General features: G+C 58.8%; 50 protein-coding genes and 3 tRNA genes (2 of these 53 running past the window's edge). 26 read left to right on the top strand and 27 right to left on the bottom strand.

Going from position 1 to position 56,732, the window contains the following annotated elements:
- The 10 genes from QIW53_RS10745 to QIW53_RS10700 form a co-directional block, all read left to right on the top strand.
- Positions 1-56, top strand: a tRNA-His gene (locus QIW53_RS10745); it begins 120 nt to the left of the window's first position.
- Positions 57-112: 56 nt separating this feature from the next.
- A tRNA-Leu gene (locus QIW53_RS10740) sits at positions 113-197 on the top strand.
- Between the two features lie 75 nt (positions 198-272).
- Positions 273-348 (top strand) — tRNA-His (locus QIW53_RS10735).
- 395 nt (positions 349-743) lie between these two features.
- Positions 744-2,054 carry a trigger factor gene (tig, locus tag QIW53_RS10730; protein WP_371049619.1) on the top strand — a complete coding sequence of 437 codons (1,311 nt, stop codon included), beginning with the start codon at positions 744-746 and terminating at the stop codon, positions 2,052-2,054.
- Between the two features lie 94 nt (positions 2,055-2,148).
- Positions 2,149-2,784 carry an ATP-dependent Clp endopeptidase proteolytic subunit ClpP gene (clpP, locus tag QIW53_RS10725; protein WP_371049618.1) on the top strand — a complete coding sequence of 212 codons (636 nt, stop codon included), beginning with the start codon at positions 2,149-2,151 and terminating at the stop codon, positions 2,782-2,784.
- A 113-nt stretch (positions 2,785-2,897) separates the two neighbouring features.
- Complete coding sequence (gene clpX, locus QIW53_RS10720; RefSeq protein ID WP_371049617.1) at positions 2,898-4,178, top strand: ATP-dependent Clp protease ATP-binding subunit ClpX; 1,281 nt, start codon at positions 2,898-2,900, stop codon at positions 4,176-4,178.
- A 161-nt stretch (positions 4,179-4,339) separates the two neighbouring features.
- Positions 4,340-6,736 (top strand): endopeptidase La, encoded by a 2,397-nt coding sequence (lon, locus tag QIW53_RS10715; RefSeq protein ID WP_192304527.1) that lies wholly within the window; start codon positions 4,340-4,342, stop codon positions 6,734-6,736.
- 148 nt (positions 6,737-6,884) lie between these two features.
- On the top strand, positions 6,885-7,157 hold the full coding sequence (locus tag QIW53_RS10710; protein ID WP_002552737.1) for an HU family DNA-binding protein: 273 nt from the start codon (positions 6,885-6,887) through the stop codon (positions 7,155-7,157).
- 232 nt (positions 7,158-7,389) lie between these two features.
- Positions 7,390-9,261, top strand: a complete 1,872-nt coding sequence (locus tag QIW53_RS10705) for a SurA N-terminal domain-containing protein (protein ID WP_371049616.1) — start codon at positions 7,390-7,392, stop codon at positions 9,259-9,261.
- A 270-nt stretch (positions 9,262-9,531) separates the two neighbouring features.
- Complete coding sequence (locus QIW53_RS10700) at positions 9,532-10,365, top strand: DUF2242 domain-containing protein (protein ID WP_371049615.1); 834 nt, start codon at positions 9,532-9,534, stop codon at positions 10,363-10,365.
- Positions 10,366-10,702: 337 nt separating this feature from the next.
- Here QIW53_RS10700 and QIW53_RS10695 read toward each other — a convergent pair whose 3' ends face one another.
- Entirely contained in the window at positions 10,703-11,743 is a 1,041-nt protein-coding gene (locus QIW53_RS10695; protein ID WP_371049614.1) for an AraC family transcriptional regulator, read from the bottom strand.
- A gap of 3 nt (positions 11,744-11,746) precedes the next feature.
- Positions 11,747-12,874, bottom strand: a complete 1,128-nt coding sequence (locus tag QIW53_RS10690) for a nitrilase-related carbon-nitrogen hydrolase (RefSeq protein ID WP_371049613.1) — start codon at positions 12,872-12,874, stop codon at positions 11,747-11,749.
- 350 nt (positions 12,875-13,224) lie between these two features.
- Here QIW53_RS10690 and QIW53_RS10685 point away from each other — a divergent pair, with 350 nt between their 5' ends.
- Positions 13,225-14,232 (top strand): Ldh family oxidoreductase, encoded by a 1,008-nt coding sequence (locus QIW53_RS10685; RefSeq protein WP_371049612.1) that lies wholly within the window; start codon positions 13,225-13,227, stop codon positions 14,230-14,232.
- Between the two features lie 124 nt (positions 14,233-14,356).
- Here the strand turns inward: QIW53_RS10685 and abaF are convergent, their stop codons facing one another.
- The 9 genes from abaF to QIW53_RS10640 form a co-directional block, all read right to left on the bottom strand.
- The gene (abaF, locus tag QIW53_RS10680) at positions 14,357-15,754 is read right to left on the bottom strand and encodes a fosfomycin efflux MFS transporter AbaF (RefSeq protein WP_371049611.1); all 1,398 of its coding nucleotides are present in this window, start codon (positions 15,752-15,754) and stop codon (positions 14,357-14,359) included.
- A 73-nt stretch (positions 15,755-15,827) separates the two neighbouring features.
- On the bottom strand, positions 15,828-16,745 hold the full coding sequence (locus tag QIW53_RS10675; protein WP_192304513.1) for a dihydrodipicolinate synthase family protein: 918 nt from the start codon (positions 16,743-16,745) through the stop codon (positions 15,828-15,830).
- A 127-nt stretch (positions 16,746-16,872) separates the two neighbouring features.
- Positions 16,873-17,901: a trans-3-hydroxy-L-proline dehydratase gene (locus tag QIW53_RS10670; protein ID WP_371049610.1), complete on the bottom strand. Its 1,029-nt coding sequence runs from the start codon at positions 17,899-17,901 to the stop codon at positions 16,873-16,875.
- A 119-nt stretch (positions 17,902-18,020) separates the two neighbouring features.
- Positions 18,021-18,743, bottom strand: a complete 723-nt coding sequence (locus QIW53_RS10665) for an amino acid ABC transporter ATP-binding protein (RefSeq protein WP_371049609.1) — start codon at positions 18,741-18,743, stop codon at positions 18,021-18,023.
- Complete coding sequence (locus tag QIW53_RS10660) at positions 18,736-19,386, bottom strand: amino acid ABC transporter permease (RefSeq protein ID WP_371049608.1); 651 nt, start codon at positions 19,384-19,386, stop codon at positions 18,736-18,738. The genes QIW53_RS10665 and QIW53_RS10660 overlap by 8 nt, the downstream gene beginning before the upstream one ends.
- Before the next feature lie 10 nt (positions 19,387-19,396).
- Positions 19,397-20,062, bottom strand: a complete 666-nt coding sequence (locus QIW53_RS10655; protein ID WP_371049607.1) for an amino acid ABC transporter permease — start codon at positions 20,060-20,062, stop codon at positions 19,397-19,399.
- Positions 20,055-21,830: a cis-3-hydroxy-L-proline dehydratase gene (lhpI, locus tag QIW53_RS10650; RefSeq protein ID WP_371049606.1), complete on the bottom strand. Its 1,776-nt coding sequence runs from the start codon at positions 21,828-21,830 to the stop codon at positions 20,055-20,057. Before lhpI ends, QIW53_RS10655 begins: the two co-directional genes overlap by 8 nt.
- Positions 21,831-21,840: 10 nt before the next feature.
- Positions 21,841-22,659 carry an ABC transporter substrate-binding protein gene (locus tag QIW53_RS10645; RefSeq protein ID WP_371049605.1) on the bottom strand — a complete coding sequence of 273 codons (819 nt, stop codon included), beginning with the start codon at positions 22,657-22,659 and terminating at the stop codon, positions 21,841-21,843.
- A gap of 230 nt (positions 22,660-22,889) precedes the next feature.
- Complete coding sequence (locus tag QIW53_RS10640) at positions 22,890-23,639, bottom strand: AraC family transcriptional regulator (protein WP_371049604.1); 750 nt, start codon at positions 23,637-23,639, stop codon at positions 22,890-22,892.
- An 891-nt stretch (positions 23,640-24,530) separates the two neighbouring features.
- On the opposite strand from QIW53_RS10640, the gene QIW53_RS10635 reads away from it, so the two are divergent.
- Positions 24,531-24,848, top strand: coding sequence for a DUF6124 family protein (locus QIW53_RS10635; protein WP_201190866.1), 318 nt, complete (start codon positions 24,531-24,533; stop codon positions 24,846-24,848).
- A gap of 140 nt (positions 24,849-24,988) precedes the next feature.
- On the opposite strand, the gene QIW53_RS10630 is transcribed toward QIW53_RS10635, so the two are convergent.
- The 9 genes from QIW53_RS10630 to QIW53_RS10590 all read right to left on the bottom strand — a co-directional run bounded on the left by QIW53_RS10630 (position 24,989) and on the right by QIW53_RS10590 (position 33,388).
- Positions 24,989-26,245, bottom strand: coding sequence for an FAD-dependent oxidoreductase (locus tag QIW53_RS10630; RefSeq protein WP_371049603.1), 1,257 nt, complete (start codon positions 26,243-26,245; stop codon positions 24,989-24,991).
- The gene (locus QIW53_RS10625; RefSeq protein ID WP_192304493.1) at positions 26,242-26,478 is read right to left on the bottom strand and encodes a (2Fe-2S)-binding protein; all 237 of its coding nucleotides are present in this window, start codon (positions 26,476-26,478) and stop codon (positions 26,242-26,244) included. The genes QIW53_RS10630 and QIW53_RS10625 overlap by 4 nt, the downstream gene beginning before the upstream one ends.
- Positions 26,471-27,586, bottom strand: coding sequence for an NAD(P)/FAD-dependent oxidoreductase (locus QIW53_RS10620; protein ID WP_371049602.1), 1,116 nt, complete (start codon positions 27,584-27,586; stop codon positions 26,471-26,473). Before QIW53_RS10620 ends, QIW53_RS10625 begins: the two co-directional genes overlap by 8 nt.
- Positions 27,583-28,515, bottom strand: a complete 933-nt coding sequence (locus QIW53_RS10615; protein WP_371049601.1) for a 4-hydroxyproline epimerase — start codon at positions 28,513-28,515, stop codon at positions 27,583-27,585. The genes QIW53_RS10620 and QIW53_RS10615 overlap by 4 nt, the downstream gene beginning before the upstream one ends.
- 107 nt (positions 28,516-28,622) lie before the next feature.
- Positions 28,623-29,294, bottom strand: a complete 672-nt coding sequence (locus QIW53_RS10610; protein ID WP_201190856.1) for an FCD domain-containing protein — start codon at positions 29,292-29,294, stop codon at positions 28,623-28,625.
- 286 nt (positions 29,295-29,580) lie between these two features.
- Positions 29,581-30,915: a CitMHS family transporter gene (locus QIW53_RS10605; protein WP_371049600.1), complete on the bottom strand. Its 1,335-nt coding sequence runs from the start codon at positions 30,913-30,915 to the stop codon at positions 29,581-29,583.
- 120 nt (positions 30,916-31,035) lie between these two features.
- The gene (gene phbB, locus QIW53_RS10600) at positions 31,036-31,779 is read right to left on the bottom strand and encodes an acetoacetyl-CoA reductase (RefSeq protein ID WP_056854789.1); all 744 of its coding nucleotides are present in this window, start codon (positions 31,777-31,779) and stop codon (positions 31,036-31,038) included.
- A gap of 133 nt (positions 31,780-31,912) precedes the next feature.
- Positions 31,913-32,701 carry a hydroxypyruvate isomerase family protein gene (locus tag QIW53_RS10595; RefSeq protein WP_371049599.1) on the bottom strand — a complete coding sequence of 263 codons (789 nt, stop codon included), beginning with the start codon at positions 32,699-32,701 and terminating at the stop codon, positions 31,913-31,915.
- Positions 32,702-32,728: 27 nt separating this feature from the next.
- A complete protein-coding gene (locus QIW53_RS10590; RefSeq protein ID WP_371049598.1) occupies positions 32,729-33,388 on the bottom strand; it encodes an aspartate/glutamate racemase family protein in 660 nt (219 codons plus the stop codon).
- 221 nt (positions 33,389-33,609) lie between these two features.
- On the opposite strand from QIW53_RS10590, the gene QIW53_RS10585 reads away from it, so the two are divergent.
- Complete coding sequence (locus QIW53_RS10585; protein WP_371049674.1) at positions 33,610-34,548, top strand: GntR family transcriptional regulator; 939 nt, start codon at positions 33,610-33,612, stop codon at positions 34,546-34,548.
- Here QIW53_RS10585 and rraA read toward each other — a convergent pair.
- Positions 34,541-35,023 (bottom strand): ribonuclease E activity regulator RraA, encoded by a 483-nt coding sequence (gene rraA / locus QIW53_RS10580; RefSeq protein ID WP_007948268.1) that lies wholly within the window; start codon positions 35,021-35,023, stop codon positions 34,541-34,543. The two genes, QIW53_RS10585 and rraA, sit on opposite strands and share 8 nt — an antisense overlap.
- Before the next feature lie 262 nt (positions 35,024-35,285).
- Between rraA and QIW53_RS10575 the strand changes: the two genes are divergently transcribed.
- The 5 genes from QIW53_RS10575 to QIW53_RS10555 all read left to right on the top strand — a co-directional run bounded on the left by QIW53_RS10575 (position 35,286) and on the right by QIW53_RS10555 (position 40,758).
- Positions 35,286-36,356: an isocitrate/isopropylmalate dehydrogenase family protein gene (locus tag QIW53_RS10575; protein ID WP_371049597.1), complete on the top strand. Its 1,071-nt coding sequence runs from the start codon at positions 35,286-35,288 to the stop codon at positions 36,354-36,356.
- Positions 36,357-36,474: 118 nt separating this feature from the next.
- Entirely contained in the window at positions 36,475-37,743 is a 1,269-nt protein-coding gene (gene otnK, locus QIW53_RS10570) for a 3-oxo-tetronate kinase (RefSeq protein ID WP_007979422.1), read from the top strand.
- Positions 37,733-38,614 carry a LysR family transcriptional regulator gene (locus QIW53_RS10565; protein WP_007946580.1) on the top strand — a complete coding sequence of 294 codons (882 nt, stop codon included), beginning with the start codon at positions 37,733-37,735 and terminating at the stop codon, positions 38,612-38,614. Before otnK ends, QIW53_RS10565 begins: the two co-directional genes overlap by 11 nt.
- Positions 38,615-38,656: 42 nt before the next feature.
- On the top strand, positions 38,657-39,721 hold the full coding sequence (locus QIW53_RS10560; protein ID WP_371049596.1) for a lactonase family protein: 1,065 nt from the start codon (positions 38,657-38,659) through the stop codon (positions 39,719-39,721).
- On the top strand, positions 39,718-40,758 hold the full coding sequence (locus QIW53_RS10555; RefSeq protein ID WP_371049595.1) for an AbrB family transcriptional regulator: 1,041 nt from the start codon (positions 39,718-39,720) through the stop codon (positions 40,756-40,758). The genes QIW53_RS10560 and QIW53_RS10555 overlap by 4 nt, the downstream gene beginning before the upstream one ends.
- A gap of 37 nt (positions 40,759-40,795) precedes the next feature.
- On the opposite strand, the gene QIW53_RS10550 is transcribed toward QIW53_RS10555, so the two are convergent.
- Complete coding sequence (locus QIW53_RS10550; RefSeq protein WP_371049594.1) at positions 40,796-41,536, bottom strand: ABC transporter substrate-binding protein; 741 nt, start codon at positions 41,534-41,536, stop codon at positions 40,796-40,798.
- 214 nt (positions 41,537-41,750) lie between these two features.
- Here QIW53_RS10550 and acnA point away from each other — a divergent pair, with 214 nt between their 5' ends.
- Positions 41,751-44,435, top strand: a complete 2,685-nt coding sequence (gene acnA / locus QIW53_RS10545) for an aconitate hydratase AcnA (protein WP_371049593.1) — start codon at positions 41,751-41,753, stop codon at positions 44,433-44,435.
- Between the two features lie 54 nt (positions 44,436-44,489).
- On the opposite strand, the gene otnC is transcribed toward acnA, so the two are convergent.
- The 3 genes from otnC to QIW53_RS27285 all read right to left on the bottom strand — a co-directional run bounded on the left by otnC (position 44,490) and on the right by QIW53_RS27285 (position 47,858).
- On the bottom strand, positions 44,490-45,128 hold the full coding sequence (gene otnC, locus QIW53_RS10540; protein ID WP_371049592.1) for a 3-oxo-tetronate 4-phosphate decarboxylase: 639 nt from the start codon (positions 45,126-45,128) through the stop codon (positions 44,490-44,492).
- The gene (locus QIW53_RS10535; protein ID WP_371049591.1) at positions 45,125-46,090 is read right to left on the bottom strand and encodes a GntR family transcriptional regulator; all 966 of its coding nucleotides are present in this window, start codon (positions 46,088-46,090) and stop codon (positions 45,125-45,127) included. The genes otnC and QIW53_RS10535 overlap by 4 nt, the downstream gene beginning before the upstream one ends.
- A gap of 145 nt (positions 46,091-46,235) precedes the next feature.
- Complete coding sequence (locus QIW53_RS27285; RefSeq protein ID WP_442439644.1) at positions 46,236-47,858, bottom strand: methyl-accepting chemotaxis protein; 1,623 nt, start codon at positions 47,856-47,858, stop codon at positions 46,236-46,238.
- A gap of 315 nt (positions 47,859-48,173) precedes the next feature.
- Here QIW53_RS27285 and pyk point away from each other — a divergent pair, with 315 nt between their 5' ends.
- The 7 genes from pyk to QIW53_RS10490 all read left to right on the top strand — a co-directional run bounded on the left by pyk (position 48,174) and on the right by QIW53_RS10490 (position 56,015).
- Positions 48,174-49,622 carry a pyruvate kinase gene (gene pyk / locus QIW53_RS10520; protein WP_371049590.1) on the top strand — a complete coding sequence of 483 codons (1,449 nt, stop codon included), beginning with the start codon at positions 48,174-48,176 and terminating at the stop codon, positions 49,620-49,622.
- Between the two features lie 14 nt (positions 49,623-49,636).
- Entirely contained in the window at positions 49,637-49,807 is a 171-nt protein-coding gene (locus QIW53_RS10515) for a hypothetical protein (RefSeq protein ID WP_371049589.1), read from the top strand.
- Positions 49,800-51,101, top strand: a complete 1,302-nt coding sequence (gene eno / locus QIW53_RS10510) for a phosphopyruvate hydratase (protein WP_371049588.1) — start codon at positions 49,800-49,802, stop codon at positions 51,099-51,101. Before QIW53_RS10515 ends, eno begins: the two co-directional genes overlap by 8 nt.
- Positions 51,102-51,104: 3 nt before the next feature.
- Positions 51,105-51,902 carry a triose-phosphate isomerase gene (tpiA, locus tag QIW53_RS10505; protein ID WP_371049587.1) on the top strand — a complete coding sequence of 266 codons (798 nt, stop codon included), beginning with the start codon at positions 51,105-51,107 and terminating at the stop codon, positions 51,900-51,902.
- Between the two features lie 80 nt (positions 51,903-51,982).
- Positions 51,983-53,608, top strand: a complete 1,626-nt coding sequence (locus QIW53_RS10500) for an NADP-dependent glyceraldehyde-3-phosphate dehydrogenase (protein WP_371049586.1) — start codon at positions 51,983-51,985, stop codon at positions 53,606-53,608.
- Positions 53,609-53,616: 8 nt separating this feature from the next.
- On the top strand, positions 53,617-55,140 hold the full coding sequence (gene gpmI, locus QIW53_RS10495) for a 2,3-bisphosphoglycerate-independent phosphoglycerate mutase (RefSeq protein WP_371049585.1): 1,524 nt from the start codon (positions 53,617-53,619) through the stop codon (positions 55,138-55,140).
- Positions 55,141-55,298: 158 nt separating this feature from the next.
- The gene (locus QIW53_RS10490) at positions 55,299-56,015 is read left to right on the top strand and encodes a TerC family protein (protein WP_371049584.1); all 717 of its coding nucleotides are present in this window, start codon (positions 55,299-55,301) and stop codon (positions 56,013-56,015) included.
- An 81-nt stretch (positions 56,016-56,096) separates the two neighbouring features.
- Here the strand turns inward: QIW53_RS10490 and QIW53_RS10485 are convergent, their stop codons facing one another.
- Complete coding sequence (locus QIW53_RS10485; protein WP_371049583.1) at positions 56,097-56,582, bottom strand: MaoC family dehydratase; 486 nt, start codon at positions 56,580-56,582, stop codon at positions 56,097-56,099.
- Between the two features lie 14 nt (positions 56,583-56,596).
- Positions 56,597-56,732: the final stretch of a 3-methyl-2-oxobutanoate hydroxymethyltransferase gene (panB, locus tag QIW53_RS10480; RefSeq protein WP_371049582.1), read on the bottom strand. The gene runs 707 nt beyond the window's last position; the window shows 136 of its 843 coding nt (coding positions 708-843); its start codon lies beyond the right edge, outside the window; the stop codon is at positions 56,597-56,599.

Here is a 56,732-nt window from a genome sequence, read left to right as displayed (position 1 = left end):
AGAGCACGGGATTGTGACTCCCGTTGTCGTGGGTTCGATCCCCATCGTCCACCCCATATTTCGAAAGGCGCCAGATTAACAGTCTGGCGCCTTTGCTTTAACAGCTTCATCTGCGGATGTGGTGGAATTGGTAGACACACTGGATTTAGGTTCCAGCGCCGCAAGGCGTAAGAGTTCGAGTCTCTTCATCCGCACCAGATAAGCTCCATTCATGCCGTTGGCCGGGTGGAGTTCGGCAAGGAAGGCTTCAGGCCTCCTTGTCATGCAATATGGTGGGCGTAGCTCAGTTGGTAGAGCACGGGATTGTGACTCCCGTTGTCGTGGGTTCGATCCCCATCGTCCACCCCATATTTCGAAAGGCGCCAGATTTAACAGTCTGGCGCCTTTTTTGTTTCAAGGGCTTCAGTGGCTGCGGGTCAAGCGCCACGCAAGCAGGGCGTTTCGTCGAATTTGTGTTTCTCGATGCTGCCGCGCTGCTTGTCGCTCCTGCTCGCAGGTGTGACAGTCGGGGTGTCGGTCGGCAAACGCTTCTATATATAGAAGGGTTGACGCAGAGCCCTGGCGTGAGGGGTTGTATTTGCTGTCGGGGCGGGGTGCATTGGCGCGTTCGCCCCTCTGAATGGCCTGCTGTATTTTTACCCGTTTTCAGTAGGGTGACTTCTTGAGTTTGACCCTCTAGAATGCATGCCCTTGATTCTTGGGTCGGTAACGGCCGGCTAACGTCTGTGCAACGAGGAATATCCATGCAAGTTTCTGTTGAAAATACTTCTGCTCTTGAGCGCCGCATGAGCATCACCGTGCCGGCGGAGCGCATCGAGACTCAGGTCAACAAGCGTCTGCAGCAGACTGCCCAGAAGGCCAAGATTGCCGGCTTCCGTCCTGGCAAGGTGCCAATGAGCGTGATTCGTCAGCGTTTCGGTGCTGATGCGCGTCAGGAAGCTGTGGGCGATGTGATCCAGTCCTCCTTCTATGAAGCTGTGGTTGAGCAGAAGCTGAACCCGGCAGGTTCGCCGTCGATCGAGCCGAAATCCCTGGAAGCTGGCAAGGACCTGGAATACGTAGCCGTATTCGAAGTGTTCCCTGAATTTACCGTTGCCGGTTTCGAAGGCATCGCCGTTGAGCGCTTGAGCGCCGACGTGGCAGACGCCGATCTGGACAAGATGCTGGACGTGCTGCGCAAGCAGAACACCCGTTTCGAAGTGGCCGATCGCGCTGCCCAGAACGATGACCAGCTGAACATCGATTTCGTTGGCAAGGTCGACGGTGAAGTATTCGCTGGCGGTTCCGCCAAGGGTACTCAACTGGTACTGGGTTCGGGTCGCATGATCCCTGGCTTCGAAGACGGTCTGGTCGGCGCCAAAGCCGGTGAAGAACGTGTTCTGAACCTGACGTTCCCAGAGGACTATCAGAACCTCGAGCTGGCCGGCAAGACGGCCGAGTTCACCGTGACTGTGAACACTGTTTCCGCGCCAACCCTGCCAGAGCTGAACGAAGAGTTCTTCGCTCAATTCGGCATCAAGGAAACCGGTCTGGAAGGCTTCCGCGCCGAAGTTCGCAAGAACATGGAACGTGAACTGCGTCAGGCGATCAAGTCCAAGGTGAAGAACCAGGTCATGGACGGTCTTCTGGCCTCCAACCCGATCGAAGTGCCAAAGGCTCTGCTGTCCAACGAAGTTGATCGTCTGCGCGTGCAGGCGGTTCAGCAGTTCGGCGGCAACATCAAGCCTGATCAACTGCCGGCCGAGCTGTTCGAAGAGCAAGCCAAACGCCGCGTTGTCCTGGGTCTGATCGTGGCTGAAGTGGTCAAGCAGTTCGACCTCAAGCCTGACGAAGCGCGCGTTCGCGACATGATTCAGGAAATGGCTTCGGCCTATCAGGAGCCTGAGCAGGTCGTGTCCTGGTACTACAAGAACGACCAGCAACTGAACGAAGTTCGTTCGGTTGTGCTGGAAGAGCAAGTTGTGGATACTGTTCTGCAGAAAGCTAGCGTGACCGACAAATCGGTCTCTTACGAAGAAGCGGTCAAGCCGGTAGAAGCTCCACAAGCCGACTGATTGTTGCTGCGTTAAGACGTACACACCATAAGCCAGCATTCGTGCTGGCTTATGCGTTTTCAAGACATAACTATTTTGGGAGTGACTGCAGAGCATGTTCCGTAATTCGTATATTCAGCAGAACTCTGATATCCAGGCCGCCGGCGGCCTGGTCCCGATGGTTGTCGAGCAGTCTGCTCGTGGCGAGCGCGCCTACGATATCTACTCGCGTCTTCTCAAGGAGCGAGTGATCTTCCTGGTTGGTCCGGTAGAGGACTACATGGCCAACCTGATCTGTGCGCAATTGCTGTTCCTTGAAGCGGAAAACCCGGACAAGGACATCCACCTCTATATCAACTCCCCAGGTGGCTCCGTGACTGCGGGCATGTCGATCTACGACACCATGCAGTTCATCAAGCCCAACGTATCGACCACCTGCATCGGCCAGGCCTGCAGCATGGGCGCTTTCCTGTTGACCGCCGGTGCTCCGGGCAAGCGTTACTGCCTGCCGAACTCGCGCGTGATGATTCACCAGCCACTGGGCGGTTTCCAGGGCCAGGCCTCGGATATCGAGATCCATGCCAAGGAAATCCTGTTCATCCGCGAGCGTCTGAACACGCTGATGGCGCGGCACAGCGGGCGTACCCTTGAAGAAATCGAGCGCGACACCAACCGCGATAACTTCATGAGTGCAGAAGCGGCGAAGGAATACGGCTTGATCGATGAAGTGATTACTTCGCGCCCAGCGTAAAATAAGCGGCTCAAAATAAGGCCTGGTCGGCGTGTCCGATCACCAGCGGGCTTGAAAAAGCCCGCGTTAGCCTTCATCTTGTGTTGCAAGCCTATCGGATTTGGATCGAACGAATGACTGACACCCGCAACGGCGAGGACAACGGCAAGCTGCTCTATTGCTCCTTCTGTGGCAAAAGCCAGCATGAAGTACGCAAGTTGATTGCCGGCCCCTCGGTCTTTATCTGCGACGAGTGCGTCGACCTGTGCAATGACATCATCCGTGAGGAGGTGCAGGAAGCACAGGCCGAAAGCAGCGCGCATAAATTGCCTTCGCCTAAAGAAATCAGCGGCATTCTTGATCAATACGTGATTGGTCAGGAACGCGCGAAAAAGATTCTGGCCGTAGCGGTGTACAACCACTACAAGCGTCTGAATCAACGTGACAAAAAGAATGACGACGTCGAACTCGGCAAGAGCAACATCCTGCTGATCGGCCCGACAGGCTCGGGTAAGACCCTGCTTGCCGAAACACTGGCACGCTTGCTGAACGTTCCGTTCACCATCGCCGACGCAACCACTCTCACCGAGGCGGGTTACGTGGGTGAAGATGTCGAGAACATCATTCAGAAGCTGCTGCAGAAGTGCGACTACGATGTGGAAAAAGCCCAGATGGGCATTGTCTACATCGATGAGATCGACAAGATCTCGCGCAAGTCCGATAACCCGTCCATCACCCGCGATGTTTCCGGTGAGGGCGTGCAGCAGGCCTTGCTCAAGTTGATCGAAGGTACGGTCGCCTCCGTTCCGCCCCAGGGTGGTCGCAAGCATCCGCAGCAGGAATTCCTGCAGGTCGATACCCGTAACATCCTGTTCATCTGTGGTGGTGCGTTCTCGGGTCTGGAAAAAGTCATCCAGAACCGTTCCACCAAGGGCGGCATCGGTTTCAACGCCGAAGTGCGCAGCAAGGAAGAAGGCAAGAAGGTGGGCGAGTCCCTGCGTGAAGTCGAGCCTGACGATCTGGTCAAGTTCGGTCTGATCCCGGAATTCGTCGGTCGTCTGCCGGTACTGGCTACCCTGGACGAGCTCGATGAGGCTGCCTTGATGCAGATCCTGACCGAGCCGAAGAATGCCTTGACCAAGCAATACGCCAAGCTGTTCGAGATGGAAGGCGTGGACCTGGAATTCCGGGCCGACGCACTGAAGTCGGTGGCCAAACGTGCCCTGGAACGCAAGACCGGTGCCCGTGGCCTGCGATCGATTCTCGAAGGTGTGCTGCTCGACACCATGTACGAAATTCCCTCGCAGTCCGAGGTGAGTAAAGTCGTGATCGATGAAAGCGTCATCGAGGGCAAGTCCAAGCCACTGTATATCTACGAGAACACAGAGCCTGCCAAGGCTGCGCCAGACGCTTGAGCGTCCCGCAGCTATAACAGGGAAGGGGCCTTCGGGCCCCTTTGCTTTTTCTGCATTTCAAGCCTGTCTTTGTGCTTGTTTTTTTCCAAGGCAGCCCCCATCTTGGTTTCAAGCTCAATTCCATCTGTTTCCGGCCTTGTGGCCGCCGTAGAGGCGAAATCATGAAGACAACCATCGAATTGCCTCTCCTGCCATTGCGTGATGTCGTGGTTTATCCGCACATGGTTATCCCGCTGTTCGTGGGGCGCGAGAAATCCATCGAAGCCCTCGAAGCTGCGATGACGGGTGACAAGCAGATCCTTCTGCTGGCCCAGAGAAACCCTGCCGACGACGATCCGGGTGAAGATGCACTTTATCGCGTGGGCACCATTGCGACCGTGCTGCAGCTGCTGAAGCTGCCTGATGGCACGGTCAAGGTTCTGGTAGAAGGCGAGCAACGCGGTACCGTTGAACGCTTCAGCGAAGTGGACGGGCACTGCCGTGCCGAAGTCTCGTTGATCGATGAGGTCGACGCGCCCGAGCGTGAATCCGAAGTGTTCGTGCGCAGCCTGCTGGCCCAGTTCGAACAATATGTGCAGTTGGGCAAGAAAGTCCCGGCTGAAGTCCTGTCGTCGCTCAACAGCATCGATGAGCCGGGCCGCCTGGTCGACACCATGGCCGCACACATGGCCCTGAAGATCGAGCAGAAGCAGGAAATCCTCGAAATCATCGATTTGTCGGCCCGGGTCGAGCACGTCCTGGCGCTGCTGGATGCCGAGATCGATCTGCTGCAAGTCGAAAAACGCATTCGCGGTCGCGTCAAGAAACAAATGGAGCGCAGTCAGCGCGAGTACTACCTGAACGAGCAGATGAAGGCCATTCAGAAAGAGCTCGGCGACAGCGACGAAGGCCATAACGAAATCGAAGAGCTGAAAAAGCGCATCGATGCCGCCGGCCTGCCCAAAGATGCCCTGGCCAAGGCCCAGGGTGAGCTGAACAAGCTCAAGCAGATGTCGCCAATGTCTGCGGAAGCGACCGTGGTGCGCTCGTACATCGACTGGCTGGTACAGGTGCCGTGGAAGGCTCAGAGCAAGGTGCGTCTGGACCTGGCGCGCGCCGAAGACATTCTCGACGCCGACCACTACGGTCTGGAAGAGGTCAAGGAGCGTATCCTCGAATACCTCGCCGTGCAGAAGCGCGTGAAGAAAATTCGCGGTCCGGTGTTGTGCCTGGTGGGTCCTCCGGGTGTGGGTAAAACCTCCCTGGCCGAATCGATCGCCCACGCCACCAACCGCAAATTCGTGCGCATGGCCTTGGGCGGCGTGCGCGATGAAGCGGAAATCCGTGGTCATCGCCGGACCTACATCGGTTCGATGCCAGGAAGATTGATTCAAAAGATGACAAAAGTCGGGGTCCGCAACCCGCTGTTCCTGCTCGATGAAATCGACAAGATGGGCAGCGACATGCGCGGCGATCCGGCGTCGGCGTTGCTGGAGGTGCTCGATCCGGAGCAGAACCACAACTTCAACGATCACTACCTGGAAGTCGACTACGACCTGTCGGATGTGATGTTCCTGTGCACCTCGAACTCCATGAACATTCCGCCGGCGCTGCTGGACCGGATGGAAGTCATTCGCCTGCCGGGTTACACCGAAGACGAGAAGATCAACATTGCCGTCAAATACCTCTCGCCCAAGCAGATCACGGCCAACGGCCTGAAAAAAGGCGAGCTGGAATTCGAAGAAGACGCTATCCGTGACATCATCCGCTACTACACCCGCGAAGCCGGTGTACGTGGGCTGGAGCGCCAGATTGCCAAGGTTTGCCGCAAGGCGGTCAAGGAGCATGCCCTGGAAAAACGCTTCTCGGTGAAGGTCACCGCGTCGATGCTCGAGGATTTCCTGGGCGTGCGTAAATTCCGCTACGGCCTGGCTGAATCCCAGGATCAGATCGGTCAGGTGACCGGCCTGGCGTGGACCCAGGTGGGTGGCGAATTGCTGACCATCGAAGCCGCCGTCGTGCCGGGCAAAGGCCAGTTGATCAAGACCGGTTCGTTGGGTGACGTGATGGTCGAGTCCATTACTGCGGCCCAGACCGTCGTGCGCAGCCGGGCGAAGAGCCTGGGAATTCCCCTGGACTTCCACGAGAAGCGCGACACGCACATCCACATGCCGGAAGGGGCGACCCCGAAAGACGGCCCAAGCGCGGGCGTAGGCATGTGCACGGCACTGGTATCGGCGTTGACCGGCATCCCGGTGCGCGCAGATGTCGCAATGACCGGCGAAATCACCCTGCGTGGTCAGGTATTGGCGATCGGCGGCTTGAAGGAAAAACTGCTCGCGGCGCACCGCGGCGGGATCAAGACCGTGATCATTCCTGAAGAGAATGTCCGCGATTTGAAGGAAATTCCGGACAATATCAAGCAGGATCTGCAGATTAAACCGGTTAAATGGATTGACGAGGTCCTGCAAATTGCGCTGCAATACGCGCCGGAGCCCTTGCCGGATGTGGCTCCCGAGATAGTCGCCAAGGATGAAAAACGCGAGTCTGACTCTAAGGAAAGAATTAGCACGCATTAATACGCATTTGCCTGGGGGGCTTGTTGACAGCTTTTTAGAGCCCTTGTTATAAAGCGGCTCTTAAGTGTCTGTAGGCCATTCAGCACTCGTTTTTGCTTTCACCAAAAAACTTAGAATCATACTCAAATAGATATAAGGGGACTTTAGAGTGAACAAGTCGGAACTGATTGATGCTATCGCTGCATCCGCTGATATCCCGAAAGCTGCTGCTGGCCGTGCGCTGGACGCTGTAATCGAATCCGTCACTGGCGCTCTCAAGGCTGGCGACTCCGTAGTTCTGGTGGGTTTCGGTACTTTCTCCGTCACCGATCGTCCTGCTCGCATCGGTCGTAACCCTCAGACCGGTAAGACGCTGGAAATCGCAGCCGCTAAAAAACCAGGTTTCAAAGCCGGTAAAGCGCTGAAAGAAGCTGTCAACTAAGTTGATTCAGGTTTTACCTGTCCAGGTCGGGCTGCAAGCCTGACCTGGCAGCGGAGCGGTAGGCCAGCCGGCAGATTGCCGGTCCGAGACACCAAGGGTCGCAAATTCGAATTCTTGGTCCGCTTCGCCAGTTACGAGAAGGCGCATCCTCGGATGCGCCTTTCTTCTATCCGGATTCTACCCACGCTCCACGGTTGCCTATTTTTGAAGTTCAACCGTTTCTGGGGGACGCATGCTGCAAAATATCAGGGACAATTCACAAGGCTGGATTGCCAAGACCATTATCGGGGTCATCGTTGTTCTGATGGCCTTGACCGGTTTCGACGCCATTTTTCAGGCGACGACGCACAAGAACGATGCGGCGAAGGTCAATGGCGACGAAATCAGCCAGAACGAGCTGAGCCAGGCGGTTGATATGCAACGCCGTCAGCTCATGCAACAGCTGGGCAAGGATTTCGATGCGTCCTTGCTGGACGAGAAAATGTTGCGCGAATCGGCTCTCAAGGGCCTGATCGATCGCAAGCTGCTGCTGCAAGGCGCAGAAAAATCCAAATTCGCTTTCTCCGAGGGCGCATTGGACCAGGTGATTCTGCAGACACCTGAATTCCAGGTGGACGGCAAATTCAGTCCAGAGCGTTTCGACCAGGTGATCCGTCAACTCGGCTACAGCCGTATGCAATTCCGCCAGATGCTGGCTCAGGAAATGCTCATCGGTCAGTTGCGCGCGGGCCTGGCCGGTAGCGGTTTCGTGACCGATGCCCAGGTTCTGGCCTTCGCCCGTCTGGAAAAGCAGACCCGGGATTTCGCTTCCCTGGACGTCAAGGCTGACCCGGCTGCGGTTAAGTTGACCGACGATGAGGTCAAGGCTTACTACGACGAGCACGCCAAGGAATTCATGACGCCTGATCAGGTGATCATCGATTACATCGAGTTGAAGAAGTCGTCCTTCTTCGATCAGGTTGCCGTCAAGGACGAAGACCTGCAGGCGGCGTATCAGAAAGAAATCGCCAACCTGTCCGAGCAACGCCGGGCTGCGCACATTCTGATCGAAGTGAACGACAAGACGACCGACGCGCAAGCCAAGGCCAAGATCGACGAAATCGCGGCTCGTCTGGCCAAGGGTGAGAAGTTCGAGGCCCTGGCCAAGGAACTGTCCCAGGACCCGGGTTCGGCGAACAACGGCGGTGACCTCGGTTTTGCCGGCCCTGGCGTCTACGATCCAGCGTTCGAAACCGCGCTGTACGCACTGAGCAAGGATCAGGTGTCCGCACCGGTGCGTACTGACTTCGGTTATCACCTGATCAAGCTGCTGGGTGTCGAAGCGCCGGAAGTACCGACCTTCGCCAGCCTGAAAGACAAGCTGACCCGCGAGTTGAAAACCCAGCAGGTCGAACAGCGTTTCGTCGAGGCGACCAAGCAATTGGAAGATTCGTCGTTCGAGTCCTCCGACCTGGCCCAGCCGGCGCAGGACCTGAAGCTGACCGTCCACACCTCCAAGCCGTTCGGCCGTGAAGGTGGCGAGGGTGTTACCGCCAACCGTGCGGTGATCGCTGCGGCGTTCAGTCCTGAAGTGCTGGATGAGGGTGCCAACAGCACCGCCATCGAGCTCGATCCCGAAACCGTGATCGTGCTGCGCGCAAAGGAGCACCTCAAGCCTTCGCAGTTGCCGCTGGAAAGCGTGTCTGCCGCCATCCGTGGCCAGTTGACCAAGGAGCACGCCAGTGCCGATGCCAAGACCCGGGCTGACAAGCTGATCGCCGACCTGCGCGATGGCAAGGCGCCACTGGACAAGGCCATCGACGGTCAGAACTGGAAGGTCACCACTGGCGCCACCCGCGCTCAGGAGGGGGTTGACCCGACTGTGCTGCAGGCGCTGTTCCGCATGCCGAAGCCGGCTGTCAAGGACAAGCCGACCTTCAGCAGCGTGACCCTGGCGGATGGCAGCCTGGTGATCGTGCGCCTCAACGGCGTCAACGAAGCTGCCGCTCCGACTGACGAAGAGAAAGCGCAATACCGTCGCTTCCTTGCCTCGCGTGTCGGCCAGCAGGACTTCGCGGCGTACCGCAAGCAGTTGGAAGCCGAAGCGGACATCCAGCGCTACTGAAGCCTGGCGGAGTGAAAAAACCCAACGCAGTTTGTTTGATGCGTTGGGTTTTTTTTTGCGGTTTGTAGGAGCGAGCATGCTCGCGATGGACGTTAACGATGACGCGGGCAGCCTGATACCCCTCGGTGCTCTGGCATCCATCGCGAGCATGCTCGCTCCTGCAGGGGGCGGGTTGGTAATCCTGTAACTGTTTCAAGACACTAATCGATGCGACGCTAAGCAACGATCTGTTGCACAATACCCGTCGGACCGTTTTCATCAGGATGCTCAATGTTTACATCATTTCCCGTACGGGTTGTCGGACTGGCGTTGGTGCTGGCCGCTGCAGCCGGTTGCTCGTCGAAGAAAGCCGCGATCTACGAGCATGAGAACTTTGATGATTCCGGGACGTTTTCGCGCAACTACCCGGTGACCGACAAGCAGAGCTGCGAAGCCGCTCGTCGTGCCCTGCTCAGTCAGGGTTACATCATCACCAGCAGCGATCCGAAGCTGATCGCCGGTCACAAGAGCTTCCAGCAGACCGGCGAGACGCACATGGAGATCAGCTTCAACGTGGTCTGTGCCGACGACGGCAGCGAAGGGCATCACGCGACCATGTTCGCCAACGCCCTGCAGGACAGTTACGCACTGAAGAAAAGCAGTAACTCCGCCAGCCTTGGGGTGGGCGTCCTGGGTTCGGTGTCGATGCCGATCGGCTCCTCCGATGACTCGATGGTCAAGGTCGCCAGCGAAACCGTTTCGTCTTCGAAGTTCTACGAGCGCTTCTTTGCCTTGGTCGAGTCGTTCCTGCCCGCTGAAGCGAAGAAAGCCGCGCATATCGAAGAGAAACCCAAGACCGATCTGGGTGTGCCCGAGCCGCAGGCCACGCCGGCTCCATTGGTGCCTGAGCCGGCCCCTGCTGCCGAACCGACCCCGACCCCAGCGTCATCGGCAGAGCCAGCACCGGCGGCCTCGGAGCCTGCCTCGCAGCCGATGGCCGCACCACCAGAGCCGGAGCCGGTGACCCCGGCGCAAAGCACCGAACCGGCCCCGACGTCGGAAACCATCTCGCCACCGCCGCCATCGGACCTGCCACCCCCGAGCGAGCCGATCCCGGCGCTGTGATCGGCGCGCAGGGTGTTCCGGGATCAGCTGACAATCGGTGATCCCGGACCGCGTTCACGCGCAACGCTCGTCAAGGCAGGCCCAGTCCTGCAATCTGCCGTAAAGAAATCCTGTGATAAATCCCTGACCCGCTGCTACGTTTATTCAGTAGCGACGAGGGGCCGTGCGCGTCATTTTTCTTTCATGCGGGCACTTTATGCTCGGGACGCGGGTCAGTCATACAGGCATTTAATCAAGAGGATTCAACATGGACGAATACCAGGAAGAGCTGCTCGAATACCAGGCGTTTGAACTCGACCCACTGGAACCGGCTGAAGACGCGACCGAGCTGTAGGCGTCAGGCGGATTGACGGTGACTACGGCGAAACTCGCCGGGTGTCTGACCGCTCCAGCGTTTGAATGCGCGTTGAAACGCTTCGGCTGAGGCAAAGCCCAGCAGGTAGGCGATTTCCCCGAACGCCAGTTCGGTGTCGCGAATGTACGTCATGGCCAGGTCGCGACGGGTGTCATTGAGGATTGCGCGAAACTGCGTACCTTCCTCGGCCAGTCTGCGACGCAAGGTCCAGGTAGGCAGCTTCAGGCGTGCCGCCACTTCTTCCAGGTCGGGTTCCCGACCACCATTGAGCAACGGGCCCAGTAACTGAGTGATGCGTTCACGCAGGCTGCGGGTGCGTGTCAGTTGCTCCAGTTCCCGTTCACACAGTTGCAGCAGATGCCGCCAGGTACTGGGGCAGTGCACCGGGTTGCGCAGGGCGAGGGTGTCCAGGCCGAAGCGCAACTGGTTCTGTTCTGCGCCGAACTGGATCGGGCAATCGCCCAGCGCGCCGTAGGCCTCGCGATAATCCGGTTCAGCGAATTCGATCTCGATACGGTCGGCGCGCAGCGGTGTAGCGCTGACGCTGGACAATTGCTGCAGCCAGCCAGCGATGATCGAGTCCACCACGAAGCGGTTGTAGGCGTTGTACGGGCTGATGGAGTAGAACCGCAGCCAGGCACCCTGGGCGTCTTCATGAAAGCTCGATTGGCCACGATAGTTGGAGCCGTACAAGGCTTCGAAGCGAATCAGGCAGCGCGCGGCTTCCCGTACGGTCGGTGCCTGCGCGGCGGTGACGCCGGCCAGCCCCGCCTGGCTCAGGCGGCTGAGCTGACCCATACGCAAGCCCAGGCCCGGGTTGTCGGTCAGTTGAATCGCGCTGTGTCCCAGGCGCATGTAGCGGGGGATCGACAGGCGTGCGCAGGCTTCGCCCAGTCGCGCCGAGTCCAGGCCATATTGCTCAAGCAGGGGTTGCGGGTCGATGCCGTGGCTGCGCACCGCATCGGCGAGGCTGTGAACGAAGCCGACCGACAGGTCGCCAAGGCGCATCGTCGATGGTTTCATCCCTTACAACCACAGGTTCAGCAAACGCGCACCGCGAACCGGCTCGCTGGCGAAATGTTGCCCATCACGGCTGAGGAAACTCTGGCCGGCGCTGCTCTGGTCCCAGAACTGTCCGCGCAGAAATACGCTCATGCCGGCGATGGCCTGACTGCCGGGTTGCGCCGTCAGTGTCAGGCGCTGCCAGGCCTGGCCTTCACTGACTTCACCGGCCTTGAGTGAGACGGAGGCTGGCGGAGTGCCCTTGTAACCGTGCCAAGGCTGATCCCAGGTGCCACGACCGTTGACGAACGCCGGGACGGCGACCAGCTGGACGCCTTGGTCGTCGAGCTGCCGGTAGTTGTCCGGGTACCAGCTGTCGCGGCCGATCAGCACGCCGAGGCGCCCGGCCGGCGTGTCGACCACGGTCAGGGGCGGTGGGTTGTGCTGGGCGGCCGTCACGTCGCTTCGGGCGAACACCGGGTGCATCTGACGCTGGGGCTGGCCGATGGGGACGCCGTCGCTGCCAAAGACAAGGCTGCTGTTGTACAGCGCGCCGTGGCCCACTTTCAGGCTGCCGTCGATGATGCTCGGTTCGGGCAATACGATGGAACCGGCGACCAGGGTCACATGGAATTCTTTCGCCAGGCCACCGAACAGCGCCTGGTAATCCCTGGCCATGCCCTTGGCTTTCATGCGCAAGTGCGCGTCGTCGAGGCGGTTTTCACCCCTGGCGGTGATCAGGGCGCGCAGGAACTGCACAGGGTTGCTCACCGCCAGCCAGTTCATGGCCTCCTGGATGGTATTGGCCTGGTACAGCTCGTCTTTTTCACCGCTGATCATCAACCAGGTGCCGACATGTTCGGGTAACACGACGATGGTTTTTTCGTTCAACAGGCCTTGTGACTGGGCTTTTTGCAGATAGGCGGCAAGTTTGCGGCGCAGGCGATCGGGGCTTTGATAGTCGGTGGGAAACAGCTCCGGCTGGATCCCGAGCAGGTTGCCGCGCCCGGCGGGCGTGCCTTGATCGATGGCCAGGTCGATCCGCAGGTCCGACAGGTAATGCCCCGGTGGGCGATCCGCCGCCCACATGGCGTAGGTCGTCAGGGCGGCGATCAACGCCATGGAGAACGTCAGGTACAAAAGTTTGCGCATGGGAAAACAGTGACAGCCGTGTACAGGGTGGGTGATCTGGCATTCAGCCTGGGTTCGAGGCTACGGTAAAACAACGGCTTAGGGGGAGATCAAGCCCGGTTTTTTTCATTTATTTTGTTGTTCATCTGGCAGTTGTCGATATCGAAGGCACCTCCCATCCCTGTGGGAGCGGGCTTGCCCGCGATGACGGCGGCACCGGCGCTGCGAGGGTGACTGTCAGACCGCTATCGCGAGCAAGCCCGCTCCCACAGCGGGCCAATGTGCCGAATTCGTCACCGTCCCTGCCTAAACCGATCAAGCCTGGGCGCGGCGACTGCGCCAGTCTGGACGGTCTGTTCAAGGAGTGGATTATGATCCGACTGACCCTGGCCGAGGCTCGCGAGCTGGCCGAATCGATCTTGTTGCACAACGGTTTCAACGCTGCCCACGCCCAGGCCGTGACGGCCACGGTGATTGCCGGCGAGCGTGACGGCTGCGCCTCCCACGGCCTGTACCGGGTGCTGGGCTGCGTGAATTCGCTCAGGGCGGGCAAGGTGGCAGCCGCTGCCGAGCCGCAGGTGATCGATCAGGCGCCGTCGGTCGTGCGTGTCGATGCCGCCGGCGGATTCTCGCAGCTGGCGTTCCAGGCCGGGCTGCCGTTGCTGATGGAGAAAACCCGGGCCAACGGCATCGCCGCGCTGGCGATCAACCGCTGTGTGCATTTTTCGGCGCTGTGGGTCGAGATCGAGCAACTGACCGCCGCCGGGCTCGTGGCCCTGGCCTGCAACCCCAGCCATGCCTGGGTCGCGCCGGCGGGTGGCCATCAACCGGTGTTTGGCACCAACCCCATTGCGTTCGGCTGGCCGCGTCCGGGCAAGGAGCCGTTTGTCTTCGACTTCGCCACCAGTGCGATTGCCCGGGGCGACATCGAATTGCATCGACGCGCGGGCAAGTCGATTCCCGAGGGCTGGGGCGTGGACGCGCAGGGGCAGCCGAGCACCGATGCCAACGTGGTGCTCGATGCCGGCGCGATGCTGACGTTCGGTGGGCACAAAGGCTCGGCGCTGGCGGCCATGGTCGAACTGATCGCCGGGCCGTTGATCGGTGACCTCACCAGTGCCGAATCACTGGCATACGACGCTGGCAGCAAGTCCTCGCCTTACCATGGCGAACTGATCATCGCTTTCGATCCACAGCGTTTTCTCGGTGAGGCCAGCGGGCATCACCTGGCACGGGCCGAAGTGTTGTTCGAGAGCATCCAGGGCCAGGGCGCACGGTTGCCGTCGCAGCGGCGGTATGAGGCGCGCGCGCGCAGCCTGGTGGAAGGCGTGCAGATCCCCGAGACGTTGTATCAGGATCTGCAGGCGATGCTGGGATAGGACAGCCGGGAGGAGAAGAGAGCGCCACCGATTGGCAGTGGCTGGCGCTCAGGCAGATTCCTGCGATGAAGGCATGTGATATCGGCTGCGGGAGCCCGTGAACCGGCTCCCGCAGGGTCGCACGTCAGGCCAGCGAACCGTCCGGGCGGGTGGCACCCGCCGCGTTGCCGTTGACGGCGGCGACGCGCGCGGCGGACTCGCTGTCGACCAGATGCAGCGACTTGCCACGGGTTTCCCGGGTCAGGCCGACGGCGACGATGGAGATCAGCGAAGCGGCGACCAGATACAACGCGATGGGCGTCGAGCTCTGGTACTTGTTGAGCAGGGTGATGGCGATCAGTGGCGCGAGAGAGCCGGCGAAGATCGGCGCCACCTGGTAGCACAGCGACAACGCGGTGTAGCGCACGTGGGTGGGGAACATTTCGGCCATCAACGCCGAGTAGGGCGCGTAGGTCATCGACTCGATGGCCAGGCCTAGGGTGATGGCGGCCATGATCAGCCAGGCGTTGCCGGTGTCCATCATCGGGAAGCCGACGAAGCCCCAGAATGCAGTGAGCACCGCGCCGGTCAGGTACACCGGTTTGCGCCCCACCAGGTCGGACAGGTAGCCCATCAGCGGAATCATGAAGAAGTGCAGCAGGTGGGCACCGAACATCAGCAACAGAATCTCCGTCGTGTCCTTGTGCACCACCAGTTTCAGGTAGGTGATCGAGAACGTCACGACGGTGTAGTAGAGGATGTTTTCGGCGAACCGTGCGCCGATGCCGACCAGCACCGAGCGCCAGTGGTGGCGCAGCACTTCGACGACGCCCAGTTGCTGTTGTTTTGTCTGCGCCTGACGGACCTGGGCTTCCTTGAAAATCGGCGCGTCATCGACGCTGGTGCGAATCCAGTAGCCGATCAACACCACGACCGCCGAGAACCAGAACGCCACGCGCCAGCCCCAGGCGAGGAAGGCTTCCTCCGACAGGTTCGACGACAACAACAGCAAGGCCACCGTCGCCACCAGGTTGCCCGCCGGTACTCCGGCTTGCGGCCAACTGGCCCAGAAGCCCCGGCGATTGTCCGGGCAGTGCTCGGACACCAGCAAGATCGCACCGCCCCATTCGCCACCGAAGGCGAAGCCCTGGATCAGTCGCAACAACACCAGCAGCACCGGCGCGGCGTAGCCGATTTCGTTGAAGCCGGGCAGGCAACCCATCAGGAAGGTGGTGATGCCGACCACCACCAGGCTCAACTGCAGCAGGCGCTTGCGCCCGAACTTGTCACCGTAGTGACCGAACACCAGGCCGCCCAGCGGGCGGGCGAGGAAGCCCACGGCATACAGGGCAAAAGCGGCGATGATGCCGTCGATGGCGCTGCCGGTCTGGCGGAAGAACAGCTGGCCGAAGACCAGTGCCGAAGCGGTGCCATAAAGGAAGAATTCATACCATTCGGCGACGGTACCGGCCATGGCGGCGGCCACGACACGCTTGAGTCCCGACGGTGTGGTTGCGCTTGAGGCGTGTTGAGTGTTGGGCATGCTGACGTTTCCTGTAGCGGCGCAAAAAAACAGGCAACCGGGCCGGGTCCGCGAGGACCCGCCCGGCAATCACTCAGAGACCGACGTCCGGCAGGTGCGGACGGTTGGCCAGGGCCTTGGCCATGATCTGCTCGACGAACACGCGATCGGCTTCCGGCAGGGCCAGGCGTGGCGGACGGGTCAGCGCGCTGCCGCGACCGGCGATGGCTTCGCACAACTTGATGCATTGCACCAGGTCGGCGCGGGCGTCCAGGTGCAGGATCGGCATCAGCCATTCGTAGATCGGCATGGCTTCGGCAAAGCGACCGGCCTTGGCCAGGCGGAAGATGGTTTCGCCTTCTTTCGGGAACACGTTGGACATGCCCGATACCCAGCCTTCAGCGCCCACGGCGATGCTTTCCAGCACCACGTCGTCGAGGCCGGCGAACAGCACGAAACGGTCACCGACTTCATTGCGTACGTCGATGAAGCGGCGGGTGTCACCCGAGGAATCCTTGAAACACACCACGTTGTCGCAGTCGGCCAGGGAAATCAGGATGTCCGGGGTCACGTCGTTTTTGTAGATCGGCGGGTTGTTGTAGACCATCAGCGGCACGTCGGCGTTTTTTGCCACGTAGCGGTAATGCTCGGCGGTTTCGAACGGCTTGGAACCGTAGACCAGCGCCGGCATCAGCATCACGCCATCGACACCGACCTTGCGCACCGAGTTGGCCACCTTGGCCGCTTGCACGCTGGTGAACTCGGCCACGCCGCAGATCACCGGCACACGACCGCGCGAGGCATCGACCGCCACTTCGGTCACAGCGATTTTTTCTTCGGCGGTCAGCGAGGTGTTTTCACCGACCGAACCGCACACCACCAGCCCCGACACGCCGTCACGAATGACGTTGGAAATCACCTCGTGGGTTTTTTCCAGGTTGATCGAGAAGTCGTCGTTGAATTGAGTGGTCACGGCGGGAAATACGCCACTCCAGTTAATGCGCTTGCTCATTGTTGCCTCCGGGGTTGTTAATTGTATTTCGTATACGATATTTAAAATGAAGCAAATCGGCTAGTGCTATTTCGGTTTTTTCAGGATTTTCGTGGGCCGTCGGTCCGGCTGAGCAGCGCGGCTGCGTTCAGGCGCCGGGCCAGGTGTCCGAGAGCCGGTAGCCTTGAGGCCATGGATCGCTCGGGTCGAGCAGCAACTGGTGAGTGCCGGTGACCCACGCCCGCCCGGAAATGCACGGGTAGATGGCGGGGCGGCCCGCTACTTCGGTCAGCGAGTCAATGCGGCAGTGGAATTCGGAACCGATGATCGAGCGACCGATGAAGCGATCACCCACCTGCATCAAGCCTTTGGCCTGCAACACCGCCATGCGTGCCGAACAACCGGTGCCAGTGGGCGAGCGGTCGATCTTGCCCGGTTGAATCACCACCGCGTTGGCGCCGGTGGCGATGCCGTTCTCGTGGACCAGGGGCGCCGCGATCTGGCAGAAGGAAATGTGCGACCACTCCGGGTTCAGCGGGTGGGTAAAGCCCAGTTGCTCGTTGGCGGCCCGGGTGATTTTCAGCCCCACGGCCACCAGGTCGGCGGCTTCGTCGGGGCGGATGGCAAAGCCCAGGCCCTGGGCGTCGGCGATCACGAAGCTGTCGCCGCCATACGCGGTGTCGACCTTGAGCGAACCGAGGCCTTCGACCTCGATCCATGCATCGAGGCGATCGGCAAAGGACGGCACGTTCCTGACTTCCACCCGCTCGACTTTGCCGTCACGGCAGTCGGCAACCGCCTCGATCAGGCCGCCAGGCGCTTCGAGCACCAGGCGAGTCTGGGGTTCGGTCATCGGCAGGATGCCGGTGTCGAGCAACACCGTGGCCACGCACAGGGAATTGGAGCCGGACATCGGTGGCGTGTCCGCCGGTTCCATGATGATCCAGGCCATCTGCGCCCGCGGGTCCTTGGCCGGCACCAGCAGGTTGACGTGGCGGAACACACCGCCACGGGGTTCGTTGAGCACGAAGTTGCGCAGGGTTTCATCCCGCGCGATCCAGCGCGACTGTTCCCACACGGTGGCGCCGGGCGGTGGGGCGACGCCGCCGACGATGACGTCGCCGACTTCACCTTCGGCGTGGCAGCTGACTACGTGAATCACTTTTGATGAGCGCATGGGTTGTTCCTTGTGTTGTCTGGTCGGGCCCCATCGCGAGCAAGCCCGCTCCCACAGTGGACTTCTGGCGCACAGAAAATCCCATGTGGGAGCGGGCTTGCTCGCGATGGGGCCATCAGCTATTTCACCGACTTGAGAAACGCCGCCGTCTCGGCGTGCACCGGGTTACCGATCACCTGGTCGGGCGCGCCGATCTCGTGCACCAGGCCATTGCGAAAGAACGCCACGCGGTCGGACACGTCCCGGGCGAAGCGGATTTCGTGCGTCACCAGCACCATGGTCATGCCGTCTTCGGCGAGCATGCGCATGGTGTCCAGCACTTCGCCGACCAGCTGCGGGTCGAGGGCCGAGGTGGCTTCATCGAACAGCATGTAGTCCGGCGACATGGCCAGGGCGCGGGCGATGGCCATGCGCTGTTGCTGGCCGCCCGAGAGCTTGCCGGGGAACACTTTGAGTTTGTCGCCCAGGCCGACATGGGTCAGTTGTTGCACCGCCAGTGCCTCGGCTTCGGCCTTGCTCTTGCCGAGCACCTTGCGCGGGGCCAGCATCACGTTTTCCAGCACGGTCAGGTGCGGGAAGGCGTTCCATTGCTGGAACACGATGCCGATCTTCTGGCGCAGGCGATTGAGGTCGGTGCCGCGCTGGTGCACCTCGATACCGTCGACGCGGATACTGCCTTTCTGGATCGGCTCCAGGCCATTGATGCACATCAGCAGGGTCGACTTTCCGGAGCCGGAGCCGCCGATGATCGAGACCACTTCGCCCTTGTTCACCGTCAGGCTGACGCCCTTGACCACATCGAGGTCGCCGAAGGATTTGTGTACGTTGTCGATCTCAATCATTTTCCTGCCACCTTGTTTCCAGACGAGCGCCGAGGCGTGCGACCACCAGGCTCATGACGTAGTAGATGAGGCCCGCAATGCACAGCACCAGCAGCGGCTCCTGGATGCGGGTCACGATGGTTTGCGAGGCGCGCAGCAATTCGACGATGCCGATCCACATCACCAGCGCGGTGTCTTTCATGACGCCCAGGACCAGGTTCAGCCAGCCGGGGAAGGCCACCCGCGTGGCCATCGGCAGGACGATCCAGCGCAGGTCCTGGAAGAAACTCATGCCCAGCGAGCGGCTGGCCCGGCGCAGGGTCAGCGGCACCGAGAGCACGCCGCCGCGCACGATCTCGGTGAAGTACGCGGCGGCGTAGACCCCGAGCACGATGCAGCCGACGCTGAAGGCGCTGATGTTCAGGCCGGCGATGCTCTTGAGCGAGTTGAACAGCACGAACTGGATCAGCAGCGGCACGCTGCGAAACACGTCGAGCACCCAGGCCAGCGGCAGCGAGGACCTTGGCAGCAACGCCCGCAGCACGCCGAAGATCAGCCCCGCGAGCGTGCCGAGCAGGATTGCCCAGCAGGTCAGTTGCAGCGTGACCCAGGCGCCGTTGAGCAGGAACAACAGATCGTTCCAGGTGAAACTGGTGGAAAACATGGTCACGTCCTCAGTAACGGAACAGCCGCCAGGCCATCAGCCGGGCCGTCGCGACAATCGCCTTGGCGATCAGGTAATACAGCACTGCCGCGATGGCGAAATATTCGAAGGTGCGGAACGTCTTGACGTTGTAGTCCTGGGTCACGCCGGTGAGGTCGTTGTTGAGCCCGACGATCACGCCCAGCGAGGTCATCAGGACCGCCCAGACCATCTGGTTGCTCAAGGGGTAGAACACGATCCGCAACAGTTGCGGGACGATGATCAACCGGTAGGCCTGGAAGGCACTCATGCCCAAGGAGCGCGCGGCGCGCACTTGCGTGCCGGGCACTGCCTTGAGCCCGCCTCGGAAGTTTTCCGCGAGGTAGCCTGCGTTGTTGAAGGTGATCCCGGCGAGCAGGGCGATCCAGGAACTGACGTGCAGGCCCAACGAGCCCAGGCCGAAGTAGAGGATGTAGATCTGGAACAGCGACGGCGTGTTACGGGCAATCGATACCCAGCCGTTGCCGATGCCGCGCAGTACCGGCTGTTTCGATTCACGCATGACCGTCAGCGCCAGGGCGATCAGCACGCCGAATATCATCGAAAGCGCCGCGGTCTCGAACGTGACCCAGGCGCCGGCGAGCATGTCCGGCAAGGCACGCAGGGCGGCGCGCCATTGGAAGGTGTAGTCAAACATGCGCAGGGCTCTCCATCGGCAGGGCGGGTTGCAGCCAGGTCGGCAGGCGTCCGCTGGCGGCGCCAGTGCAAGCGGCGTCGACACATTCGGCGAGGCTGGCGAAGTGCACCGCGCGCCCCACCAGACCTGGTGCGTAGTGGGCGTATTTGCCCGAGTTGGTCATCAGGGTTGTGGCGCCCGGCGGGATCACCGGTTCACCGAGCATGCACCAGCAGGTATCGGTCACCAGGGTCGCGCCGAACGCTTCGATGGCGACGAGGTGTCCGGCTGTGCGGGCCTGTTCCAGCACCGCGCGACCGCAGGTAATGGCCAGCGCCACATCGGGGTGTTTGCTGCGGCCACGACACAGGCGGGCGAGGTGGGCGAACTCGCCGAGTGAAAAGTGCGGGTTGCCCAGGGACACGATGCCGACCTGCAGGTCCTGGGCACTGTTGAGTTCGCGCCAACTGAGCAACAGGTCCTGCAACCGGATCTTTTCCACGGGCAGTGGCGTGTCCGCTTCCAGCACCTGCGCCGGGTCCAGGGCTTCCGGAGTGACCCCGGCGATATGGAACAACGGTGCGGCGGACGTGGTGGCGAACGCCGCGCCGAAGGCTTTCAGGTCGTCGAGGTTCGGCGCGCGCTGCTCCAGCCCGAGCACCAGCGGGATCCGGCTGGCGGCGAGGGCACCGATGTGGTAACCGAGCAAGGGATAGAACGCATCGTCGAGTTCACTCAACGGCGGTAATTCGATCAGCAGTTGCGCCTTGCGGTGCGTGTCCAGGTGACAGCCGATCAAGGGCGCGCGGCCGGTCAGGGCGATGCAGATGTCCAGGTAGTCCGGGTATTTGAGGGTCCGTGCGCCGAGCACGCTGTTGGCGTAGACCACCGCATTGGATTCGGCCCAGACGATCTGCTCGCCGGCCTGGGGCGCGCTGTCGAGCAGGTACGGGGCGCAGGTAAAACTCAGCTGCGCTCCCATCGCCATGTAAGCATCACCCAGTGCACTGGCCGGCTCGCCGAGCGCCGGGTCGATGCCCAGTTCGCGCCAGCGACGCTGGTCCACGGAAATCGAATTGAGGGTGGTGGGAACGCGAACCTTCGCGCCCCACTGCACCAGTCGTTCAGCAAAGCGCAGGCTCGCAGGCCCGGTGTAGATGCAGCCGTCGATGTGCGCCTGGGTGATGTCCATCAGCCGCGGCGCGCCTTGCAGTTCGGCCATGCGCAAGACGATCTGCATCGCCATCTGTGCCGCCTTGCCGTGTGCACCGTCGAGCAGCGCGCGGTCGAACGCAGAGAGTTCGATCGAGCCGCTTTGGCTCGCGGGCATTGGCGTGTCGCTGGCCTGCCAGGTATCGACAGGCACGTGATCGAACAGGCTCAATGTCGCGTTTTCAACCCGGGCAAACGCCTTGCCGCGCAAGGCGGCGAAGGCCTCCCGGCCGATGCACAGCACCGGCAGGGAACGCCCGAAAATGGTCTGCGCCACCAGCACGCCCAGGGTCAGGATCTCATCGGCTTCGGCCAGTACCAGCGCGGCCGGTGCATGGCCGTTGCTGATCAGCTCCATCAACACGCTGCTGCCGGTACACGAGCCGCGACCGCTGGGAATGGCCAGCACACGCCCGGCCAGGTGTTCGCCGCAGAGCGGGTGGTGACGGTCGATCACCTCACCGCTGCAGGGGTCGACTCCGCCCCAGAAACTCAGCCCGACATCGGCGAACAGCAAGGCGCCCTGGGCGCTGCCCGGGATCAGGCTGCGACCTTTGAGAGCATTGGACCCAGGCATGCCGGACACCTTAGTAGTAGACCTTCGGTACGGTCAGGTCGGTCGGCGGGATGTCAGTGCCGACCCATTTGGTGAACAGCTCGTTGTAGCGACCGCTGCGCACCTGCTGGTTGACGAACAGGTTGAGGTAGTTGAGCAGGCCGTACTCATTGCGCTTGGCGCCCAGGGACACGTAGTCGATGGTGTAGGGCGCATTGCCGGCGATCTTCAGGTTTTTGTATTTGCCCGACTTGATCGTTGCCGCTGCAACAGTGTTGGTCACGACGGTGGCGTCGATGTGGCCCTGGGCGACCGCCAGCAGGGTGTCGTTCTGCGACTGATAGGCGCGGAAGGTGCCGCTGCCCCATTTCTTCACGTCGGCTTCCAGGGCGATGGCTTCAAAGGTGCCGCTGGTGTTGCCCAGCGCTTTGCCCTTGATGTCGTCGAAGCTGTTGATGCCGGTGTTGTCGCGGGTCAGCACAACCATCTGGAAGGCGAAATACGGCACGGTCAGGCCAACGGTCTTGGCGCGTTCGAGGGTATCGGAAGTGGAAGCGACGATCACGTCGGCCCGCCCGGAGATCAGCGCCGGAATACGGTCCGGGAACGGCGTCTCGACCACTTCTGCCTCGACCCCCAGGATCTTCGCCAGGTCGTTGCAATAGTCCACGTCGAAACCGGCCGGGTTGTTGCTGGCGTCGCGAAAGCCCATGGGCGGGAAGTCCAGGGTGACGGCGCAGCGCAGCTTGCCCGAGCCGATGATGTCGTCGAGTTTGTCGGCCTGGGCGGTGGCGATGAAGGAGGTACTGAGAACAGCGCTGAGGGCTACGGCAAATGCGGGGTTTTTCATAGAAGCCTCGTGATCGGGAGTGCTGTTAGATATCGTATTGGGGATTTCGTATACGATATTAACTGTTAGCAAGCGGCGTGCCGAAATGGCTGTTTTCGGGCGAAATGCCACCAGACCGCGAGTCAGGGCGGTTCAGGGTTGGGACGTGGACGTGGGAGACGCGCAAAGGAGAGGCGGTGGTGTTACTGAAGGGAGCACGATCAGTGCGCAGCGCCCCCTAACGGAACATTTCAGCGGCGGCCTTCGCGGTACTGGCTGGGGGAAAGGCTAGTGAGGGCGCGGAACTGGCGACTGAAGGCACTGTGGTCGGTGTAACCACAGCGCAGGGCGATCTCGGTGATGGGCAGGTCGGTGTCCAGTAACAGCCGCGAACCTTCTTCCAGGCGCGACTTGTGGATCATCTGTCGGGGCGTGAGCTGGAACACCCGTTTGCAATGGCGCTCCAGTTGCGCCACGGAGAACCCGGCGATGGCGGTCAACTCGGCGAGGCTGATCGGGCGCGCGAAATGCCGGCGGATGTGCGCGTCCACCGCAGCCAGTTTCTGGAAGGCTGGATGGTTGGACTGCGGCAGTTGCAGGTCGCGGGAGATCCCGGCAAGGCCGACGATCTGCCCTTGTTCATTGTGCAGCGCGAGTTTGTGGGTCAGGCACCAGACTGGCTGGTTGCCCAGGTACAGATGCAGTTCAAGTTGATCGACCAGCTCGCGGCCGGTGGACAGCACCCGCCGATCCTGTGCGGTGTACAGCGGGCCATAGCGCGCCGGGAACACCTGGTCGGCGGTCAGACCGAGCAGGTCTTCGCGCTGTTTGAAGCCGCAACGCAAGGCCAGTGTCTGGTTGACGAAGACGTAGCGCGCCTCGCTGTCCTTGATGAAAAACGCCACGTCCGACAGGGTGTCGAGCAGCGTGGCGATCGGTTGCAGGCTGCTCAACAGCGTGGGCAGGTCGCAAGGTTTGAAGGCAGTGAGTGACGGGAACATAGGGGGGAGGGGCCTGGTGGGCGACGTTGGGATCATAATGACTCGGCGTCGTGGCTGGAACCCTTGGGGCCCTTCGGACTGAGCTTGTTCTGCTTTGACAGGGTACATATCCATTGCTGCGGTAACGGCCGCCTATGGTTCCGCTCTTACAGCGGGTCACTTTTTTCAAACGCCGGAATGCCGGCCCAGCAAAAAAGTAACCAAAAAGGCTCGCCCCAAGCGTCCGGCCCCTCGCTTGGGCTCGGCGTTCCTTCGCTCCGGCATCCATCCGGGGACATCGCCTCCGGTTTGCTGCGCTGCACCTCCTCTCGATGTGTGCGGCTTCGCCGCACGGCGCTGCGCGCCCGCTCCCCGGATGAATGCCTCCACTCAGCCTGCCGAAGGGGCGGGTGGATCAAAAGCAAGATCAACAGCCAAAGCAGCGTATCGCGAACCCCTGTAGGAGCGAGCTTGCTCGCGAGGGTCGCCAACGATAGCGCAGGCTGCCTGAATGTTCGCGGTGTCTGAGCCACCCTCGTCGGAATGCCGCCCGGAGCAAGCTCGCTCCTGCAGGGGTGGTTCTGTCAGACGAATCCACATTGGTCTTGCCTTGCGCCTTTGCCTACAACTTCGCCAGAATCTGCCGGCTTGTGTGCTGTGGCGTGGCTCCCTAATGTCTGCGCATCGCTGCCAATTCAGCGGTCGGGCGTGGAACCCCGATGAGTAAACGGCGCAAAAGCGCCCTTCATAACGTATGCTTGCGCGCTTTTCAGCACTTCGTTATGGCGGCTGTGCGCGGGAGACCTTCGGGTCTGCCGGGTTCCGTTTACCCCGGGTTCCAACCCGCGTGCAGCTGCCACCCTTCGCTTGGAACCGAATGGTGCAGCTAAATCTGTAAACGGAGCTTTCATCATGCCAAAACCAACACCGAATCCCCCTGAATCATCCCAACAAAACGAGACAGTGGACGACTTGGGCTTTGACCCCACGCTGTCAAATTCCGCATCCCCCCACACCCCCAGCACGCTGTTCCTCATCGCCCCGGACGTCGACACTGAAACCCTGTTGGCCAGTGCGTGCGAATCACTGGCTTCGGCCAGCGTCATGGCCGGTGATCTCTCGGTGTTCGTCGACGGCCCGCAACGGCACATGCTGTTGGGCATCCAGCAAATCATCATGCTCGCCGACCTGGCGGTGAATCGCGCGCTGGATAACCTCGATCCCGTGTAGGAGCGCGCTTGCTCGCGAGAAATGCCCAGGCGACGCGGGCCCTCAGACGGCTCGCGTCATCGTTGAAGACCCTCGTCGGAACGCCGCCCGGAGCAGGCTCGCTGCCACATTGGATCTCCAGTGTTCAACCCATCACCCCTTCACCCCGGCGGGGTCTCGTCCACACATAACAACGTTTCAATCCGCGCCGGGCTGAACGGCGGTCTGGGGGCCGAGGGTTGCCAGTCGAACAGGTACTGCAAGGCCCCGCCACACACGCGGCCCTGGCAGGCGCCCATGCCGCAGCGGCTGGCCAGTTTGGCGCTACGCCAATCCGTGTGTCCGGCAATGGCCGCGTAGGGTACGTCTTCGCAGCGGCAGACCAGGGTGTCGGCGTGTGCCAGTGCCTTGAGTTGCGGGTCAAGGCGGAAGGCACCGTTCAGCGCCCGGGCAAAGCCCTGCCAGTGCGCCCGGCGTGGCCACAACTGTTCGGCCGCTGCGCTGTTGCCGACGGCGGCATGTCCGGCGATTGCCCCTTCGACCAGCGCCCGTTCACTGCCGCCGAAACCGGTGCATTCGCCCGCCGCGTAGTGATCGGCCAGGGTCGTGGCCTGCCAGGCATCGACCGCGAGTGCCGTGCCCGCGAGTTCGCAGCCCAGCGCCTGGCCCAACTGCGTGTTGGGAATCAGACCAAAACCACAGGCCAGGCGATCACAGGCCAGTTCGATGATTTTGCCCTGTTGGCGCAGACGCACGCCTTCGAGCTTTTCTTCGCCCAACGCCGCCACGACGTGGGTGCCGGTGCGGTACTGGCGGTCGAACAGGGTCAGGGATTGTACGAGCTTGCCCGGCCAGCGCGGCAGCTGCAGTGCGAACCCGGCGACCGACGAAGCGCTGGCCTGTTCGGCAATGCGCAGCAGCCGGGCACCGTTGTGTTTCGCGGTGGCCGCGCTGGCCAGTAACAAGGGACCGCTGCCGGCGATCACCAGGCGTTCGCCCCGCACCGGCAGGCCACCCTTGATCAGCGCCTGCAGTCCTCCCGCCCCGGTGACCCCCGGCAATGTCCAGCCGGGGAAGGGCAGCAGCAATTCGCGGGCACCGGTACACAGAATCAGTTTGTCGTAGTCGATCAGCCAACCGTGATCGGCGTTTTCCACCAGCAACTGTTTGGGTCCGGGGCAGGCGACCACCCGCGTGCCGGGATGGTGACGGATGTTGCCACACGCGGCCAGGCGTTCGCGCAGCTGTCGCGCCTGTTCCGGCAGATGGGCATGGGGGCCGCCGCGCCAGATCTGGCCACCGGACAGCGGGTTGTCGTCCAGCAGCACAATGCGCGCGCCACTGGCTGCGGCGGCGAGGGCGGCGCTCATGCCGGCGGGGCCGGCACCGATGATCAACAGGTCGGCGTATTCGTTCATGGTCGGGTCTGCACCTGCATGTCGTCCTGGCACAGGGTCTGGCAGGCCAGCCGGCGGCGGCCGTTGATGGTCACCCGGCATTCCTGGCAGATACCCATGCCGCACAGCGGTGCGCGGCGCTGGCCGCTGACCGAGGTGCGACTGCTGCCGTCACCGGCCAGGGTCAGCGCTGCGGCGACCGTCGTGCCCTCGGCCACCCGCAGGGCGTGGCCGTCCACAATCACATCAGGCATAGACGGCCTCCCCGAGAAAGCGTTGCGGCAGATAGGGTTGCGCCGCCAGCGGCGGCGTCTCGTTGAACAATTGCGCGACCAGCAGATCGGCGGTGCCGGGCGCGGTGGTGACCCCCAATCCTTCGTGCCCGACAGCCAGCCACAGGCCTTTGCGTTGCGGGTGCTGGCCCACCAGCGGCAGCCCGTCGGGGCTGGCGGCGCGAAAGCCGGTCCAGGCACGGATGCCGTTGAGCTGCGCGAGGCCCGGCATGTACTCGGTGGCGCGCTTGAGCATTTTGGCGAGCATCCAGCCCTCGACCTGCGGGTCGCTGGTGCCGAACTGCCGCGAGGCGCCGATGAACAGTTGCCCGGTCGGTCGCGGCTGAATGTTGCAGGCGGTCGAAGGTCCCTTGGCGTTGTGGGCGCTGGTCACATAACCCAGTTCCACCAGCGTGTGGGTGACATTGCCGGGGTAGCGGTCGGTGATCAGCAAGTGGCCCTTCTTCGGCTCGATCGGTAACTCCGGGCACAGTTCGCTGGCCTGGATGCCGTTGGCGAGGATGACGGCTTCGGCGTGCAGCCACTGGCCGTCGTCGAGGCGCACGCGGTTGCCATCGACCTCGCTGACCCGCGCCCGCTGCTGTTCGATATGGGCGTTGTCGAGCATCCAGTGGGCGGTCGCCGGGGCATACAGAATGCCGTCGCCGTTGATCAACAGCCCGCCCTCGAGGCCTTCGCGCAACGCCGGTTCACGCTCGCGCAAGGCGTGGCGACCGATCAATTGGCAGGCGACGCCCTGGGCTTGCAGGTTCAGGTATTTGCTCTCGGCCACGGCCATTTCTTCGGCATTGGCCGCCAGCCACAACGTGCCGTTGCTGCGGTAGGCGCAAGCGTCGGGCAGGTCCGGCGCGTGCTCGCGCCAGCGTTGCAGCGAGTATTGGCTCAGGGCCAGTTCAGCCGGGTTGTCGTCCAGCACCAGCAAGTGCCCCATGCCCGCCGCCGTTGCACCGTGCAGGCCGGCATCCAGCACCCGCACGCGCAAGCCGCGCCGGGCCAGTGCCTGGGCGCAGGCGGCGCCGACGATGCCGGCGCCGATCACGATCACATCGGCCGCCTGGCCTTGGCTCATGGGCGAATGCCCCAGGCGAACGGGTCGTCCTGTTCGATGATCAGGCTGGCCTCGGCGCTGATGAAGGCACGGCCGCGAATCGTCGGGACGATGCGCTCGCCTTGCCATTCGTAGGCGCCTTCGAACTCGCTGCCGATCACGCTGGCCTGGCGCCAGATCTGCCCGGGCTGCAATTTGTCATCGGCGGCCAGGCACGCCAGTTTCGCACTGGTGCCGGTGCCGCAAGGGGAACGGTCGTAGGCCTTGCCGGGGCATAGCACGAAGTTGCGGCTGTCGGCCCGGTCATCGTCGGCGAACAGCTCGACATGGTCGATCAAACCGCCGTCTTCGCCGCGTATTCCCTGAACGTCCAGCGCCTGCTGCACGGCGTAGGTGAAGGCGGTCAACGCATCGAGGTTGTCGCCGGCGACACGCAGGCCATGTTCGGCGACCAGGAAAAACCAGTTGCCTCCCCAGGCGATGTCACCGACCACCTCGCCGATCCCCGGGACCTGCACGGCCACGGCCCTGCGGTAACGGTAGGCCGGCACGTTGCGTACGCTGACGGAGTGGTCCGGGTGCAAGGTGGCTTGCACGGTCCCCACTGGTGTTTCGATGCTGTGCACACCCGGGTCGATCCTGCCCAGGTGTGCCAGCGACGCCACCAGGCCAATGGTGCCGTGGCCGCACATGCCCAGGTAGCCGGTGTTGTTGAAAAAGATCACCCCGGCACAGGCGTTCGGGTCCACCGGCTCGCACAGCAGTGCGCCGACCAGCACGTCGCTGCCACGCGGTTCGAGGACGCAAGCGGCACGCCAATCATCATGTTGCTCCGCCAGCCGTTGCCGACGCTCGGCCATGCTGCCGTTGCCCAGGTCGGGAAAGCCGGCGGTCACCAGGCGGGTCGGTTCGCCGCCGGTGTGGGAGTCGATCACGGTGATGCGTTTCATGAAAGGGCCACTCTTGCGTTCGGATGGATGAACGCAAGAGTGGCCCGTGCGGGGCCTGACGGCTTGATGGTTTTATTCTGCGCCGATGACGAAATCGGCACAGGCCATCAGTGATGGTGGGGCAGGTGCTCGAACAGGGTCTTGCACACGCCGGCGATGTGTTCGTCGAGCAAACCCACCGCCCGGTCGACGTCACCGGCGCGGCAGGCGGCGATGATCTCGCGGTGTTCGTGGTCGGCGCGCTCCTTGCCGGACGACAGGCTCATCTGCATGCGCAGGTAACGCTCCAGTTTGTCGTTGACCGAGCGGATCAGGTTCACCAGGAACGGCCGTTGCGCCGGTTCGTAGAGGCAGGCGTGCAGTTCCCAGTTGAGCTCGGCCCAGCGGCCGACGTCATCCTCGCCGACGAACTCCTGGCAGATGCGTTCGGCGCGGGCGAAGGTGGCTTCGGTCATGTTGGGAATGGCCAGGCGCAGCACCTTGTCTTCGAGCAGCATGCGCACTTCGAACATCTGCGCCAGTTCGGCATCGGACACCCGCGTGACCATCGCCCCGCGATTGCGCTGGAACATCACCAGGCCTTCGGCTTCCAGGCGCTTGAGGGCCTCGCGCACGGGGATCTTGCTGACGTTGAACTGGCGGGCGATGTCGTCCTGACGGATCGGCTCGTCCTCGGCGAAATGCCCGGCGACGATGGCGTCACGCAGGTGGCGGGTAATGATTTCCGAGGTGGAAGGCGCATTGCCCAGGTCGGGAGCGTTGAATTTGGGTAGGGTCACGGCAGTGATCGTTCGGACTGATTTGCAGATATGGTATACGAATTTGCCTTTACTTTGATTTGACGAACGCTCGGCACCCGACGATTGCGCAACTGTTGCAGCATCTATCACGGCGCTGCACAGCGAGCATCGGTGCAATTTTTTCGGTGGTGACGTCATTTTCGTCGGGCGTTCAGGGCCCAATTGATCTTCAATCGAGCGAAAACCAAAAATCCCGAAAACATTGCTGTTTCCGGGATTTTTTATGGGTTTGCAGCGGGTGATGCCAGTTGTTCCTCACTCCCCCTTAGATACCAGCAGCCAGAGGGAACAAACCCAGTAGCAAGCAAGCGATCAGGATCAGGAAACTAAGCGCAAACGCCCATTTCATGGTGTATTTCTGGTGGTCGCTGAATTCCACACCCGCTAGACCGCAAAGCAGGTAGGTCGAGGCCACCAGAGGACTCAGAAGGTGAACAGGTTGACCTACCAGCGAGGCCCGGCCGATTTCAGCGTGGGTAATGCCATAGACCTCGGCAGCCTTGGCGAGCACTGGAAGCACACCATAGTAGAAGGCGTCATTGGACATGAAGAATGTGCCCGGAATACTCGCCAGCGCGGTGATCGGAGCCATGTAGGGACCCCACGTCTCTGGCAGCATGGCCAGGAAGCTCGCTGACATCGCGTTGACCATGCCCGTCCCGGAGAGAATGCCCGCGAGGATGCCGGCCGCCAGAAAGATCGCAATCTGGTTCAGGGCGGTTGGAGCGTGCGCGGAAATACGGCGACGCTGATCGTTCATGTGTGGGTAGTTGATCACAAGGGCGATGGAGAACGCGACCATGAACAAAATGGACAGTGGCAGGATTTCCACCACCAGGCCAGCCATCAAGGCAATCGTCAGGCCCGCGTTCAACCAAAACAGTTTTGGACGACGCAGTTCGGCATTTTCGTCTGACATCGAAGGCAGACCTTCGTCAGTCTCATCGTCAAAAACGGTGGCGGCAGCACCCACTGAGAGGCGAAGTTTTCCGAGACGTTGACGCTCGCGAATACCAATGAAGTAGGCCAGCGCCAGAACGCCTAGGAAGCCCACCACCATAACGGGAATAAGCGGGATGAACAGCTCGGACGTATCGACCTGCAGGGAAGCTGCGGCGCGCGCAAGTGGGCCGCCCCATGGCAAGAGGTTTGTCACACTTGCTGCCAGGATGACCACACAGGTCAGCGACAAGGGTTCGAGCCTGAGTCGCTTGAACAGAGGCAGCATCGCGGTGACGGTGATCATGTAGGTGGTCGAGCCGTCGCCATCCAGCGACACCATGCCTGCCAGCAGGGTCGCGAAGACGACGGCCTTCATCGGGTCGCCGTTGATCAGTTTGATGAACTTGCGAATGATCGGATCGAACAGGCCTGTATCGAACATTACGCCAAAGTAGAGGATCGCGAACATCACCATGACCGCGGTCGGCGCTACCTTTTTCAGGCCATCGATCATCATGTTGCCCATGTCCGGACCGAAGCCTGCCATGAGTGCGAAAACGATCGGAACTGTTGTCATCGCTACCAACGGCGACAACCGCTTGGTCATGATCAGTGCCATGAAGGTCACGATCATGCCGTAGCCGAGTATTGAGAGCATTTGTATCACCTTGACGTAAAGTACAATTGTTTTTATGGGATCTGCGCAAAAAAGCGCATCAAGGTTCCCGCTGTATTTTTGGTTTGATCCAGCGGGTCGCCGCTGAGTCTCACACGAGTATCAACTCATGTGAAGGCCGCCATTGAGCGAGAAGTCGGCGCCGTTTGCGTAACCAGCTTCGTCGGAGGCCAGCCAGGCGCATACCGCTGCGATCTCCTCGGGTGTTCCCAGGCGACGAGTCGGAATGTCCTGAATGATGCGATCCATCGCGTCCGCCGTGGTGACTGATTTGAGCTTGGCAGTGGCAATGTATCCAGGAGAGACGGTATTGACGGTGACCCCACGGGAGCCGACTTCTCGTGCCAGTGCGCGAGTGAAGCCTCGAATTGCGGATTTGGCAGTGGAGTAGTTGACCTGACCCACCTGGCCCAGTTGAGCGTTTACCGAGGAGATGTTGATCACTCGTCCCCAGCCTCGTTCGGCCATGCCATCGATAACCTGTTTGGTTACGTTGAATAGCGAATTGAGATTGGTGTCGATGACGGTAGCCCAGTCATTGGGCTGCATGTCATGGAATACAACATTACGAGCAGTACCGGCATTGTTGATCAGAACGTCAACGGGGCCGACATTTTTCTTGATTTGATCGAAAGCCTTCTGGCAGGACTCCCAATCAGCAACGCTACCTTCAGAAGCAATGAAGTTGAAACCGAGCTCCTTTTGTTGGGCGAGCCAGGTGTCCTTCAGAGGGGAGTCAGGGCCGCACCCTGCGACGACGGTGAACCCGTCACGTGCCAGTCGTTGGCACACTGCAGTCCCCAGGTTTCCCATGCCAGCAGTAACAAATGCGATCTTTTTGCTCATGCGTAAACTCCTGTTGTGTTTTTTGTTGGGAGTATTGCCTGCAACCTTCGAGGGCTACTGATGGCTAATAAACTCCACTCGAAATTGTTTTGCAAGATTACGCAGTACAATTTCTCCAAAAAGAAACGATTTCTTACCAACGGTCATCCTCGTGAGGATGCGGCTTCATGATCCTCCGGAGTTCTTCCAGCCCATCGAGAGTCGAGGAGCGAGGGCGGTACTCGCAACCCACCCAGCCCTGATAGGCGCGGTCTTCCAGCATGGAGAGCAGTTTTGGGAAATCGATGTTGCCTGTGCCTGGCTCGTTGCGGCCGGGAAAGTCGGCGACCTGGATGTGACTTACCCGTGACCACCATTGATTGAGCTTGCGCAGGCAATCCTCGCCTAGAAGCTCGGTGTGGTACGTGTCCAGGATCAGTCCAAGGCCGGGCAGTGTCTGAAGCATCTCTTCGGCCAAGTTGTATTCGCTCATCAGGTAACCTGGGACTTCATCAGAGCTTATGACTTCAATCAAAGGCTCGATGCCTTCTCCAGACAAGAACTCTACGGCGTACTTCAAATTGCGTCGGTAAATGCTGCTATCGGCAATGACCCCAAGTGCAGCCTGCGATACGCCTGACATCAGGTGAACCATTCGGCAGTCGAGTGCATTTGCATAGTCGACGGCTTTTATCAGATCCGATCGAAATACTTCTTTTGAACTGCAAATGCCGGTAGTGCCTTTGGTTGGTCCTGATGGCGCGGCGAATTGCACCATCTGCAGTTCATGTTCGCAGAGAAGCTCGGCTATTTGCGCTGCTTCGTATTCGTAGGGCGAGGGAAACTCGACCGCTCGAAAACCCGCGTTGGCCGCTGCCGAGAACCGCTCCAGGAAAGGCAACTCCGTAAACTGGAAGCCGATGTGTGCGTTCAACCTGGTCATGGGGACTCCTTGAATATTCAATCTGTATCAGGCTTTGAGAAGGTCACGCAGCTTCAACACGGCGCTGTCGGGTGTTGTCAGTACGGGCAAGCCACTCGCTTGGCTCACTTGTTGTGCTGCGCTGGTCATGGAGAACTGGGCAAAGCACAACAATTCGCTATTGGTTGGGGAGCGTGCTGAATCGACGATCAGCGCGTCATGGCGTTCAGCATTTCCCTTGCGCAGTTCGGCGAGTGCTTCTGGACAAACAAGGGTATCGAGCTCGATATCGACGCCCGTTTGTCCCGCATGGGCTAAAAACTCTTCGGTCATCGATGCAATGGCCGGCTGGAATGTCGCAAGGATGGTGATTCTTGCTGTGCGTTGAAGGGCCGCCTCGATCATGGCTTCGTTCGGTTTAAGCACCGGAATGCTCAGCGAGCGCTTGCACAAATCGATCGCCTCACCAAATGCCGAACACGTAAACAGAATCGCATCAGCACCGGACTCTGCGGCGTAGGTCGCGAGTTTCAAGAACCGCTGGCTCAAGTCCGGGGTCAGTTCACCGGCCTCGGTCAAATCGCTAGAGAGTGAATCCTCCAATAAATTGGCCAGCCTGGCTTCAGGCCATAGTCGTGTGAACGCCTCAGTGATGGGATCTATGGCTACTGGCGTTGCATGGATCAAATAGATGCGTGGTGCGGTCATGACGGTTTCCTGGTTGCTGTAGGTCAAGTGGTCGTACGGTGAAGCCCTGAATGGTCACTGGCGTGTTGATGTGCATCAGGTGTGTTATTTTTCTTTAAAGCTTGGACTCGGGTGTAATCACTCCATACCAGGTTATGCACGTCATCCTCCTTTGATTACCGGTTTCCATGAATTCAGCAGAATCGACTCTTCAACAATCTTTGGTGGGCGAACCAGCCAAAATGAAGCCCAAGATAAAGAAAGACCTTGCGGAGCAGTTGGCACCCAAGATCATCGACATGGCCAGAGCCCGGTCGATGCGCGCTGGTGATCCTTTGCGCGAGGAGTCTTTTGCCAAGGAGTTGGGAGTGTCCCGGTCTCCGATTCGACGCGGTTTTGCGTTGTTGGCCGAATTGGGTCTGGCGACCAAGGAGCCGAACCGGGGTTATTTCCTGACGGCTGACGCGCGAGGAATCGACAGTCGCAAGCTCCCTCTGGAAGTCGATCCCTTTGAAGACTTCTACCTGCGCGTTGTTGACGACGTCTTGCGTGGTGACATTCCCACGACTTTTTTTGAAGCCGAATTGATGCGCAAATATGAGGTGCCCAGAGGGCAGCTCATGAAGGTTCTGACCCGGCTGGCCAATGAGGCAATGATTGAGCGCAAGCCAGGGCAGGGGTGGGAGATCAACAGTTTTCTGCATGACTCCAAAGCCCATATTCAGAGCTACCGTTTTCGCATGGCAATCGAACCGGCCGCCGTTTTGGAACCTGGTTACGAGGTGGATAAGCCAGCGTTTGCCAAAGCGCGGGAAATCCAGCAGCAATTGCTCGATGGCGACATTTTCACCTTGTCGCGATCGCAGCTGTTTCAGATCGGTTCGCAGCTTCATGAGCTGGTGGTGCGCTGCTCGGGCAACGCTTTTTTTCTTGAGGCAATCCGCCGCCAGAACCAATTGCGTCGTTTCATGGCCTACAAGGCCAACGTGGATCGGCCTCGCCTGATCAACCAATGTAAAGAACACATCCATCTTCTTGATCTCATCGAAAGTGGACAGCGAGAGGCGGCGGCGGAATTTCTACGCAACCACCTTGATGTGGTCGGGCGGCAAAAAACTGATAAAGAGGCCAAGGATGAGCTGGAATACCAGCGCAGCCTTGAGATATCGGTCGTCAGCTAGCGCTCAGCTCGTTTAACAACACCACGCCATCATCATCGCCGAACAGTTGGTCGCCATCGGCGATGGTGTGCCCGGCGAATTCCACCGTTATGCCAATCTGCCCTTCGTTTCGTTTGACGGTCTTTCGCGGTGATGTGCCCAGTGCCTTGATGGCGATCGGCATGTCACGTAACGCCGCTTTGTCGCGGATGTAACCGTAAATCATCACACCGGCCCAGCCGTTCTTGACCAGATCTTCAGCGATCACATCGCCGAACAGCGCGTAGCGGTCACTGCCGCCTCCGTCCACCACCAACACCCGGCCGTGCCCCGGCAGACTGCTTATTTCCTTGATCCGGGAATTGTCCTCGAAACATTTGAGGGTGAAGGCGCGTCCCTCGAAATCATTTTTGCCGCCAAAGTCCTGAAAAATCGGGGCCAGTACGCGAATTGAGTCTGGGTATTGATCGCAAAGATCGGAGGTTTTAACTGTCATGCAGAATCTCCTGGGAGGGTGAATTGGGTGACCGTTGAGCGTAAAGGTTGCACAAACTGAATATTCATGCAATAAAATGCAATCTGTCGAGGTCGATAGCGCAACTGCTGCTCATAACGTCTCAGGACGAACGGGAGCAAAAGGTTAAGGACTTCGCCTCGCCAATATTGTACTTTGTATTTACGATGTACAGAAATGGGGCCGGTTCATCACGCACAGGCTTCGAAAAAATTCAGCTCAAACAATAAGTAAGGGGTATGCGATGCGTATTTTGGTTCTTCCTGGTGACGGTATTGGTCCAGAAATCGTTGAATCTTCGATGTCGGTGCTCAAGGCTGCCAACACAAAATTCGATCTGGGCTTGAGCTTCGATTACGACGATGTCGGTTTCACAAGCCTGGATAAATACGGCACCACCTTGCGTGATGAAGTGCTGGAAAAGGCCAAAGGCTACGACGGCATCATTCTCGGCACCCAGTCGCACGCCGATTATCCAGTGCCTGAAAAAGGCGGTCGCAACGTTTCTGCCGGTTTCCGTATCGGCTTGGATCTCTACGCCAACGTACGTCCTGCCCGTACCCGTCCATTCCTGACTTCCAACATGAAGGAAGGCAAGACCATGGACCTGGTGATCATGCGTGAAGCGACTGAAGGCTTTTATCCAGATCGCAACATGAGCCGCGGTTGGGGCGAAGTGATGCCGACTCCGGATATGGCTTTATCCACTCGTAAAATCACTCGTCATTGCAGCGTGCGTATCGCCCGCCGTGCGTTCGAGCTGGCGATGAAGCGTGGCAAGAAAGTCACCGCCATTCACAAGGCCAACAGCTTCCACATGACCGACGGGCTGTTCCTGGAATGCGTTCGTGATGTAGCGAAGGACTTCCCGGAGGTCGCGCTGGACGATCTGCTGGTGGATGCCTCCACTGCCCACCTGGTACGTAGCCCTGAGCGCTTCGACGTTCTGGTCGCGACCAACTTCTACGGCGACATCATCAGCGACCTTGCCAGTGAACTGTCGGGCAGCCTGGGTCTGGCCGGTTCCATGATGGCCAGCGACACTCATTGCTGCGCTCAGGCCCAGCATGGCTCTGCGCCGGATATCGCCGGTCAGGACAAGGCCAACCCGGTTTCGATGATTCTGTCCGTTGGCATGCTGCTGCAGTGGATGGGCGAGCACCACAACAAGGAAGCGCTGATCAAGGCCGGCCTGGAAATGGAAAAGGCAGTGGATGTTGTGCTGCAGGATCCTAAGCAGCGCACGCCTGATCTGGGCGGCTCCAGCGGTACCAAAGCGTTCGGCGAAGCGGTAGCCAAAGTCATTCTGGGCTGATTGAAACGGGTGGCATGCCAGGCATGTCGCCCGTTATCTGGAGCGTTGCGGATCTATAACAAGAAAACGCCTGTTCTCCTTTTAGGTATCCAAAGGAGGAGGGCACGAGGAGACCACAGTGAGTCAATTACTACTCGGTTGCATCGCTGATGACTTCACCGGCGGTACGGATTTGGCCAGTACGCTGGTACGTGGCGGCATGCGCACGCTACAAGTGATCGGTGTGCCGCAAGGGCCACTGCCTGACGACATCGATGCGGTTGTCATTGCCCTGAAAAGCCGTACTGTCAGCCCGGAAGAAGCCGTTACCCAATCGCTCGAAGCGCTGGAATGGTTGCGTGCGGCAGGCTGCCAACAGTTTTTTTTCAAATATTGCTCGACGTTTGACTCGACCTCTCGCGGAAACATCGGCCCTGTCGCCGATGCACTTGCTGAAGCTTTGAACGTCTCGTTCGCTGTGGCTTGTCCTGCATTCCCGGAGAACAAACGGACGATTTTTAACGGTCATTTGTTCGTCGGCGATGTGCTGTTGAGCGAATCCGGCATGCGTAATCATCCATTGACGCCAATGACCGATTCCAATCTGGTTCGGGTATTGCAACAGCAGACGCTCAAACCGGTAGGTCTTGTTGCACATTCGGTCGTAAACAAGGGCGCGCAAGCCATTTCCGCGGCTTTCAACAGCCTCACTGCCCAAGGTCGAGGTTATGCCATTGTCGATGCGATCGATGATGAAGATTTGTATGCGATAGGCACTGCCGTAGCGGACCATAAACTGGTTACCGGCGGTTCTGGCGTTGCGCTGGGTCTACCTGAAAACTTCCGTCGTGCAGGCAAGCTCGGTCAGTCCGAAACGGCATCGGTACTGCCTGTCATCGAGGGCTTGGGCGCCGTTGTTTCCGGCAGTTGTTCGGTAGCGACGAATGGTCAGGTCGAGCACTGGCAGAAAACCCGCCCGAGCTTTTCCATTGATCCGCTGCGTCTTGCCAATGGTCATGATCAGGTTGCTGAAGCACTTGAATGGGCAAAGGATCTGATTCAAAAGGGTCCCGTCCTGATCTACGGAAGCGCGCATCCAGAGACGGTCAAGCTTGCTCAGCAAAAGCTAGGCGTTGAGGCTGCTGGGCAGATCGTTGAAGACGCATTGTCCGCCGTCGCTGTCGGCCTCTACGGCATGGGTGTTCGCAAGCTGGTGGTTGCCGGCGGCGAGACATCGGGTGCGGTAGTCAAGGCACTGCAAGTCAAGGCTCTGCGAATTGGTGCGACCATCGATCCTGGTGTGCCTTGGACACTCGGCTTGCGCGACGACCCGGTTGCCTTGGCGCTGAAATCCGGCAATTTCGGCACGGTAGACTTCTTCGAGAAGGCATTGGCCAATGCGCCATGATCTGCTCAGCCTGGAAATCTTCATGGCTGTGGCGGAGCAGCGAAACCTGACCAAGGCATCGCAGCTCTGCCACCTGGCGACCTCCGCAGTCAGTAAGCGGATCAGCGAGCTTGAAGAGAAGGTGGGTTCTCCCTTGTTCATTCGCTATCCGCGCGGAATGGAGCTGACCCCTGCGGGGCAGTCGCTGCGCCATTACGCGTTGCAGGTGAACGAAACTCTTCAGAAGATGGACCAGGAGTTGAGTGAGTATGGTGCTGGAATCAAGGGCCATGTTCGATTGCACGCCATCACATCGGCGTTGGCCCAACAGCTGAGTCTGGATATCGGCACATTTATGGAAACCTACCCCGATATCAAGTTCGATATCGAGGAGCGCGTCGGTGCGGCAATCGTACGAGCGGTGTCGGACGGTCGTGCGGATGTCGGCATCATTGCCGAACAGACGCCTTCACAAGGGTTGGAGTCCGTTCCTTATCGCGTGGATGAGTTGGTGATTGCGGTTCCAGAGCGGCATCCATTGGCGGCGCAGACGCAAGCCAGTTTCGAGCAGGCGCTGATCTTCGAGTTCATTGGTCCTCATGTGGAAAGCTCGGTGCATTTGCTGCTGACTGAACAAGCCGAATTGTTAGGTAAGCCAATCAGGCAGCGGGTTCGGGTTTCCAGCTTTGAATGCATGTGCCGGATGGTTTCGACCAATCTGGGCATTTGCATTTTACCTCGCGATGTTCTGCGTCCCTATCTGCGTTCCTTCCATTTGCAGGCTGTCACGTTGGCCGAGCCATGGGCCAAGCGTCAGTTGAATATTGTTGCTCGACGATTCGAAGCGCTCCCTCCTACCGCTCGCGCGTTCGTCGCACACTTGACCGCGTGACAGGTGCCATCCATGCACCTGCTCGCCTTTTGAGATGACTTCATGTTCATTTACGTAGGCTGTCGCACCACTCGTGAAAGGAATGCCCGTGGCAACGGGATCAACGTCTACCGCGTCGACTCAAAGACTGGGCGCCTGTCTCATGTGCAGTTGGTTGATGGATTGGTAAACCCTTCATTTCTTGCGATCAGTAAACAGGAGGATTTCCTGTACTGCGTCCATGGTGATACGGATCAGGCCAGCGCATTCAGCATCGGCGCCAATGGCACGCTGCGCTACCTCAATAGCCAAAGCACCCATGGCCACAATCCCGCACATTTGGCGATTTCACCGGACGGCGACTTCCTGGTGGTGAGCAACCATTACAGTGGTTCTGTTGTTGTTTTACCGATTCTCGATTCGGGGGAACTCGGCGAACTCTGCGATCAAGTGATGACGCAAGGGCCGATCGGACCCCATCGAATTGAACAAAAAGGCCCGAAACCGCATTTCAATCCATTCGACCCCAGTGGAAAGCTAGTCGTCGTACCGGATAAAGGTCTCGATCGGATCTTCACTTACCGATTCGACTCACTGTCGGGCAAGCTGCTCCCGACAGCCTGTCCATCTGTTGCCACCCGCAAAGGGGCCGGGCCGCGGCATGTGGCGTTTCATCCGGGACTACCCGTTGTCTACTCGGTCAATGAGCTCGACTCGACCGTCGCAACCTATCGCTTCAACAGCGAAAGTGGTGAGCTGCAGCCGCAGCAGGTGCTCTCTACGCTGCCGGATTCTTTCACCGGCGACAGCACGGCCGCAGAGATCGAAGTCGATAAGGCCGGGCGCTTCCTCTACGCCTCCAACCGGGGAAGCGACAGCATTGCGCGCTTCAGCATTGATCCTCAATCGGGCTGGCTGACATTCGAATCAGCGACGCCAACGCAAGGCCTCACTCCTCGATTTTTCGCGTTGTCGCCCGACGGCGGATGCATGTATGTGGCCAACGAGGACAGCGACACCATCGTGGTTTTCAGTATTGACCCAACGACTGGCAGCTTGACCCCGACGGGTGAGGTGATTGAGACAGGAAGTCCAGTGTGTATGGTCTTTGGTGGCACCAACCTATGAAAGCGTTTTTCACCTCAATGGGATTGTGGTGGGCGACACCGCTGATTGGAGTGGCCGGCGCACTGATTGCCAGTTACCTGAACTGGCCTTTGCCCTGGATCATTGGATCGATGTTGGCGGTTATTCTGGTGCGTTGCCTGGGCTGGCGGGTGGGGGAGATCCCCAATGGTCGATTGACCGGGCAATGGATGATTGCGACATCCATAGGCCTGCATTTCACACCCGCGGTGCTGGAGCAGATCCTGGGGCATTTCGCGATGATGCTGTTTGCGGCATTTCTGACCTTGTTGCTTGCCTTGCTCGGCATCGAGTTCATGCGGCGTCGAGGCATGGATCTGACGACTGCCTTTTTCGCCTTCATGCCTGCGAACTTTGCAGAGATGATTCAATCGGGGATCAGGCATAAGGCCAATGTCAGTCAGATCGCTGCAGCTCACAGTGTTCGGCTCGTGCTGATTGTGCTTTGTGTTCCGCCCGCGATGTTTTTCAGCTCGAAAATCTCTCCATCGGTGGTTCATGCCCGATTGCCCAGTGATTGGTATTGGCTGCTGCCATTGTTGCTCGGCGGGGCGCTGACAGCGATTATCTGGAAACGGTACAAGTTGCCGAACCCTTGGATGTTCGGCCCGATGGCGCTGTGCGCGTTATTCACTGCCAGCTTCAATCTGCAGACGGCATTACCCGTTGAGCTGAGCCATTACGGTCAGCTCATGATCGGTTGCGCGCTGGGAGGCTATTTTGATCGCCAGTTCTTCAAGGCCTCACCGACATTCCTGATCAAGGTTTCGGTGTTCACCTTGAGCATGATTGTATGCACCTTGTTGCTGGCACTTGGAATCGGTTATCTGCTGGGTTTTCCTTTGATGACGCTGGCACTGGGCATGATGCCGGGCAGCAGTACGGAGATGTACCTGACGGCCGAAGCCTTGAACCTGGGCGTTGGCATCGTTACGGCAATGCAGATCATGCGCTTGATAGTGGTGATGCTCTGCGCTGAGCCGGTGCATAAAATCTGGTTGAAACGCCTTCGCCGCTGAGCAGGCAAGTGCGTTTCATCCCCTTATCGCAGCGGTCTCAATTGACTTGAAGCGGGGCAACCGTGACGTCACTTTGGCCGCTTGCGGCAAGTGCCTTGGTAACGAAACCGTTGGCTTTCTGTTCTTCCAGGAATGCTCTGACATACGCCGCACCCGCGGCACATCGCACGGGAACGCCCATTGCCTGGCGAATTGACGTGAAGTAATCGTCCAGGACGCGCAATTCCTTGTTGGCCTCGGCGACCTTGAGCAACGGTTGACGCACGCCCGCCGCCGCATCCAGGTTCTCATCGAGAAACAGGTCCACCGCTCCGGCAGAGGTTGACGCGCGAACCAGGGTTGCGTGCTGTTGAGTCCGGCTCAGGTACAGGTCATAAGCTGCACCCTTGCCCACGGCGATCCGCACGTTGGGTTGATCCAGATCTTCCATCTTGCGGAATGGGGAGCTGTCCTTGACCAGATAGGTACCTTCGATAATCACGTAAGGTTCACTGAAGGCGACTTGAGCTTCACGCACAGGTTCGATGGCCAGGAATGCGATGTTCCATTGATTTTGTGCCAACGCCTCGAACACTTTTCCCGCAGCGTCGTAGGTGATGAACTCGACAGGAACGCCCAGGTGCTTGCCCAATTCCACCGCCAGGCTGACAGATACACCTTGAGGTTGGCCCGTTTCGGCATTGCGCTGTGCAAGCACCGGATTGCCGAAGTTGATGGCAGCTTTGAGCACACCAGTCGGGGCAAGCTCTGCAAGGACTTTTGCGGTAGGGGCGAGCATAAATGGTCTCCATGGAAATTGTCGTCGCCCCTGAGAGTAGGGAAGTGAGCAAGACCTGACAATTTCAGACTCATCAAGGCTGCGTTCTCCGTTGGCGAACGATGACTTGCTCATTGTTCAATTTTCCCCGGCTCGGCCTTTGGTTACGCTGGGTTCAACTGAACGACCGAATAGACTCGTTTGCGTACGCACTCAACCGGTGAACGGTAAGCCCATGATTTCCACCATCGACGCACGTCATCAAAACCATCTTCAAGTGGGCGACACCCGTTACGCCTACGTGGATCTGCACAAGATACTCACCCCGGACGAGCTCATTGGCTTGCCTTATTCAATCCGTATTTTGCTGGAGAATGTGGCGCGGTGCTCACCGGCGTCGCTGGACAACTTCATCGCATGCATACGCCAAGGGGCGCCGGCCTGCGAAGTGCCTTTTTACCCCAACCGGCTGATGTTCCACGACACGACCTGCCTGCCGGCGCTGGCTGACTTTGCCGGTATGCGCGATATGGTGGCGGAGATGGGTGGCGCACCGGAAACCATGAACCCGATGATTCCTGCGGTGCTGGTCATTGACCATTCGGTGATTGTCGAGCGCTACGCCGAAGCGGACGCGGTGGAGAAGAACCTGGACATCGACTACCGCCGCAACTCCGAACGCTACGAATTCATCAAGTGGGCGCAGAAGAGTCTGACCAATTTCAAGGTGGTTCCGCCCGGTACCGGGATCATTCACCAGGTCAACATGGAGTCGCTGGCGACCGTGGTTTGGGAAAGCCAGACCGCCGATGGCCAGCCACTGCTGCATCCTGACGATATCGTAGCAACCGACAGCCACACGCCGATGATCAACGCCATCGGCGTTCTTGGCTGGGGTGTGGGTGGGCTGGAGGGACAGGCTGCCATGCTCGGCGAGCCGGTGCCGATCAGCTTTCCTGAAGTCGTCGGCATTCGTTTGAGCAATGAACTGCGGCCCGGTGTGACGGCCACCGATCTGGCATTGCGCATCACGCAAATATTGCGTGCGAAGGGCGTGGTGGGCAAGTTCGTTGAGTTCTGCGGCCCTGGCCTGTCGAAGCTCAGTTGGGCGGCGCGAGGCACGCTGTCGAACATGGCCCCTGAGTATGGCGCCACCGTAGTCTTCTTCCCGTTCGACGACAGCACGATGGAGTACATGCACCTGACCGGTCGCAGCGAAGACACCATTGCGCGTATTGAAACTTACCTCGAAGCGCAAAGCCTGTGGCGCCACGACTCACTGCCCGAACCGCATTTCGATGACTTGATCGAGCTGGATCTCGCGGCCATCGAGCCAAGTGTTGCCGGACCTCATCAACCGCATCAGTGGCGCAAGCTGGCTGATGCAGCGCCATCCTTTCGCCAGGAAATTCTGGGTGAGCGGGAGGGCGTGATAGCGCGTTCCTCGGACGCTGAAGCCCAATACTTCGAGCCTTCGTTTGGCCAGGCCCTGACCCATGGCGCCATCTCCCTGGCGGCAATCACCAGTTGCACCAACACTGCAAACCCGAGCCAGATGATCCAGGCGGGATTGCTGGCCCGTAACGCTCAGCGTCGCGGTTTGCGCAGTAAACCCTGGGTCAAGACATCTCTGTCGCCCGGCTCACGCGTAGTCGCGGACTACCTGGAAAAGGCCGATCTGCTGAGCGACTTCTCGGCCTTGGGGTTCGATCTCGCCGGGTTTGGCTGCATGACCTGCATCGGTAACTCCGGCAGTCTCGAAGAACACATGGAGCGCTTCTCGGACCATGGCCTCAAAACCGTGGTGGTGTTGTCGGGCAATCGCAACTTCGAGGGGCGGGTCAATCCTCGCGTCCAGGTCGGCTACCTGGCTTCGCCGGCGCTGGTCGTGGCTTATGCCTTGGCAGGCACCATCAATATGGATATCCAGACTGAGCCGTTAGGACAGGATGCGGCAGGCAACGATGTGTACCTGCATGAACTGATGCCCAGTGAAGAGCAGATTCAGGCACTGGTCAGCCAGACCGTTCGCCCGGATTTGTTCCGCCAGCGTAACGCGATGCTGTGGGATGGCACTCATCACTGGCAGGCACTGTCAGCGAGTGGCAGCGTGCAGTTTCCTTGGGCGCCGAATTCGACTTACCTGCGCCGACCCATTTACCTGCAAAACGTCAAAGCCGAAGCTTCACCCGAGTTGTCGATTCATAGTGCAAGAACTTTGATGGTGCTGGGCGACAACGTCACCACTGACCACATCTCACCGGCCAGTGCGATTCCACTCGAAAGCCAGGCTGGACAGTGGTTGATCGAGCGCGGCGAAAACCCGAACGATCTCAATCAATACTCGACCCGCCGCAGCAACCACGAAGTGATGATGCGCGGTGCATTCGTGAATCGAGCAGTGAAGAATCGGCTATTGGAGCAACAGCCGGGAGAGGGTGGTTTTGCAACGGCTTTTGACGGTTCGATCCAGTGCGTTTACGACGCAGCTCTGAGCTACGTTGCCAAAGACGTGCCGCTGGTGATCTTCGCCGGGTTCAACTATGGAGCGGGCTCCAGTCGTGACTGGGCAGCCAAGGCGCAAGCCACCTTGGGCGTCAAGGCTGTCGTCGCGCAGAGTTTTGAGCGTATCCATCGTAGCAATCTGATCGGCATGGGCATCTTGCCCATTACGTTTGCGGCAGGCGTTGACGCGACGAACTTGCAGTTAAAAGGGGATGAGACACTGGACTTCAAAGGTCTGGAGACAATGCAGGTGGGGGCAAACCCGCTTTGCCTGGTGATCAATCGCGCGGACGGAAGTCAGACCTCGCTGCCGTTGATTCTGCAGTTGGATTCGCAACAGGAAATTCTCTACTTGAAGGAGGGGGGAATTCTGCCCTACGTCGTCCGAAAGGTTGCGGCGAGCACTACGGTATAGACCGAGAGGGCCTTTGAACACAATCTACCTGTATTCGAAGGCCACTCTGTGGGCTTACCACTTGACTGAGAACACCCGGCGCAAGTCCTCAATTGCCTCTTCACCCAGCGGTGCTGGTTTCGGATTGCTCATCATCCAGAGCTTCGCCGTTTCCTCAAGCTCTTCCAGTGCAAAGCTGGCTTTCGATACCGAGGTTTCCCAAACCACGGGGCCTAGCCGTTCCAGCATGACGCCGCGCACATCGTTAGCCAATTGCGCGACCTGTGCCGCCACGTCAGGAGAACCAGGGCGCTGATAGGCGATCAATGGGATGTGGCCGACTTTCATGATTTGGTAAGGCGTCAGTGGAGGGAGGATGTCGTCCTTGTTCCAGACGCCAGCGAGCGTCAGGGCCACGAGCGACGTTGAGTGTGTGTGCAGCACACCATTCACTTCCGGGTTGCGGTCGTAGACCTGACGATGCAGCTCCAGGGTTTTCGAAGGCTTGTTGCCGGATACCCAGGTGCCGTCCTTGCCGACTTTCGCGATTTCTTCCGGCTTCAATCTTCCCAGGCAGGCGTCGGTGGGGGTGATCAACCAGCCATCTTCCAGGCGTGCACTGATGTTGCCTGCGCTACCCACGGTATAACCGCGTTCGTACAGGCTTTTGCCGACGGTGCAGATTTCTTCGCGCAATTGTTCTTCGGTGCTCAACTTGTACTCTCCTCGAGAAGTGATGTGAGGCCAGTGCCGATGCCTGAAAGTGAGAGGCTGGCCTCGGCGGATTCGGGTCTTAATTTCAGAATTGGCGATTTGTGAGCGAAGGATCCACTCAGGTGCTGTTTCATGAGATGCGCGGCTTCAAGGTTGTTGCCTTGCTCCACCAGTTCGATCATCCGGATGTGTTCGGCGCACTGTTTGAAAAGGCGCTTGCGGTCGATCATCGAGCGATATTCGATCAATCGCCGCATGTTGTTCATCTGGACCAGGATCATGTGATAAAGCGGGTTGCCGGAGAGCTTGATTAGCTCTTCGTGGAAGCGAATACCATTTTTGAGCAGCACATCAGCCGGCAGGTTATCAATGCCGCCGTTGAGCATGTCCTGCTGCTCTTTTTTCAAGCGCTGGAGCTTGCTCAGGTCGTGATGGTAAGTCGGCTCCAGCAGCGCTGCCGGTTCGATCAACGAGCGCACCTTGTAGATCTGTTCGAGCGTTTCAGGTGTCTTGGCCACGTCCAGGAAGCGCCAGCCATAACCCGGTTTCGGCTCGGCCCAACCGACTTTTGCTGCCCGGTTGAGAATGTCTATGACCTGGGCCTTTGTCAGGTTGTAGCGAGTGCGCAGAAACTGCTCTGTCACTTCGTTGGGGATTGCATTGTTCAGCCAGTCTTCCGAGAGTCGGTAGTATTCGTCCGGCTCTTCAAGCGGAAGTACCTCATCGTGGATTTGCGACGGATCCTGCACGAGCTCCAGCACAAAGAACCCACGATTTGGCAGTTGTTCGAGAATGTTTTGCTCGGAGAGCAGCACCAGCGCTTCGCGTGCAGGAGATCGGGAGACGTTGAACTCGTCGGCGACTTTTTGTGCGCTCAGATGAGCACCCAGGGGCAGCTTGCCTGTCTGGATTTTCTGCCGGATTTCAGCGGCGATGCGTAGTACGAGGGCACTTGAGGCCATATTTTTGATCACTTACGAATAGAGTGGCGACGATCACTTTCCGCAGTAGTGGTAAGTGAGTGCGAATGAAGCATGGCTTGATTCGAACAGGTTTCGTCGCTGTTGACTACTTTTTAACGTGGCATTATGCAAAAAATTGCACTGATTAAATCTTGAAGTGTCCCACCATGCTGTTGAGTTCGACAGCCAAATGGCCGAGGGATATCGAAGCGTCAGTGGTTTGTTGTGAGCCCGTAGCCGACTGAACGGACAGATCGCGGATATTGAGCAAGTTGCGGTCAACGGAACGTGCAACGTGCGCTTGTTCTTCCGTGGCTGTCGTGATCATTAGATTGCGTTGATTGATGTCGTCGTTGGCGGCGACAATTTCTGCCAGCGCGCTTTGAGTGGATTGGGCCAAAGACAACGTGAGACGGGTGTTCTCACTGCTGCTGAGCATGGTTGAAACGGCAGTATCCGTTCCGCTTTGGATGCCACTTATCATCTCTTCGATTTCCCGCGTCGACTGTGCAGTGCGGTGGGCGAGGGCGCGCACCTCATCTGCAACGACGGCAAAACCTCTACCCGCATCGCCTGCTCGAGCCGCTTCAATGGCGGCGTTGAGTGCCAACAGGTTGGTTTGTTCGGCAATCGTGCGAATGACGTCCAGTACCTTGCCAATACGCTGCGACTGTTCGGCCAGGCTTTCAATCTGCTCCGAACTGAGTTGCACATCTCGGGTGAGCGTCTCTATGGCGTCCAATGTTTCGACCATGCGTTGTTGCCCTTTCAGGGCAATGTCCCGTGACGCCACGGACAGCTCGGACGTGGACAGCGCATTACGGGCGACTTCTTCAATGGCTGCGGTCATTTCGGTCACCGCGGTGGCTGCCTGCTCAATCTCGGCGTGTTGCTGTTGAATATCCTGACTGGAGGCTTCCGTGACCGTGTTTAGTTGGGCAGTGGCGCTGGTCAATTGGCGGGATGAGCCTGAAATCTGTCCCAAGGTCTTTATCAGATTGCTTTGCATGGTCGCCAAGGACTCGAGCAGACGAGTAGCTTCATCGTTGCCCGTTGGTTGAATGGGCTGGCTCAGATCACCTTCGGCAATTGTTTTCGCGGCTTTAACGGCCACATTCAAGGGAGCAGTGATGCTGCGAGTCAGTAGCCATGCCACCAGAACTGTCCCGATACCAACCAGGATGATGACCAATCCCACGCCTTGGACGGCGCGTTGATAGGCATCAATCGACTCGTTACCTGCCATCTCCGCGCCTTGGTTTGAACGGTCGATGAGGTCTTCGAAGTTTTGCGTCATCTGATCGTAGGAATCCCTGATCGTCATCAGAAATTCCCTGGCGCCCGTCTTGTCACCCTTGCGAGAAAGCGTGAGCAATTCGAGGTGATTTTTTGCGTACACGTCAAGGCTGGCATTGAACGCGCTCAACCGTCCCTTATCGTCCTCGTTCGTGAGCAACTGGGCATAGATCTGCATTTGCTCGCGAACCTGACGCAACCGCCCGGCGGTTTTGTCCTCGTAAGACTGCATGTCTTTCTCGCTGACCGAAAGAATGTGCTGCATCGATCCCATCCGATAGCGGTTCAGTGCGGCATTCGCCGCCCCCAGAGCACGTACCCGTTGAAGCCAATTGTCTTTTATCTGGGTCGATTGGACCTGCACTTCATCGATCTGACGTAAGGCGAAAACCCCTAGCGCAATGCTCAGCGCGGCAATGATGACGAACCCGAGAACCATTCGGCTGGCGATGGAGAGGCGTCTTGGCAGCATGATCAATATCCCTTCGGCAGAGTAGTGCGATCCGGGTCGTGGCCGGATGCGTGTATTTGTGCTGACTAAAATAGCATTGCATTTTGGTGTGTCAATGTGCCAAGATTTTTTAAGCGTTTTTCGATGTCGTTTACCTGGGTGCTGGGCGTTTAGCATGAAAATACTGAGGTAAAAAGCCATTTGTCGGTCCATGGCAGTTTTAGCACTCAATTGGATTGCTTTGCGCTGATTGATCATTTGCACGCAAATAATCACAAGCGGCTCCAGATTTCCTTTGCGTTCAATAATAAAACCCTGTTTGAGGAAGCATCTGTCATGCAGCGCAGAACCAAGATCGTGGCCACGTTGGGGCCAGCAACAGAATCATTCGAAGCCCTCGAGGGATTGGTGAAAGCGGGCGTTGATGTCGTGCGCCTGAACTTTTCCCATGGGAAGGCTGAAGATCACATTGCTCGTGCCCGGCTGGTGCGTGAGCTGGCTGCCAAACATGGTCGTTTCGTGGCAGTACTGGCCGATCTGCAAGGTCCTAAAATTCGCATCGCACGGTTTGCGCAAGGAAAAGTCGTTCTCGAGAAGGGGCAGCAATTCATTCTCGACGCTGCGCTGGACAAAAATGCCGGGGACAATCAGCGGGTCGGAATCGACTACGAGGCCTTGATCACAGACAGCCGCCCAGACGACATTCTGTTACTCGATGACGGACGAATCGAGTTGAAGGTTCTGAACGTCGAAGCGACGCAATTGATCTGCGAAGTCCTGATAAGCGGACCGCTGTCCAACAACAAGGGGATCAATCGCAAAGGCGGTGGACTGTCGGCATCGGCGCTGACCGAAAAAGATTTCGCCGATATCAAGACGGCTGCACACATGCAGGTGGATTACCTGGCTGTCTCGTTTCCACGCGACGCCTCGGATATGCACCTGGCTCGTCGCCTGATGCAGGAGGCAGGAGGGCAGGCCGGCCTGATTGCCAAGATTGAACGCGCAGAAACCGTCAATGACCTGCGAATTCTCGATGAGATCATCGAAGCATCTGAAGGCGTGATGGTGGCCCGGGGTGACCTGGGGGTGGAAATTGGTGACGCGGAACTGGTCGCCGTTCAAAAGCTGATTATCGAACGTGCCCGCACGCTTAATCGTGTGGTGATCACCGCCACTCAGATGATGGAGTCGATGATCACGCAGTCAATGCCGACTCGTGCAGAAGTGTTCGACGTTGCCAACGCAGTGCTTGATGGGACCGACGCGGTGATGCTCTCCGCCGAAACCGCGGCGGGTGCTTATCCCATCGAAACGGTCGAGGCCATGCACCGGATCATCATCGGCGCAGAAAAGCATCCTCAATCCCATCGTTCCAAACATCGCGTCGACCAGGTGTTCCACAAGATCGACGAGTCCATTGCTATGTCCGCCATGTACGCGGCCAACCACCTGCACGGTGTCAAAGCCATCATCTGCATGACGGAAAGCGGCGATACACCTCGCTTGATGTCGCGCATTCGCTCGCACCTTCCGATCTTTGCGTTTTCTCGCAATCTGGCCACCCAAAATCGGGTCACGTTGTTTCGTGGTGTCACGACCATTCCGTTCGACAGCGATGATTTCGCCCCTGAATTGGTCAACGAAAAAGCTGTAAATGAGTTGACCCGCCGTGGTGTGGTGAAGGCAGGCGATCACGTTCTGATTACCAAAGGCGACTACGCCAACGCCCAAGGCGGGACCAATTCCCTTCGTGTTGTGCGCGTAGGCGAAGCGATCCGCTGATTGAGGATGCTCTGATGAGTGAGACGAATTCTACTGATCACAAAGTCGTTGAAGAACACGACTTTGCATCATGGCCACGGGATTTCGATTTTCGGGCGCAGTATGCCGAGCAGCAGGAATTGCTCGGTACGCAAGGCCAAGAGGCAACGGCAGTGAATCATACGAAGGGGACAAATCATGTTTAACAAGAACAGCCGTATCCAGCACATCCTTGCCCGTGAAATTCTGGACTCGCGAGGCAACCCCACCGTCGAAGCGGTTGTGACCCTCGCGTGTGGCGTCAGTGCAACGGCCAGCGTTCCCTCAGGTGCGTCCACGGGCTCCCGTGAAGCGCTCGAGCTAAGAGACAATGCATCGCGCTACATGGGCAAAGGCGTGATGCGCGCGGTCGAGAATGTGAACAACCCGATTCGTGAATGCCTGATCGGACTGGATGCCCTGAATCAGCGTGAAATCGACAATGCGATGATTGCCCTGGATGGTACCGAGAGTAAAAGCATTCTGGGGGCCAATGCGATCCTCGCGGTATCCCTGGCCAGCGCCAAGGCTGCGGCTGCGGTTAAGGCGGTTCCGCTGTACGAACACTTGGCCGCGCTGTATGGCTCACCTGGCAAATTCAGCATGCCCGTTCCGATGATGAACATCATCAACGGTGGCGAGCACGCCGATAACAACATCGATATTCAAGAGTTCATGATCCAGCCAGTCGGAGCCTCGTCGTTCCGCGAAGGCCTGCGCATGGGCGCCGAGGTCTTCCACTCCTTGAAGAAGGTTTTGACGGAACGCGGCCTGAGCACTGCAGTGGGGGATGAGGGTGGGTTTGCTCCTTCACTGGCTTCCAATGAAGAAGCATTGGTTGTTATCAAGGAGGCTGTAAGTCGAGCGGGTTACGAGCTGGGCAAGGACATTACGCTGGCGCTGGATTGTGCTGCCTCAGAATTTTACGAGGACGGCAACTATGTACTCGCCGGCGAAGACCAGTCCTTCAATTCGGCAGGTTTTGCCGATTACCTGGCGATGCTATGCGACAAGTACCCGATCATTTCCATCGAAGATGGGATGCATGAAAGCGATTGGGATGGCTGGGCGGGGCTGACTCAGAAGCTCGGCCACGTGCAACTGGTGGGCGACGACTTGTTTGTGACCAACACCAAAATTCTGCGTGAGGGCATTCAGAAAGGGATTGGTAATTCGATTCTGATCAAGTTCAACCAGATCGGCACTCTCAGCGAGACGCTGGACGCTATCCGCATGGCGCAAGATGCCGGTTACACCGCGGTTATTTCCCATCGTTCGGGAGAAACCGAGGACACCACCATTGCCGACCTTGCTGTCGCAACCTGTGCCGGACAGATCAAGACCGGCTCTCTGAGTCGTTCGGATCGGGTGGGCAAATACAACCGTTTGCTGCGTATTGAAGAGGCGTTGCAAGGGCGTGCGCCCTATGACGCTGCCGCACTTTTGAACAGGAAAGCCTGAATCATGCAGAGCTCTTCTCACAAAAAGAAACTGGTTATCGGCAATTGGAAAATGAACGGCAGCAGCGCGGCCAATGCTTCGTTGCTGCGCAGCCTGCTTCCGGTGGTTTCACGCTTTGAAAGTGTCGAGACGGCAATTTGCCCACCGTTTCCCTACCTGGCGACCGTAGCTGATCTGCTGGACGATTCTGATGTTTCGCTGGGAGCCCAGAATCTCAGCGCTCATCTGTCAGGTGCACATACCGGAGAAGTCAGTGCTTCCATGCTCCGGGATATCGGCTGCCGCTACGTACTTGTCGGGCATTCGGAGCGCCGTGCGCTTTATGCAGAAGACGATGAACGTGTGGCAAAGAAATTCGCTACCGCGCTTCGCGCCGGACTTATCCCGGTGTTGTGTGTGGGTGAAACACTTGCTCAGCGACAGGGCGGTGAAACTGAGGCAATCGTCACCCAACAATTGAGTGCAGTTCTGAAGGCAGTGGGCATTCAGGACCTGGTCAAGGGGGTGATTGCCTATGAGCCCGTATGGGCCATTGGTACAGGCGAAACCGCGACGCCAGAGCAGGCGCAAGCTGTTCATCGGCACATCCGCAAGTGGCTGGCTGAGCATGATCGCGCAGCCGCCGTCGATTGCCGGATTCTGTACGGCGGGAGCGTGAAGGCCGATAACGCCAAGCAATTGTTTGATCAAGTGGACATCGATGGTGGCCTGATCGGCGGAGCTTCGCTGGATGCGATGTCCTTTGCTGGCATCTGCTGGGCGGCGCAAACGGCGCCGGCTGCCGAATTCGTTGTGATCTGAATTCTATTTGAACGTGCAAAGCACAGCGTGCCCGGTTCTTTCTCTCCCGGCACTGAACAGTGCGCACAGAGGTATGAAAAATGACGTTGAACAACCGACTTGAAACGCTCTTCCCCAGCGCAGACGAAATCCCTGCTGCGTTTCGTCCAGGACCTTCCATTGAACAGCGCGAGTATCTGGTCAATGGCGAGCTGCGGTTGTGGGACGGCGCGCTCGCTCCCGTCCGCAGTCCTGTATGCCTGAAAAAAGAATCGGGTCACGAGTCCGTGATTTTGGGCAGTACCCCACTTCTGGACGCGCAAACGGCCATGACCGCACTGGAAGCAGCGGTACAAGCCTATGACCGTGGCCAGGGCATCTGGCCAACCCTGCGCGTGGTCGAGCGTATTCGACACGTGGAGTCCTTCCTCAGCCGCATGCGTGAACAACGCGAAGCGGTCGTGAAGTTGTTGATGTGGGAAATCGGCAAGAATCTCAAAGACTCGGAGAAAGAGTTCGACCGCACCTGTGATTACATCGTCGACACCATCAACGCCCTCAAGGAACTGGATCGTCGTTCCAGCCGTTTCGAGCTTGAACAAGACACCCTGGGACAGATTCGTCGCGTTCCTTTGGGCGTGACGCTGTGCATGGGACCGTACAACTACCCGTTGAACGAGACGTTCACGACCCTGATTCCAGCGTTGATCATGGGCAACACCGTTGTATTCAAACCCGCAAAATTCGGGGTGTTGCTGATTCGACCTTTGCTCGAGGCATTCCGTGACAGCTTCCCGGCCGGAGTTATCAACATCATTTACGGCAGCGGCCGGGAAACCGTCAGCGCTTTAATGGCCAGCGGCAAGATCGATGTTTTTGCGTTCATCGGAACCAACAAGGCTGCCAGCGACCTGAAAAAGCTGCACCCAAAGCCACACCGTCTGCGTGCCGCGCTGGGTCTGGACGCGAAAAATCCTGGCATCATCCTGCCCGATGTCGATTTGGATAACGCCGTTTCCGAGGCTGTTACCGGCTCGTTGTCGTTTAACGGGCAACGCTGTACTGCGCTGAAAATCCTGTTCGTTCATGAGAACGTCGTTGACGCTTTCCTCGACAAGTTTCAGGCGAAGCTGGCCCAGCTGAAACCGGGTATGCCGTGGGAGACGGGGGTCGCTTTAACGCCGCTACCAGAACCGGGCAAGACTGATTTTCTGACCGGACTTGTGGCCGATGCTGTCAGCAAAGGTGCCAAAGTCGTCAACGCCGGCGGGGGAGAAGTCTGTGAGACGTTTTTCTACCCCGCGGTGCTGTACCCGGTGACTTCTGACATGCGTGTGTACCACGAAGAACAGTTCGGTCCGGTTGTACCTGTGGTGGTTTACCGTGATCTGGAAACAGTCATCGAATACGTCCTCGATTCCGATTTCGGCCAGCAGCTCAGTATCTTCGGCAAGGATTCCGCGCAAGTGGGTCGTTTGGTCGATGCCTTCGCCAATCAGGTGGGGCGTATCAACATCAACGCGCAATGCCAGCGCGGCCCAGACAGCTTTCCATTCAACGGCCGCAAAAACTCTGCCGAAGGGACGCTTTCCGTTCATGACGCCTTGCGCGTGTTCTCCATCCGCACGCTCGTCGCCACCAAGTTCCAGGAAAGTAACAAGGAACTGGTCAGCGACATCATTCGCAATCGCGAGTCGAGCTTCTTGACCACTGATTACATCTTCTAGGGGGCACGATGACGACGCGCTCTTTGATTATTCTTGATGGTGTCGGTATTCGGCAGGCTACTGAATCGAATGCTTTCGCCGCAGCGAGGAAGCCGACGTTTGATGCGCTGCTCAAACGTTTCGCCCACAGCGAGATCGCGACGTCAGGTCTTGCTGTTGGACTGCCCGAGGGTCAGATGGGGAACTCCGAGGTTGGTCACATGAACCTCGGCGCGGGGCGGGTGGTGTACCAGAGCCTGACCCGAATTGATAAAGCACTCTCGGACGGAGAGTTCTCACACAACCCGGCACTACAGTTGTTGCTCCAAGGGGTAAAGAGTCGCGATGGTGCCGTGCACGTGATGGGGCTCCTTTCTCCGGGCGGCGTGCATAGTCATATCGATCAGATTATCGCGGCTTGTGGTTGCCTGGTTGAGCAAGGTGTCGAGAAAGTTTATGTGCATGGCTTTCTCGATGGTCGAGACACGCCGCCCAAGAGCGCTTTAGCCTCGCTTGAGGCTTTGGAAAACGCGTTTGTGAAACTGGGCGCCGGGCGCATTGTTTCGCTGGTCGGTCGCTACTATGCAATGGATCGCGACAACCGCTGGGGGCGTGTGGAATCGGCCTACCGATTGATTGTCGGCGGCGAAGCCGAACATCAGGCTGAAACGGCATCGGTAGCTTTGTCTGCCGCTTACGAACGTGGGGAGTCGGACGAATTCGTCAAGCCAACCACGATTGGACAACCCGTCAGAGTCGGTGCCGATGACGCCATGATCTTCATGAACTTTCGCCCCGATCGGGCGCGAGAGTTGACCCAGGCGTTGATCCAACCGGATTTCACGGCGTTCGAGCGGCCGTTAGTGGTGGACAAGGATCGCTTGCTGACATTGACGCAGTATTCCGAAGAGCTGAGTTGCCTGTGTGCATTCCCTCCCGAAGCTATTCACAACAGCTTGGGGGAACACTTGGCCAGACTTGGGAAAACGCAATTGCGCATTGCCGAAACCGAGAAGTACGCCCACGTGACGTTCTTTTTCAACGGCGGTCGAGAGCAGCCTTTTGAGGGTGAAGAGCGAATCCTGATTCCGTCGCCTGACGTTGCTTCCTACGATTTGCAGCCTGAGATGAGCGCCCCACTGTTGACTGACAAACTGGTCAACGCTATCGCCGGCGGCACATTCGATCTGATCGTTTGCAACTATGCCAACGGCGATATGGTGGGTCATACGGGCTCCTTCGATGCTGCCGTCAAGGCAGTCGAGGTGCTCGATGAATGCCTGAGTCGCGTAGTTGAAGCAACCCTCGCAGTTGGTGGCGAATGTTTGATTACCGCCGACCACGGCAACGTTGAGCAAATGCTCGATGCGACGTCAGGCCAGGCCCACACGGCGCATACCTTGAATCCGGTGCCGCTGATTCTGGTCAGTGAGCAGCCAGGGCGACACGGGCTGAAGCATGGCCGGTTGTGCGATATCGCTCCCACCCTGTTGCAGATGCTGAGTTTGCCGATTCCGTCTGAGATGGATGGCAACTCGCTTCTCACCGTCTGATTGGCTGACAGGTGCCATCAGTGCATCGCCGCACCGACGATTGGTTTGGTCGCCCCCGTCGAGGCGATGTGGCTTACCACGACTCGCTCATTTGAGCATGTGGGCATCACCGATTTTGGTGATGCCTTTTTTTCTGGGCAATCGAGAGTTTTGACGTTATGGAATGGTTTCTCAATCCGGAAATCTGGATCGCGTTTTTTACCCTGACAGTGTTGGAAATCGTTTTGGGTATCGACAACATCATCATGATTTCGATTTTGGTCAGCCGCATGCCCAAAGCCATGCAGCCCAAAACCCGCTTCTTCGGTTTGGCACTGGCCATGGTCACGCGCATTCTTCTGCTGCTGTCCATCACGTGGATCATGCAACTGACTACCGATCTGTTTCATGTCTTCGATCAAGGGATTTCGGGGCGTGACCTGATTCTGTTCTTCGGTGGATTGTTCTTGCTATGGAAAAGCAGCAGCGAAATCTTCCAGGAACTGGAAGGTGGCGAAGAGGGGGAGGCTGAGGTTGGTAAAAAGGGGGCGGGCTTTCTGAGCACCATCATTCAGATTGCGATCATCGATATCGTCTTCTCGCTGGACTCGGTGATCACCGCTGTCGGAATGGTTTCTCATGTACCGGTGATGGTTGCCGCTATCGTCGTCGCCGTGTTGATCATGATGCTTGCGGCCGGGGCGATCAGTGCGTTCATCGACAAGCATCCGAGCCTGAAAATGCTGGCCCTGGCGTTCCTGATTGTCGTGGGCGTCGTGCTGATTGCCGATGCGATGGGGATGCACGTACCGAAGGGGTACGTCTATTTTGCAATGGCGTTCTCACTTGCGGTCGAGGCATTGAACATTCGCTTCAGGACGCTTAAGGCTGCGTGAGTCCGTCGCAGACGGGGCAAGGACGCCTCGCTACGGCAAGTTTTTTCAGATACAGACAGGACAGTCGCCAACACGTGGCCATCACCTCGACGTAGAGGCAGCACCGTTGGTAGGGTCGCCTTCAGAAAGCATCTGTTTCATGCGTTCACGCTCATCGACGCCGGGCAGTACCCCCGTAGTAGTTGCCTTCAGCACGATGACACCCTGTGCGTTGGAAGCACTGACTTCGGCTTTTGCGTGACCGCGCTCGTCGATGTTCACAATAAGCCAGTGACAGCTGATCTGTTCTCCTGGGTAAACCGGTTGTTTGAACTCAAAACTCATTTCTTTGGCCAGCCAACCAATTTGTCCGCCGATTTCGGTGACGACGCTGGCTGTCAAAAGACCGTGGGCTACAGGTGCCTTGAATCCGCGAATCGATGCGTAACGCGCGTCGCAGTGAACAGGGTTGTAATCCCGAGAGATCTGCGCGAATCGGCGGACATCCTCATCTGAAAAACAACGATCGATGGTGAAGCGGTCTCCGACCTGAAGACCTTCGGCAGCGCGTTCTCTGAGGCTTTTCATAGCAGATCCTTGGGCTAGAAAGTGTGCTCGGGGCCGGGAAAAGTTCCAGCACCTACATCCATTGCAAAATCCTTCGCCGCGTTGTGAAGAGCCGAGCGAAGATCGGCGTATTGCTTGACGAAACGCGGCATGCGACCGGTGCGCAGTCCG

Source organism: Pseudomonas fluorescens (genome assembly GCF_041354075.1).
Classification (GTDB): domain Bacteria; phylum Pseudomonadota; class Gammaproteobacteria; order Pseudomonadales; family Pseudomonadaceae; genus Aquipseudomonas; species Aquipseudomonas fluorescens_CE.
The sequence above is the reverse complement of the archived record's forward strand: the minus strand, read 5'-3'. Positions and strand labels throughout refer to the sequence as shown.

Coding starts and splice junctions, on each gene's coding strand:
- QIW53_RS10590 (WP_371049598.1), bottom strand. CDS start 33,388: ATGACCGCACCACGCATCTATTTGATCCATGCAACGCCAGTAGCCATA.
- QIW53_RS10585 (WP_371049674.1), top strand. CDS start 33,610: ATGAAGCCCAAGATAAAGAAAGACCTTGCGGAGCAGTTGGCACCCAAG.
- QIW53_RS10660 (WP_371049608.1), bottom strand. CDS start 19,386: ATGTTTTCCACCAGTTTCACCTGGAACGATCTGTTGTTCCTGCTCAAC.
- clpX (WP_371049617.1), top strand. CDS start 2,898: ATGACTGACACCCGCAACGGCGAGGACAACGGCAAGCTGCTCTATTGC.
- QIW53_RS10700 (WP_371049615.1), top strand. CDS start 9,532: ATGTTTACATCATTTCCCGTACGGGTTGTCGGACTGGCGTTGGTGCTG.
- QIW53_RS10685 (WP_371049612.1), top strand. CDS start 13,225: ATGATCCGACTGACCCTGGCCGAGGCTCGCGAGCTGGCCGAATCGATC.
- QIW53_RS10500 (WP_371049586.1), top strand. CDS start 51,983: ATGACGTTGAACAACCGACTTGAAACGCTCTTCCCCAGCGCAGACGAA.
- QIW53_RS10640 (WP_371049604.1), bottom strand. CDS start 23,639: ATGTTCCCGTCACTCACTGCCTTCAAACCTTGCGACCTGCCCACGCTG.
- gpmI (WP_371049585.1), top strand. CDS start 53,617: ATGACGACGCGCTCTTTGATTATTCTTGATGGTGTCGGTATTCGGCAG.
- QIW53_RS10485 (WP_371049583.1), bottom strand. CDS start 56,582: ATGAAAAGCCTCAGAGAACGCGCTGCCGAAGGTCTTCAGGTCGGAGAC.
- QIW53_RS10605 (WP_371049600.1), bottom strand. CDS start 30,915: ATGCTCTCAATACTCGGCTACGGCATGATCGTGACCTTCATGGCACTG.
- QIW53_RS10675 (WP_192304513.1), bottom strand. CDS start 16,745: ATGAGCAAGCGCATTAACTGGAGTGGCGTATTTCCCGCCGTGACCACT.
- QIW53_RS27285 (WP_442439644.1), bottom strand. CDS start 47,858: ATGCTGCCAAGACGCCTCTCCATCGCCAGCCGAATGGTTCTCGGGTTC.
- QIW53_RS10695 (WP_371049614.1), bottom strand. CDS start 11,743: ATGAAACCATCGACGATGCGCCTTGGCGACCTGTCGGTCGGCTTCGTT.
- lhpI (WP_371049606.1), bottom strand. CDS start 21,830: ATGCCTGGGTCCAATGCTCTCAAAGGTCGCAGCCTGATCCCGGGCAGC.
- tpiA (WP_371049587.1), top strand. CDS start 51,105: ATGCAGAGCTCTTCTCACAAAAAGAAACTGGTTATCGGCAATTGGAAA.
- QIW53_RS10565 (WP_007946580.1), top strand. CDS start 37,733: ATGCGCCATGATCTGCTCAGCCTGGAAATCTTCATGGCTGTGGCGGAG.
- QIW53_RS10635 (WP_201190866.1), top strand. CDS start 24,531: ATGCCAAAACCAACACCGAATCCCCCTGAATCATCCCAACAAAACGAG.
- QIW53_RS10515 (WP_371049589.1), top strand. CDS start 49,637: ATGAGTGAGACGAATTCTACTGATCACAAAGTCGTTGAAGAACACGAC.
- QIW53_RS10645 (WP_371049605.1), bottom strand. CDS start 22,659: ATGAAAAACCCCGCATTTGCCGTAGCCCTCAGCGCTGTTCTCAGTACC.
- QIW53_RS10630 (WP_371049603.1), bottom strand. CDS start 26,245: ATGAACGAATACGCCGACCTGTTGATCATCGGTGCCGGCCCCGCCGGC.
- pyk (WP_371049590.1), top strand. CDS start 48,174: ATGCAGCGCAGAACCAAGATCGTGGCCACGTTGGGGCCAGCAACAGAA.
- abaF (WP_371049611.1), bottom strand. CDS start 15,754: ATGCCCAACACTCAACACGCCTCAAGCGCAACCACACCGTCGGGACTC.
- QIW53_RS10670 (WP_371049610.1), bottom strand. CDS start 17,901: ATGCGCTCATCAAAAGTGATTCACGTAGTCAGCTGCCACGCCGAAGGT.
- QIW53_RS10490 (WP_371049584.1), top strand. CDS start 55,299: ATGGAATGGTTTCTCAATCCGGAAATCTGGATCGCGTTTTTTACCCTG.
- QIW53_RS10595 (WP_371049599.1), bottom strand. CDS start 32,701: ATGACCAGGTTGAACGCACACATCGGCTTCCAGTTTACGGAGTTGCCT.
- lon (WP_192304527.1), top strand. CDS start 4,340: ATGAAGACAACCATCGAATTGCCTCTCCTGCCATTGCGTGATGTCGTG.
- QIW53_RS10620 (WP_371049602.1), bottom strand. CDS start 27,586: ATGAGCCAAGGCCAGGCGGCCGATGTGATCGTGATCGGCGCCGGCATC.
- QIW53_RS10575 (WP_371049597.1), top strand. CDS start 35,286: ATGCGTATTTTGGTTCTTCCTGGTGACGGTATTGGTCCAGAAATCGTT.
- QIW53_RS10550 (WP_371049594.1), bottom strand. CDS start 41,536: ATGCTCGCCCCTACCGCAAAAGTCCTTGCAGAGCTTGCCCCGACTGGT.
- QIW53_RS10615 (WP_371049601.1), bottom strand. CDS start 28,515: ATGAAACGCATCACCGTGATCGACTCCCACACCGGCGGCGAACCGACC.
- QIW53_RS10535 (WP_371049591.1), bottom strand. CDS start 46,090: ATGGCCTCAAGTGCCCTCGTACTACGCATCGCCGCTGAAATCCGGCAG.
- clpP (WP_371049618.1), top strand. CDS start 2,149: ATGTTCCGTAATTCGTATATTCAGCAGAACTCTGATATCCAGGCCGCC.
- phbB (WP_056854789.1), bottom strand. CDS start 31,779: ATGAGCAAAAAGATCGCATTTGTTACTGCTGGCATGGGAAACCTGGGG.
- QIW53_RS10690 (WP_371049613.1), bottom strand. CDS start 12,874: ATGCGCAAACTTTTGTACCTGACGTTCTCCATGGCGTTGATCGCCGCC.
- eno (WP_371049588.1), top strand. CDS start 49,800: ATGTTTAACAAGAACAGCCGTATCCAGCACATCCTTGCCCGTGAAATT.
- QIW53_RS10555 (WP_371049595.1), top strand. CDS start 39,718: ATGAAAGCGTTTTTCACCTCAATGGGATTGTGGTGGGCGACACCGCTG.
- QIW53_RS10625 (WP_192304493.1), bottom strand. CDS start 26,478: ATGCCTGATGTGATTGTGGACGGCCACGCCCTGCGGGTGGCCGAGGGC.
- tig (WP_371049619.1), top strand. CDS start 744: ATGCAAGTTTCTGTTGAAAATACTTCTGCTCTTGAGCGCCGCATGAGC.
- rraA (WP_007948268.1), bottom strand. CDS start 35,023: ATGACAGTTAAAACCTCCGATCTTTGCGATCAATACCCAGACTCAATT.
- QIW53_RS10560 (WP_371049596.1), top strand. CDS start 38,657: ATGTTCATTTACGTAGGCTGTCGCACCACTCGTGAAAGGAATGCCCGT.
- QIW53_RS10655 (WP_371049607.1), bottom strand. CDS start 20,062: ATGTTTGACTACACCTTCCAATGGCGCGCCGCCCTGCGTGCCTTGCCG.
- QIW53_RS10705 (WP_371049616.1), top strand. CDS start 7,390: ATGCTGCAAAATATCAGGGACAATTCACAAGGCTGGATTGCCAAGACC.
- QIW53_RS10665 (WP_371049609.1), bottom strand. CDS start 18,743: ATGATTGAGATCGACAACGTACACAAATCCTTCGGCGACCTCGATGTG.
- acnA (WP_371049593.1), top strand. CDS start 41,751: ATGATTTCCACCATCGACGCACGTCATCAAAACCATCTTCAAGTGGGC.